Annotated in this window: 73 protein-coding genes (2 of these 73 cut by a window edge); 60 read left to right on the forward strand and 13 right to left on the reverse strand. The window is 72.4% G+C overall.

Annotation, left to right across the window (positions count from 1 at the left end):
* From ABD158_RS04015 to ABD158_RS04095, 17 genes are all read left to right on the forward strand, one after another.
* On the forward strand, positions 1-114 hold the 3' portion of the coding sequence (locus ABD158_RS04015) for a hypothetical protein (RefSeq protein WP_344004053.1). Its footprint begins 105 nt before the window's first position; only the last 114 of its 219 coding nucleotides appear in the window; its start codon lies beyond the left edge, outside the window; the stop codon is at positions 112-114.
* A complete protein-coding gene (locus tag ABD158_RS04020; protein WP_344004056.1) occupies positions 111-467 on the forward strand; it encodes a hypothetical protein in 357 nt (118 codons plus the stop codon). The genes ABD158_RS04015 and ABD158_RS04020 overlap by 4 nt, the downstream gene beginning before the upstream one ends.
* A complete protein-coding gene (locus tag ABD158_RS04025; protein ID WP_344004059.1) occupies positions 464-811 on the forward strand; it encodes a hypothetical protein in 348 nt (115 codons plus the stop codon). Before ABD158_RS04020 ends, ABD158_RS04025 begins: the two co-directional genes overlap by 4 nt.
* The gene (locus ABD158_RS04030) at positions 811-1,683 is read left to right on the forward strand and encodes a hypothetical protein (RefSeq protein ID WP_344004062.1); all 873 of its coding nucleotides are present in this window, start codon (positions 811-813) and stop codon (positions 1,681-1,683) included. The genes ABD158_RS04025 and ABD158_RS04030 overlap by 1 nt, the downstream gene beginning before the upstream one ends.
* An 8-nt stretch (positions 1,684-1,691) precedes the next feature.
* Positions 1,692-2,081 (forward strand): hypothetical protein, encoded by a 390-nt coding sequence (locus ABD158_RS04035; protein ID WP_344004065.1) that lies wholly within the window; start codon positions 1,692-1,694, stop codon positions 2,079-2,081.
* Complete coding sequence (locus ABD158_RS04040; RefSeq protein WP_344004068.1) at positions 2,078-2,983, forward strand: DUF2303 family protein; 906 nt, start codon at positions 2,078-2,080, stop codon at positions 2,981-2,983. Before ABD158_RS04035 ends, ABD158_RS04040 begins: the two co-directional genes overlap by 4 nt.
* 101 nt (positions 2,984-3,084) lie before the next feature.
* Positions 3,085-3,342 (forward strand): hypothetical protein, encoded by a 258-nt coding sequence (locus ABD158_RS04045; RefSeq protein WP_344004071.1) that lies wholly within the window; start codon positions 3,085-3,087, stop codon positions 3,340-3,342.
* The gene (locus ABD158_RS04050; RefSeq protein WP_344004074.1) at positions 3,339-3,554 is read left to right on the forward strand and encodes a hypothetical protein; all 216 of its coding nucleotides are present in this window, start codon (positions 3,339-3,341) and stop codon (positions 3,552-3,554) included. The genes ABD158_RS04045 and ABD158_RS04050 overlap by 4 nt, the downstream gene beginning before the upstream one ends.
* 53 nt (positions 3,555-3,607) lie before the next feature.
* Positions 3,608-4,705: a DNA-methyltransferase gene (locus ABD158_RS04055; RefSeq protein WP_344004077.1), complete on the forward strand. Its 1,098-nt coding sequence runs from the start codon at positions 3,608-3,610 to the stop codon at positions 4,703-4,705.
* A gap of 355 nt (positions 4,706-5,060) precedes the next feature.
* Positions 5,061-5,978 carry a ParB/RepB/Spo0J family partition protein gene (locus ABD158_RS04060; RefSeq protein ID WP_344004080.1) on the forward strand — a complete coding sequence of 306 codons (918 nt, stop codon included), beginning with the start codon at positions 5,061-5,063 and terminating at the stop codon, positions 5,976-5,978.
* 119 nt (positions 5,979-6,097) lie between these two features.
* Complete coding sequence (locus ABD158_RS04065) at positions 6,098-7,003, forward strand: hypothetical protein (RefSeq protein WP_344004083.1); 906 nt, start codon at positions 6,098-6,100, stop codon at positions 7,001-7,003.
* Positions 7,000-7,167: a hypothetical protein gene (locus ABD158_RS04070; protein ID WP_344004086.1), complete on the forward strand. Its 168-nt coding sequence runs from the start codon at positions 7,000-7,002 to the stop codon at positions 7,165-7,167. The genes ABD158_RS04065 and ABD158_RS04070 overlap by 4 nt, the downstream gene beginning before the upstream one ends.
* 2 nt (positions 7,168-7,169) lie before the next feature.
* A complete protein-coding gene (locus ABD158_RS04075; protein WP_344004089.1) occupies positions 7,170-7,943 on the forward strand; it encodes a hypothetical protein in 774 nt (257 codons plus the stop codon).
* Positions 7,940-8,680, forward strand: a complete 741-nt coding sequence (locus ABD158_RS04080) for a 3'-5' exonuclease (protein WP_344004092.1) — start codon at positions 7,940-7,942, stop codon at positions 8,678-8,680. The genes ABD158_RS04075 and ABD158_RS04080 overlap by 4 nt, the downstream gene beginning before the upstream one ends.
* Positions 8,677-9,396: a hypothetical protein gene (locus ABD158_RS04085; protein ID WP_344004095.1), complete on the forward strand. Its 720-nt coding sequence runs from the start codon at positions 8,677-8,679 to the stop codon at positions 9,394-9,396. The genes ABD158_RS04080 and ABD158_RS04085 overlap by 4 nt, the downstream gene beginning before the upstream one ends.
* Positions 9,397-9,492: 96 nt before the next feature.
* Positions 9,493-9,957 (forward strand): hypothetical protein, encoded by a 465-nt coding sequence (locus ABD158_RS04090; protein WP_344004098.1) that lies wholly within the window; start codon positions 9,493-9,495, stop codon positions 9,955-9,957.
* Positions 9,958-9,961: 4 nt separating this feature from the next.
* The gene (locus tag ABD158_RS04095; protein ID WP_344004100.1) at positions 9,962-10,102 is read left to right on the forward strand and encodes a hypothetical protein; all 141 of its coding nucleotides are present in this window, start codon (positions 9,962-9,964) and stop codon (positions 10,100-10,102) included.
* An 11-nt stretch (positions 10,103-10,113) separates the two neighbouring features.
* On the opposite strand, the gene ABD158_RS04100 is transcribed toward ABD158_RS04095, so the two are convergent.
* Positions 10,114-10,932, reverse strand: coding sequence for a hypothetical protein (locus tag ABD158_RS04100; protein WP_344004103.1), 819 nt, complete (start codon positions 10,930-10,932; stop codon positions 10,114-10,116).
* A 119-nt stretch (positions 10,933-11,051) separates the two neighbouring features.
* Between ABD158_RS04100 and ABD158_RS04105 the strand changes: the two genes are divergently transcribed.
* The 38 genes from ABD158_RS04105 (at position 11,052) to ABD158_RS04290 (ending at position 40,162) form a co-directional block, all read left to right on the forward strand.
* The gene (locus ABD158_RS04105) at positions 11,052-11,564 is read left to right on the forward strand and encodes an HNH endonuclease (RefSeq protein ID WP_344004104.1); all 513 of its coding nucleotides are present in this window, start codon (positions 11,052-11,054) and stop codon (positions 11,562-11,564) included.
* 48 nt (positions 11,565-11,612) lie between these two features.
* Positions 11,613-12,794, forward strand: a complete 1,182-nt coding sequence (locus tag ABD158_RS04110) for an RtcB family protein (RefSeq protein WP_344004107.1) — start codon at positions 11,613-11,615, stop codon at positions 12,792-12,794.
* The gene (locus tag ABD158_RS04115) at positions 12,794-13,153 is read left to right on the forward strand and encodes a DUF6221 family protein (protein WP_344004110.1); all 360 of its coding nucleotides are present in this window, start codon (positions 12,794-12,796) and stop codon (positions 13,151-13,153) included. The genes ABD158_RS04110 and ABD158_RS04115 overlap by 1 nt, the downstream gene beginning before the upstream one ends.
* Positions 13,150-13,389, forward strand: a complete 240-nt coding sequence (locus tag ABD158_RS04120; RefSeq protein WP_344004113.1) for a hypothetical protein — start codon at positions 13,150-13,152, stop codon at positions 13,387-13,389. The genes ABD158_RS04115 and ABD158_RS04120 overlap by 4 nt, the downstream gene beginning before the upstream one ends.
* Positions 13,390-13,534: 145 nt before the next feature.
* Entirely contained in the window at positions 13,535-13,843 is a 309-nt protein-coding gene (locus ABD158_RS04125; RefSeq protein WP_344004116.1) for a hypothetical protein, read from the forward strand.
* A gap of 2 nt (positions 13,844-13,845) precedes the next feature.
* Positions 13,846-14,493: a hypothetical protein gene (locus ABD158_RS04130; RefSeq protein WP_344004119.1), complete on the forward strand. Its 648-nt coding sequence runs from the start codon at positions 13,846-13,848 to the stop codon at positions 14,491-14,493.
* Between the two features lie 13 nt (positions 14,494-14,506).
* A complete protein-coding gene (locus tag ABD158_RS04135) occupies positions 14,507-14,800 on the forward strand; it encodes a hypothetical protein (protein WP_344004122.1) in 294 nt (97 codons plus the stop codon).
* 1 nt (position 14,801) lies between these two features.
* Positions 14,802-15,134 (forward strand): hypothetical protein, encoded by a 333-nt coding sequence (locus tag ABD158_RS04140; protein WP_344004125.1) that lies wholly within the window; start codon positions 14,802-14,804, stop codon positions 15,132-15,134.
* Positions 15,135-15,325: 191 nt separating this feature from the next.
* Positions 15,326-15,991: a phage terminase small subunit gene (locus tag ABD158_RS04145; protein ID WP_344004128.1), complete on the forward strand. Its 666-nt coding sequence runs from the start codon at positions 15,326-15,328 to the stop codon at positions 15,989-15,991.
* A 10-nt stretch (positions 15,992-16,001) separates the two neighbouring features.
* On the forward strand, positions 16,002-17,702 hold the full coding sequence (locus tag ABD158_RS04150) for a hypothetical protein (RefSeq protein ID WP_344004131.1): 1,701 nt from the start codon (positions 16,002-16,004) through the stop codon (positions 17,700-17,702).
* 59 nt (positions 17,703-17,761) lie between these two features.
* A complete protein-coding gene (locus ABD158_RS04155; protein ID WP_344004133.1) occupies positions 17,762-19,249 on the forward strand; it encodes a phage portal protein in 1,488 nt (495 codons plus the stop codon).
* A complete protein-coding gene (locus ABD158_RS04160; RefSeq protein ID WP_344004136.1) occupies positions 19,236-20,042 on the forward strand; it encodes a hypothetical protein in 807 nt (268 codons plus the stop codon). The genes ABD158_RS04155 and ABD158_RS04160 overlap by 14 nt, the downstream gene beginning before the upstream one ends.
* Positions 20,043-20,114: 72 nt before the next feature.
* Positions 20,115-20,834 carry a hypothetical protein gene (locus ABD158_RS04165; protein ID WP_344004139.1) on the forward strand — a complete coding sequence of 240 codons (720 nt, stop codon included), beginning with the start codon at positions 20,115-20,117 and terminating at the stop codon, positions 20,832-20,834.
* A gap of 32 nt (positions 20,835-20,866) precedes the next feature.
* On the forward strand, positions 20,867-21,235 hold the full coding sequence (locus tag ABD158_RS04170; RefSeq protein WP_344004142.1) for a hypothetical protein: 369 nt from the start codon (positions 20,867-20,869) through the stop codon (positions 21,233-21,235).
* 5 nt (positions 21,236-21,240) lie between these two features.
* Positions 21,241-22,290 carry a major capsid protein gene (locus ABD158_RS04175; RefSeq protein ID WP_344004145.1) on the forward strand — a complete coding sequence of 350 codons (1,050 nt, stop codon included), beginning with the start codon at positions 21,241-21,243 and terminating at the stop codon, positions 22,288-22,290.
* 5 nt (positions 22,291-22,295) lie between these two features.
* Positions 22,296-22,472, forward strand: coding sequence for a hypothetical protein (locus ABD158_RS04180; protein ID WP_344004149.1), 177 nt, complete (start codon positions 22,296-22,298; stop codon positions 22,470-22,472).
* A gap of 149 nt (positions 22,473-22,621) precedes the next feature.
* Entirely contained in the window at positions 22,622-22,984 is a 363-nt protein-coding gene (locus ABD158_RS04185) for a hypothetical protein (protein ID WP_344004151.1), read from the forward strand.
* Positions 22,984-23,412 (forward strand): DUF6093 family protein, encoded by a 429-nt coding sequence (locus tag ABD158_RS04190; RefSeq protein WP_344004154.1) that lies wholly within the window; start codon positions 22,984-22,986, stop codon positions 23,410-23,412. The genes ABD158_RS04185 and ABD158_RS04190 overlap by 1 nt, the downstream gene beginning before the upstream one ends.
* On the forward strand, positions 23,412-23,792 hold the full coding sequence (locus ABD158_RS04195; protein ID WP_344004157.1) for a hypothetical protein: 381 nt from the start codon (positions 23,412-23,414) through the stop codon (positions 23,790-23,792). Before ABD158_RS04190 ends, ABD158_RS04195 begins: the two co-directional genes overlap by 1 nt.
* Position 23,793: 1 nt before the next feature.
* Positions 23,794-24,279: a hypothetical protein gene (locus tag ABD158_RS04200; RefSeq protein WP_344004160.1), complete on the forward strand. Its 486-nt coding sequence runs from the start codon at positions 23,794-23,796 to the stop codon at positions 24,277-24,279.
* A gap of 77 nt (positions 24,280-24,356) precedes the next feature.
* A complete protein-coding gene (locus tag ABD158_RS04205; RefSeq protein WP_344004162.1) occupies positions 24,357-24,716 on the forward strand; it encodes a hypothetical protein in 360 nt (119 codons plus the stop codon).
* 82 nt (positions 24,717-24,798) lie between these two features.
* Positions 24,799-25,329, forward strand: coding sequence for a phage tail tube protein (locus ABD158_RS04210; RefSeq protein WP_344004165.1), 531 nt, complete (start codon positions 24,799-24,801; stop codon positions 25,327-25,329).
* 94 nt (positions 25,330-25,423) lie between these two features.
* Positions 25,424-25,999 (forward strand): hypothetical protein, encoded by a 576-nt coding sequence (locus tag ABD158_RS04215; RefSeq protein WP_344004168.1) that lies wholly within the window; start codon positions 25,424-25,426, stop codon positions 25,997-25,999.
* Positions 26,000-26,097: 98 nt separating this feature from the next.
* Complete coding sequence (locus ABD158_RS04220) at positions 26,098-26,454, forward strand: hypothetical protein (protein WP_344004171.1); 357 nt, start codon at positions 26,098-26,100, stop codon at positions 26,452-26,454.
* A gap of 101 nt (positions 26,455-26,555) precedes the next feature.
* Positions 26,556-30,614 (forward strand): hypothetical protein, encoded by a 4,059-nt coding sequence (locus tag ABD158_RS04225; protein ID WP_344004174.1) that lies wholly within the window; start codon positions 26,556-26,558, stop codon positions 30,612-30,614.
* On the forward strand, positions 30,611-32,188 hold the full coding sequence (locus ABD158_RS04230; protein WP_344004177.1) for a hypothetical protein: 1,578 nt from the start codon (positions 30,611-30,613) through the stop codon (positions 32,186-32,188). The genes ABD158_RS04225 and ABD158_RS04230 overlap by 4 nt, the downstream gene beginning before the upstream one ends.
* Positions 32,185-33,759, forward strand: coding sequence for a hypothetical protein (locus ABD158_RS04235; protein ID WP_344004179.1), 1,575 nt, complete (start codon positions 32,185-32,187; stop codon positions 33,757-33,759). Before ABD158_RS04230 ends, ABD158_RS04235 begins: the two co-directional genes overlap by 4 nt.
* 1 nt (position 33,760) lies before the next feature.
* Positions 33,761-34,714, forward strand: a complete 954-nt coding sequence (locus ABD158_RS04240; RefSeq protein ID WP_344004182.1) for a hypothetical protein — start codon at positions 33,761-33,763, stop codon at positions 34,712-34,714.
* A gap of 43 nt (positions 34,715-34,757) precedes the next feature.
* Complete coding sequence (locus tag ABD158_RS04245) at positions 34,758-34,973, forward strand: hypothetical protein (RefSeq protein ID WP_344004185.1); 216 nt, start codon at positions 34,758-34,760, stop codon at positions 34,971-34,973.
* Positions 34,970-35,488, forward strand: a complete 519-nt coding sequence (locus ABD158_RS04250; protein ID WP_344004188.1) for a hypothetical protein — start codon at positions 34,970-34,972, stop codon at positions 35,486-35,488. The genes ABD158_RS04245 and ABD158_RS04250 overlap by 4 nt, the downstream gene beginning before the upstream one ends.
* A complete protein-coding gene (locus ABD158_RS04255; protein WP_344004191.1) occupies positions 35,485-35,811 on the forward strand; it encodes a hypothetical protein in 327 nt (108 codons plus the stop codon). Before ABD158_RS04250 ends, ABD158_RS04255 begins: the two co-directional genes overlap by 4 nt.
* Before the next feature lie 85 nt (positions 35,812-35,896).
* Positions 35,897-36,025, forward strand: coding sequence for a hypothetical protein (locus ABD158_RS04260; RefSeq protein ID WP_344004194.1), 129 nt, complete (start codon positions 35,897-35,899; stop codon positions 36,023-36,025).
* On the forward strand, positions 36,025-36,618 hold the full coding sequence (locus ABD158_RS04265; RefSeq protein ID WP_344004197.1) for a hypothetical protein: 594 nt from the start codon (positions 36,025-36,027) through the stop codon (positions 36,616-36,618). Before ABD158_RS04260 ends, ABD158_RS04265 begins: the two co-directional genes overlap by 1 nt.
* Positions 36,618-37,451, forward strand: coding sequence for a hypothetical protein (locus tag ABD158_RS04270; protein WP_344004200.1), 834 nt, complete (start codon positions 36,618-36,620; stop codon positions 37,449-37,451). Before ABD158_RS04265 ends, ABD158_RS04270 begins: the two co-directional genes overlap by 1 nt.
* Complete coding sequence (locus ABD158_RS04275) at positions 37,448-37,669, forward strand: hypothetical protein (RefSeq protein ID WP_344004203.1); 222 nt, start codon at positions 37,448-37,450, stop codon at positions 37,667-37,669. The genes ABD158_RS04270 and ABD158_RS04275 overlap by 4 nt, the downstream gene beginning before the upstream one ends.
* Before the next feature lie 3 nt (positions 37,670-37,672).
* Positions 37,673-37,798 (forward strand): hypothetical protein, encoded by a 126-nt coding sequence (locus ABD158_RS04280; RefSeq protein ID WP_344004206.1) that lies wholly within the window; start codon positions 37,673-37,675, stop codon positions 37,796-37,798.
* On the forward strand, positions 37,791-39,662 hold the full coding sequence (locus ABD158_RS04285; protein ID WP_344004208.1) for a hypothetical protein: 1,872 nt from the start codon (positions 37,791-37,793) through the stop codon (positions 39,660-39,662). The genes ABD158_RS04280 and ABD158_RS04285 overlap by 8 nt, the downstream gene beginning before the upstream one ends.
* A complete protein-coding gene (locus tag ABD158_RS04290) occupies positions 39,662-40,162 on the forward strand; it encodes a hypothetical protein (RefSeq protein ID WP_344004211.1) in 501 nt (166 codons plus the stop codon). Before ABD158_RS04285 ends, ABD158_RS04290 begins: the two co-directional genes overlap by 1 nt.
* Before the next feature lie 15 nt (positions 40,163-40,177).
* Here the strand turns inward: ABD158_RS04290 and ABD158_RS04295 are convergent, their stop codons facing one another.
* The 4 genes from ABD158_RS04295 to ABD158_RS04310 form a co-directional block, all read right to left on the reverse strand.
* Positions 40,178-40,486: a hypothetical protein gene (locus ABD158_RS04295; protein WP_344004213.1), complete on the reverse strand. Its 309-nt coding sequence runs from the start codon at positions 40,484-40,486 to the stop codon at positions 40,178-40,180.
* Between the two features lie 9 nt (positions 40,487-40,495).
* A complete protein-coding gene (locus ABD158_RS04300) occupies positions 40,496-40,888 on the reverse strand; it encodes a hypothetical protein (protein WP_344004216.1) in 393 nt (130 codons plus the stop codon).
* A complete protein-coding gene (locus ABD158_RS04305) occupies positions 40,885-41,229 on the reverse strand; it encodes a hypothetical protein (protein ID WP_344004219.1) in 345 nt (114 codons plus the stop codon). Before ABD158_RS04305 ends, ABD158_RS04300 begins: the two co-directional genes overlap by 4 nt.
* Positions 41,230-41,507: 278 nt before the next feature.
* Positions 41,508-41,942 carry a helix-turn-helix domain-containing protein gene (locus tag ABD158_RS04310; RefSeq protein ID WP_344004221.1) on the reverse strand — a complete coding sequence of 145 codons (435 nt, stop codon included), beginning with the start codon at positions 41,940-41,942 and terminating at the stop codon, positions 41,508-41,510.
* 398 nt (positions 41,943-42,340) lie between these two features.
* On the opposite strand from ABD158_RS04310, the gene ABD158_RS04315 reads away from it, so the two are divergent.
* Positions 42,341-42,562 (forward strand): hypothetical protein, encoded by a 222-nt coding sequence (locus ABD158_RS04315; RefSeq protein ID WP_344004224.1) that lies wholly within the window; start codon positions 42,341-42,343, stop codon positions 42,560-42,562.
* Between the two features lie 249 nt (positions 42,563-42,811).
* Here the strand turns inward: ABD158_RS04315 and ABD158_RS04320 are convergent, their stop codons facing one another.
* From ABD158_RS04320 to ABD158_RS04340, 5 genes are all read right to left on the reverse strand, one after another.
* Positions 42,812-43,108, reverse strand: coding sequence for an excalibur calcium-binding domain-containing protein (locus ABD158_RS04320; RefSeq protein ID WP_344004226.1), 297 nt, complete (start codon positions 43,106-43,108; stop codon positions 42,812-42,814).
* Between the two features lie 296 nt (positions 43,109-43,404).
* Positions 43,405-43,656 (reverse strand): hypothetical protein, encoded by a 252-nt coding sequence (locus ABD158_RS04325; protein WP_344004229.1) that lies wholly within the window; start codon positions 43,654-43,656, stop codon positions 43,405-43,407.
* Between the two features lie 20 nt (positions 43,657-43,676).
* Positions 43,677-43,985: a DUF3263 domain-containing protein gene (locus ABD158_RS04330; RefSeq protein WP_344004232.1), complete on the reverse strand. Its 309-nt coding sequence runs from the start codon at positions 43,983-43,985 to the stop codon at positions 43,677-43,679.
* Between the two features lie 36 nt (positions 43,986-44,021).
* Positions 44,022-44,240 (reverse strand): hypothetical protein, encoded by a 219-nt coding sequence (locus ABD158_RS04335; RefSeq protein ID WP_344004235.1) that lies wholly within the window; start codon positions 44,238-44,240, stop codon positions 44,022-44,024.
* On the reverse strand, positions 44,240-44,530 hold the full coding sequence (locus tag ABD158_RS04340; RefSeq protein ID WP_344004237.1) for a hypothetical protein: 291 nt from the start codon (positions 44,528-44,530) through the stop codon (positions 44,240-44,242). Before ABD158_RS04340 ends, ABD158_RS04335 begins: the two co-directional genes overlap by 1 nt.
* Positions 44,531-44,859: 329 nt before the next feature.
* Between ABD158_RS04340 and ABD158_RS04345 the strand changes: the two genes are divergently transcribed.
* The 4 genes from ABD158_RS04345 to ABD158_RS04360 all read left to right on the forward strand — a co-directional run bounded on the left by ABD158_RS04345 (position 44,860) and on the right by ABD158_RS04360 (position 50,583).
* Entirely contained in the window at positions 44,860-45,348 is a 489-nt protein-coding gene (locus ABD158_RS04345) for a DUF5994 family protein (protein WP_344004239.1), read from the forward strand.
* Positions 45,349-45,485: 137 nt separating this feature from the next.
* On the forward strand, positions 45,486-47,681 hold the full coding sequence (katG, locus tag ABD158_RS04350) for a catalase/peroxidase HPI (RefSeq protein WP_344005297.1): 2,196 nt from the start codon (positions 45,486-45,488) through the stop codon (positions 47,679-47,681).
* A gap of 56 nt (positions 47,682-47,737) precedes the next feature.
* A complete protein-coding gene (locus ABD158_RS04355; protein WP_344004241.1) occupies positions 47,738-48,502 on the forward strand; it encodes an isocitrate lyase/PEP mutase family protein in 765 nt (254 codons plus the stop codon).
* Positions 48,503-48,687: 185 nt separating this feature from the next.
* Entirely contained in the window at positions 48,688-50,583 is a 1,896-nt protein-coding gene (locus ABD158_RS04360; protein ID WP_344004243.1) for a BCCT family transporter, read from the forward strand.
* A gap of 70 nt (positions 50,584-50,653) precedes the next feature.
* On the opposite strand, the gene ABD158_RS04365 is transcribed toward ABD158_RS04360, so the two are convergent.
* From ABD158_RS04365 to ABD158_RS04375, 3 genes are all read right to left on the reverse strand, one after another.
* Positions 50,654-52,102, reverse strand: a complete 1,449-nt coding sequence (locus tag ABD158_RS04365; RefSeq protein WP_344004245.1) for a GuaB1 family IMP dehydrogenase-related protein — start codon at positions 52,100-52,102, stop codon at positions 50,654-50,656.
* 11 nt (positions 52,103-52,113) lie between these two features.
* Positions 52,114-52,509, reverse strand: coding sequence for an ankyrin repeat domain-containing protein (locus ABD158_RS04370; protein ID WP_344004248.1), 396 nt, complete (start codon positions 52,507-52,509; stop codon positions 52,114-52,116).
* A gap of 132 nt (positions 52,510-52,641) precedes the next feature.
* Positions 52,642-53,745: the 3' portion of a S8 family serine peptidase gene (locus tag ABD158_RS04375; protein WP_344004250.1), read on the reverse strand. The gene runs 396 nt beyond the window's last position; the window shows 1,104 of its 1,500 coding nt (coding positions 397-1,500); its start codon lies off the right edge, out of view — the gene reads right to left on this strand; it ends in the stop codon at positions 52,642-52,644.

Below are 53,745 nucleotides of genomic sequence, written 5' to 3' on the forward strand. Positions count from 1 at the left end.
GACGCTCACCAGCGGAGCCTGCGGGCCCTCGACGCCGTCGAGGACGAGCTAGCGGCCCGCCCTCCGGCGCCGCTGTTCGTTGCCCGCCGTGACGTCGGGCAGGTGGGAGCGTGACCGGGCCGCACCGGATGCACGCCGTGATCGTCGCGGCCGCCGTGAACCGCGACCTCGTCGACTACATCGGGACCCTCAGCCACCACGAGGCCCTCCACGCAGCGACGCACCTGATGCGCGGCACGGCGCTCGTGTCGAACGACGGGCGCGTCAGCGACGAGCGGTTCCGCAGCGAGGCCCGCCTGACAAGCGTCGCCACCAGGCTCCTCCTCGAGCGGGCCGTCGCCACCGACCGCACCGCCGGCGCCGACCTCGCCTCCGACTGCCGCGCTGCGTGCGACCTCGCCGTCGCGCTGCAGGGCATGTGGAAGCGGATCAACGACGCCGTCGCAGGGGCCGGTGACGGCCAGTGACCCGCCGCAAGCCCTACACGCCGCCGCGCTGCGACCGCGACGGCTGCGGCGCCCTCGTCGCGTGGATCGCGCGCGCCGACGGGTCTGGTCTGCGGCCCTACGCGGTGAAGCCCACCACCCCTACCGAGGACCTCGTCGGGGTCATCGCACACCCCGTCTTCGGCGGGCAGGCGTGGGAGCCCGCGGCGCTGGTCGAGCACTTCATGCGGATCCGGGGCTGCTCGCGCAGCGACGCCGAGGCCGAGGTCGCGGACGTCGACTGGCACCGCCCCCACGTCTGCTCGCCCACCACCGACGACACCACGAACGACCCGACCCGCGACACCACCACCGAGGGGGCCTGATGACGACGCTGCTGGACCGGATCCGCGAAGACCCCGCGCCCCTGGACGTGCAGGTCGACGTGCAGCTCGCGGCGCTGCCGCCGCTGCTCGGTTCGATGCTCGCCGAGCTGGTGACCCTCGCGGGTGAGTGCGACACCGTCGCGACCGCCCGCCACCACACGGGCCCCGGGTTCCTGTCCCCCGAGGCGAAGAACGCGATGAACGAGCAGCACCGCAAGGAGCGCCACGCCCGCTACTTCAACCAGCTCATGGGCGTCGAGGCGCCCGGGTGGGCCCCGACCCCGATGAACATCGCCGCCGTCTCCATCGCCGCGGAGATCGACCGGTTCCTCATCGACATCGTCGACGACCTCCACCGCCGCCTCGCCCGCGCCCGCCTGTGCCTGATCAGCGAGCCGTGGCGCGGGTTCCGCGACCAGCGGCTCACCCGCGACCAGGCCGGCCGCTACGCCGCCGACCTCCTCAGCGTCTACACCCGCCCCGCCGAGCTCCGCCGGATCCACGCCGAAGGCGAGAACCTCGCCGCACGCGCCCGCCGGTTCCTCGACGGCGCCCAGACCGTCGCCCACGACCAGCCATGCCCCTGGTGCGGCCACATGACCCTCGTCGCGCACCTCACCGCCGGCGTCATCCGCTGCGAGTCCGACCGCCACACCGGCCGCCGGCTCCCCTGCGTCTGCCCCGACCAGTACTGCGCCTGCAAGACCTCACCCGTCGGTCACCGCCACGAGTGGCACCGCGACGTCCTCAAGGCCGACCCCGCCCCCGGCGAGACCAAGCACCGCCTCCACTCGCAGACCTGGCACGGCCTCAAGGGCCTGTTCCGGGACCGCGCCCGCACGTCCACCAGCACCACCAACACCGAGGAGTGATCAGCACGATGCCCACCACACCCAGCGTCGACGAGGACGAGGTCGTCCGCCGTCCGTTCGCCGACTTCCTCCGCGAGCAGTCGCGGGGCTCCACGCACAACGAGCTCACCGAGGGCCTCCACGACCTCATCGCCGCGGTCGTCGAGACGGGCCGCAAGGGGACGCTCACCCTCACCATCAGCGTCGCGCCGATGAAGAAGGACACCGAGCGGCTCCTCGTGAGCGACCTCGTCAAGGTCTCCAAGCCGCAGCCCGACCGCAAGGAGTCCCTGTACTTCGCCGACGACAACGGCAACCTCACCCGCAACGACCCCAACCAGCCGACGTTCGAGTCGCTGCGCGAGGTCCCCGGCAACACCGACAGCGCCGCCGCGCACATCAAGGAGGCGGCGCGATGAGCGACGTCCGGAACACCGAGCACACCACCGACCTCGAGCCCCAGGAGTTCCTCGCCGCCGCCTCGCCGCGGTCCGAGGCCGACGCGGTCGCCGACGTCGCCCGCCAGGCCGTCGAGCCTCAGGCCCTCGACATCGCGCAGCGTCTCCACGTCCTGCAGGTCCCCGCCGGTGGGTCTGCGGTCGTCGTCGACGTCGAGGACTACCTCGACATCTACCGCGACCGGCCCCGCCGGAAGAAGGGGAAGTACGACGTCCACGACGCCGCGTCGCTGCTCGCCTACCTCGACAAGCACGGCGAGGAGGAGACCGAGGTGTGGGCCGACCTCGACAGCCGCACCATCACCGCCGTCCTCAACGCCCACACCGACCGCCCGCTCACCGAGGCCGACGCCGCCGGCCACGGCGACCACCGCGTCAAGCTCACCGTGAAGCTCACCGACGCGTGGAAGCGGTGGGCCGAGCACGACGGCAAGCTGCTCGAGCAGTCGAAGTTCGCCGAGCTGATCGAGGACGGCGCCGCCGACATCGTCCGGCCCAGCGGCGCCGACATGCTCGAGGTCGCCCAGACGTTCCAGGCCACCATCGGCGTCGACTTCAAGTCGTCGCGGCTCCTCGACTCCGGCGAGCGCCAGCTCGTCTACGCCGAGTCCGTCGAGGCGCGCGCCGGCCGCACCGGGACCGTCGAGATCCCGAAGGACTTCGACCTCGCGATCAAGCCCTTCGAGGGCGGCGACACGTTCCGCGTGCTCGCCCGGTTCCGGTACCGCATCAGCGAGGGCACCCTCCGCATCGGATACCGCCTCGACCGGCCCGCCGACGTCCTCCGCGACGCGTTCGGCTCCGTCGTCGAGCAGGTCCGCGAGGGCTGCCCCCACCCGGTGCTCCTCGGCGCCTCCGCCTGAGACCACCACCCCACAGAAGCCGTGGCCCGGGCGCAACCCGTCAGCCGCCCGGGCCACGGAACCCCTTCGTCGTCCCCACAGCACCGTCAGGAGCAGCCCCCATGCAGGTCACCGCGCGCCTCGTGCGCCTCGCCGCTGGCGCGGTCGTGAACAACCAGGCCGGCTCCGTCCACACCATCGCCCGAGTCGTCGACGTCGACCACGTCACCGCCGCCGCGCTCATGCACGAGCTCGAGGCCGCCGGGATCGTCGGCCCTGCGAAGGTCCCCGCCGGACGGCTCCGGGACGTGCGCCTCACCCCCGACGAGCTCACCCGCGAGCGCCTCGACGCCCTCGCCGTCACGGGGCTCGACGCATGAGCGCCATCGTCCCGCCCGTCCGCGTGAAGGTCGCCTGCATCAACTGGGGCAAGACCAACGTCCCGCAGGCGCTGACCTACGTCCTCGACGCCACCGGCGAGGCCCACGCCGAGAGGTACGCCGACACCTGGGCCGACGCCGTCGCCTGGTCCCGCTACCTCGTCGAGCTCCTCAACAGGCCCCGCGTGCACCTCCTGGGGGTGCCCCGGTGACCCCCTACTACGCCGACGACCAGGTCACCCTGCACCACGGCGACGCCCTCGCCGTGCTCGCGCAGATGCCGACCGGCTCGGTCGACTGCGTCATCACCAGCCCCCCGTACTTCGGGCTCCGCGACTACGGCAGCGAGGGGCAGTACGGGCTCGAGGCGACGCCCGCCGAGTACGTCGAGACGATGCGCGCGGTCTTCGCCGAGGCCCGCCGGGTGCTGGCCGACGACGGCACCCTGTGGCTCAACCTCGGCGACTCCTACGCCGGCAAGGCCAACGCGGGCCCCGCCTTCGCGAAGAACCGGGGACAGAACCTTCAGCCGGTCGGCTACCCGGTGCAGCGGAACACGCTCGCCCACGCCCCGTACAAGAGCCTGCTGGGGATGCCGTGGCGGGTGGCGTTCGCGCTGATCGACGACGGGTGGATCCTCCGTAGCGACATCATCTGGGCGAAGCCGAACCCGATGCCCGAGGCGGTGTCGGACCGCCCGACCTCGTCTCACGAGCACGTCTTCATGCTCACCAAGTCGCCGCGCTACTACTACGACCCCGCCGCGATCGCCGTGACCGCCACCGGCCGCGGGAGCGGGAACGGATTCGTCCGAGACGAGCAGATCAACCGTGGCGGGCCCGGGCAGGACGAGGCCTGGGAGGGGCGGCCCCAGCTGCGCCGCGCTCTCGAGCTCGCGAGGCAGAAGGGCCTGACTGAGCATCACTTCGCCGCGATCCGAGCTGTCGGGATGAACGACGCCGGCAAGGCGAAGGTGAACCAGTCCGGCACCGGCAAGAACGCCGCCCAGACACAGGAGCTCGCTGATGAGGCCAAGGCCGCTCTGGGCGGCTACTACCGGGAGTTCCTGACCGGGGGCACCAAGAACGCTCGCGACGTGTGGACCATCCCGGTCGTCGGCTTCAGCGAAGCGCACTTCGCCTGCATGCCGCCGGCGCTGGCCGAACGTGCGGTCCTGGCCGGCTGCAGACCCGGCGGCACCGTGCTCGATCCCTTCAGCGGCTCCGGGACCACCGGCCTCGCCGCGACCAAGCACGGTCGCCGCTACGTCGGCGTCGACCTCTCGTCCGACTATCTCGACCTGAGCTTGCGGACGCGCTTCGCGCAGCCCGGTCTCGACCTCACGCCCGGAGGCGCAGCATGAGGGTCTACCCCCACTGCAGGCACTGCTGCTGGAACAACGAGCACCATGTCGAGACTCACACGACCCCCTGTGAGTCCGGCTGTCCCGGCTCGGTGCCGGTGGCTCAGCCGTCCCTTCTCGACGAGGGCGGCGCACCATGATGCGCTCGGAGGGCAATAACCCGGGCGGGGGTAGCCACGACCGTTCTCGACCGCTGCCGTCCGCGATCGACGACGGCCGTGCGGTCCGACCCGCGCACGTGGTACGTGCGAAGTCGACGGGCCTGGACTTCGCCGCTCTGGCGCCGGCGTGCGCACGCTGCGGGGAGAAGCGCGGCGACGTCGATGCCGACACCCGACTGTGCGGACGCTGCTCGGTGCCTTCGGCGGCACTCCCATCCGATCCCGAGCCGCCGAGGCAGTCGCCTCCCGCGGTCGAGCCGGACCCTGAGCCCCACCTCGACGCGGAGGACCTCGGCACGAAGGGCCTGCCGGGCTTCGACGAGGTCACCCGGCTCATCGACGTGCTGGTCGACGAGCTCCACCCCGACCCGGACAACCCCCGTGAGGACGTCGGCGACGTTGCCGAGCTCGCTGCGTCGATGGAGGTCGCCGGCCTGCTGCAGCCGATCGTCGCCCGCCGGGTCGTCGCGGCCGGCCAGCCCCCGCGACTGGTCGTGGTCGCCGGCCACCGCCGGCTCGCCGCCGCGAAGCACCTTGGCTGGACCCGGGTCGCGTGCATCGTGCGCCGCGACATGCCCGCCGACGAGGTCCTCGCGGCCATGCTCATCGAGAACGGTCAGCGCGCCGGTCTCGACCCGATCGAGGAGGCCCGGGCGCTGCGGAGGCTCGCGCACGACCAGCGAGCCGGCAGCCACCAGCAGATCGCCCGGCTGGTGGGCCGCACCCAGGTCCACGTCTCCGGCCGCCTGGCGCTCCTCGAGCTGTCCGCCGAGGACCAGGCCGCGGTACGCGCCGGTGAGCTGTCCGTCGTCGCAGCGGTCCGCCGCGGCCGCGTCAACGCCGGCCGGGTCCGCCCGGCCGGGTCGACGGGCACCCCCCACCTCGGCGCCGAGCACGACCTCGCCCGCCGCGTGAAGGCCCGCTGCGTCCAGCTGAAGCACAAGCGCGGCGGCCGGAACTCCGTCGGCGGCGTCGGCTGCGGCGAGTGCTGGGAGTCCGTCATCCGCGCCGACGAGCGCACCCACCTGCACGACGTCTCCAACGACCGCGGCCGCTGCGTCCTCTGCGACACCGACCAGCCGGCAGCCAGCCCGGAAGGAGCCCCCTCGTGACCCTCCCGTCCTGCCCCGCCTGCGGGCACGCCGAGCATTTCCTCCCCTGCGCTGCGCAGGTTGAGACCCGACGACTCGGCGGTGTCCGCCACGACCCGTGCGGCTGCTCCGGGGTCGACATGTCCGTCATCCGCACCGACCCGCGCCGGATCCGCGAGGTCATCGCGACCGCGCAGACGACCAACCCGTCGACCGCGGCCCGCGAACACGGAGTGCACCACCGCACTGTTTGGCGCTGGTGTCAGCGCGCCGCCGCCCACCCGGGCTGGCCCACCGACGGGGACGTGTCCGCCTGGGACGCCGTCCAGGCGGAGCGAGCCACGCGCGCCGACAAGATCGAACGCGGTCGGGTGCGGCAGGCCGACTACCTGAAGCGCCGCTACCTCGCCGGCGGCGGCCGGATGCAGATCGACCCGACCGGCACGAGCCGGCGCTTGCAGGCGCTGTGCGCGATCGGGTGGACCGGCCCCGAGCTCGCAGCCCGGCTCGGTGTGTCACCCGCCCGGGTGAACCACCTGACCGTCGGCCATTGGAACCTCGTCCACCGAGCGGTCGCCGCGAAGGTGGCAGCGCTCTACGACGAGCTGTCCATGACGGTCCCCACCGACCCCGACGTGCTCGCCCCACGCCAGATCCGCACCCACGCACGGGCCCGGAAGCTCGCTGCGAAGAAGGGGTGGGCGCCGCCCCTCGCGTGGGACGACCACGACCTCGACGACCCGGCCGCGACCCCCGACGGTGTCGGCGATGACACGAAGCTCGCCGCCCAGGACGGCCCCCGCAGTGGCGGCCACCTCGTCGGTCTCGACAGCGACGCGTCGACCGTCGCCCAGATCCTCGGCGGCGCCTGGTCGTTGCCGTGCAGCCGAGCCGACAAGGTCGCCGTCACCGCCACCTGGCTCAGCTGGGGCCGGTCCCTGCGCGCGCTGGAGAAGCTGACCGGCTGGAACAGCACCCGCTACTCCGCGGCCGCCCGGACGCTGCTCGCCGAACGCGACGACACCGACGACGGGGAGGCGGCGTGACGTGCCCGGACACCGCCGTCGAGGCCGCGCTCCTCGACCAGGGCCACGACCCGCTGCGGGTGTCGCTCCTGGTCTACGGCGCCGACGACCTGACCGACCGACTCGCGCTCGCCGACCCGGCGCTCGCGCAGGCGTACACGACCATCACGAACGGAGCCACCTGACCGTGGACTGGGTCAAGCTGGACTGCACCTACTACCTCGACGGCGCCATCGTGCTCGCCGGCGAGGCCGCCGAGGTGCTGTTCACCCGCGCGATGGCGTGGTGCGGCGACCAGGAGAACGGCGGCTTCGTGCCCCGCGAGGTCCTGCCCCGCCTCACCCCGACCCGCGGCGCCGCCCGCGCCCGCGCGCTGGTGACCCACGGCCTGTGGGTCGAGGTCGGCGGCGGGTGGCGGTTCGTCGCCTGGGACCGCCACCAGACGACCCGTGAGCAGCTCGACGCGAAGCGTCAGGCGGGCCGGGAGCGGCAGCAGTCGTGGCGGGACCGCAAGAAGAGCACCCGTGACGGCGTTCGTAACGGCGTTACGAACGCGGATGTAACGCAGAGAGAGGTAGAGGTAGAGGTAGAGGTAGATGCTGCTGCGGCAGCAACGCGCGAGCCGCCGCCGCTGCCTGTGGATATCGAGATCCTCCGAGCCGGCCTCGAGGCGTCGAAGATGTCCGCCCGCTGGGACCGCCTCACCCCCGAGCAGACCGCCGAGATCCAGGACCTCATCGACGTCCACGGCGACGGCCCCCTGATCCGCTCCGCGATCAGCCAGCACCGCCCCGACCGGCCCGCCGCGTTCGCGCAGGCCTGGCTCACCGGCTGGCGCCACCTCCGCCGCCCCGGCGACCTCGCGCTCGTCCCCACCAGCGACCCCTGCACCAAGCCCGGCCACACCGGGACCGTCCGGCACTGCAACCAGTGCGCCTCCGAGCAGAAAGCAGCCCGATGACCACGACCACCTCCCTGACCGGCGAGCGGGCCAGCGTGACGCCCGAGCACCTGCTCGTCTTCACGCACGGCATGCCCGCAGCCAAGCCGGTCCCCACGACCCCGCTGGTCTTCATCGACACGGAGACCACCTCCCTGCACCACAACTGCCGGATCTGGGAGGTCGCGATGATCGCCCGCCACTACGACCAGGACCAGCCGAACCCCGGCAGCTACACCGAGCAGACGATGCAGCTGTTCATCGACATCGACGTCAGCCACGCCGACCCCTACGCGCTGCAGCTCGGCGGCTACTGGGACCGGCACCCCGCCGGCCGCCGCCAGTCCCGCCACGTGACCGCCCCCGGCGGCGTGCCGTCGCCGTCGGACCTCGAGCAGCCCGTCTCGGAGGGCCGCGCGGCCCGCCTGGTCGCCGGGTGGACCCACGGCGCCCACCTCGTCGCGGTCAACCCGTCGTTCGACGCCGAACGGCTGGGCCAGATGCTCCGCCGACACGGCCTGTTCCCCGGGTGGTCGCACCACCTCCTCGACGTCCTCGCGGTCGCATCGGGCCACCTGCGGCTCCCGCCGCCGTGGCGGTCCGACGACCTCGCCGCCGCCCTCGGGGTGACCCCTGCCGGCGCCGACCGTCACACCGCTCTCGGTGACGCCCGCTGGGCGGCCCGGATCTACGACGCCGTCTACGGCGCCCCCACCCAGCACGACGACACCACCGGAGCCCTGGAGGCCCGCCCATGACCCGACCCACCCGACCCCGCCGCCGACCCCGGACGCGCCGCATCCGGGTCTCCATCGGCAACGTGTACGCCAAGAACCGCGCGCTGCGCGCCTACCGCCGGGTCCTCGCCCTGTGGTTCGCGCCGCTGCTGGTGTTCCTGTCCGAGGCGCAGTGGATCGGCGTCGTCCCCGGCTACACCCGCCACGCCGGCGACGGCCGCCGGAAGGGCGAGACCGCCGTCTACTGGCGTCTCGGTCTCGGCCGGATCGCCCGGGCCGCGACCCGCCGCGTGTCGAAGGACGTCACCCACGCCGCGAAGTACGGCCACGCCCGCTACGTCACCACCGTCACCGGCCTGCTCCGCTCGGTCTCGGTCGCCGCGTCGGCGGTCCACCTCAACCCCGGCCGCCGCGGCGCCCCCCGCCGCCAGAACATCGGGATCATCAACCGCCTGGCCCGCGAGACCCAGGCGCACCTCGCCGCCGGCCGGGTCGTGCTGATCGGCGGGGACTGGAACACCGGAGAGAACGCCACCGGCCCCGACTCCCCCCGCCACCTCGCGAAGAAGATCGGCCCCGGCGCGCAGCTGCACATGACCGGCATCGACGGCCTCATCGTCGCCGCCCCCCGCGGTGTCGCCGTGCACGTCGACACGAAGGCCCGCCGCGCCCCCGGGTCCAACCACCCGCTGCTCTCCGCGACCGTCGCCGTCACCGACCGCGGTGACCGCCGATGAGCCGCCTCGCCTGGCTGGGACTCAGCCTCCGCCGCTTCTTCTGCCCACCCCAGCACCAGTGCGGTGAGGGGCCCCCGCCTGTGAGGACACCCACCCGTGACTGACCACCCCAAGATCGACCAGACCATCTTCGTCGGCGACGGCCGCCGCCTCGGCAACTGCGTCGCCGCCTGCATCGCCACCATCACCGGCGACCCCCTCGACCGCGTCCCCCACTTCATCGAGTTCGGCATCGCCTACGGCGACACCGACACCACCGACGCGGACGTCAGCTCCGGCAACAACTGGTGGGCCATGATGCTCGGCTACCTCGCCGCGAAGGGCCTGTGGCCGGTCGAGCTCGAGCAGCTCACCGACGCCGACGCCCACGAGCTCGTCCTCGTCGCCGGCATCAGCCCCCGCGGCGTCGTCCACCAGGTCATCTACCGCGGCGGCCGCCTCTGGCACGACCCCCACCCATCCCGCGCCGGCGTCCTAGACCTCCGCGAGGTCCTCGCCGTGCGGCCGCTGCCGGGCTTTGACCACGCGCCCACCGCTCCTGCGGAGGCCGCCCGTGGGTAGGCCCGTGAACGTCCACACGCTCCCCACCGGGCAGCTGCTCCAGCAGTACCGCGAGCTGTGCCTCCGACTCGATCCCGCGGACGCCGCCCAAGTCCGCGCCGTCGACGTCCGCGAGGAGGAGATTCTCGGGCGGATGGCGTGGTGACCTCCGTGGTCTCAGCCGCCAAGCGCCCTGAGACCGCCCTCGCCGAGCTCCCAAGCGGCCTTGCCCGCCTCACCCGACGCGCTGCCGAAGAAGTACCAGCCGAGCTTCGACAGCCAGCCAGCCCTCTCCGTGTGGCCAGCCCGGTACTGCTTGGTCGCCTCAGCAGCGAAGACGCCGCCAAACCGGTACATAAGGTCCCTCGCGGCTTCGTCCCCTATGTGCTGGACGGTGTCGACCACGCGCTCGGCCTCGTCGACGAGGCGCCACAGGTACGAGCGGATGTCCTCGCTGAAGAGGTCAGGCTCGGTCCTCAGAAGGTCGCGCACCTCCGAGAGCTTCTGACGCAGCTCCTCTCGGTCTCCGGCCGACTTGATAGCGAGGGTGCGCTGTCGCATTCCGAGCAGAAGCCCGAGCTGCTCCAGCGACGAGATAGCCCAAGACGGGCAGATGCCCCGTGGGGCGCCTTGAGCGCTGTCCCAAGGCGCGCTAGCCATGTACGCAGCCTCGTACCACTGTCCGAGCGCATCGTCCCAGGGCCGCACGCTTTGTCCAGCGGCTGCCAAACCGCGCAGCTCGTCATGAACGCGGCGCACGAGATTCACGGCGTCGGCGTAATTGCGCCAAGTGTCGGGGGGCGCGCCGAGGTAGATGCCGCGTGGTTCCTGTGCAGGCCGGCCCTCGGGGACTGCCCACTGAGTCAGATACGAAGCGAGGAGATACGCGGCGTTAGGCGGGGGGTCGTAGACCTGCCCGTTGTCGCGGACGCTGCCGTCCGCGTTGAAGTCACCGAACATGTCGTTCGACTGGTCGGGCGTTTCCTGGTCGTTCACCTGTTCCCCCGTCGTGTTGCTGTCTGCGCCTGTCGATTCGGGAACATACGTCACCGAGTTGACGCCAACATTCGGCGCCTCCGCCCCCACCCCGCCGCCCGGTTCCTCGGACTGATCCCGTGAAGCGCGGCGGCCCCCTGCAGCGCCGCACCCCGCTGCATGCGGTCACGGGCCTGCAACGGTCGGCGCCGGCGCCGCGGCTGGGACGGGCCCGGGTCCGTCCCCGCGACACCGGCCCGGGCGCGTCGACGCAGGCGCTGGTGCTGGACCGGGCGGCCGGCTGCTGCGAGCTGTGCGGCCGCCGCCTCCACGACGGCGACGCCTGGACGGGACCGCACTCGTTCCACCACCGCCGGCCCCGCCGGATGGGCGGCAGCCGCGCGGCGGCCACGAACAGTCCCGCGAACCTGCTGCTGCTGTGCGGGTCCGCGACCAGCCCCGACGGCTGCCACCTCCACGTCGAGCAGCAGCGGGCCATGGCCCTGAACCAGGGCTGGCTCCTCCACGACGGCCACGACCCCACCGAGGTGGACGTGCTGCTCGCCTACACCCCGCCGGGTCACCGGACCTGGCTCACCGACGACGGCGCCGTCACGGTCGCCGACGGCCACAACACCTGGCGCCTCCGCTGAGGCCACAAACCACATGACCATCCGCCCGAGCACAGGAAGAGTGACCCCGTGAACATCCAGCCGAACAGCACCAAGCAGCTCAAGATCTGGGCGTCCATCCTCGAGGACAACACCCACGCGCAGGCCCAGGTTGCCTCGACCATGCCGTTCATCTACCCGCATCTCGCGCTGATGCCCGACGCCCACCTCGGCAAGGGCGCCACCGTCGGGTCCGTCATCCCCACCCTCGGCGCGATCATGCCCGCCGCGGTCGGCGTCGATATCGGCTGCGGGATGATGGCGCTCCGCACCGACGTGCACGTCGACGACATCACCAGCCTCGACCGACGCCCCCTCCGCGAGGCTATCGAGCGCGCGATCCCCCTGTCCGCCGGGAAGTACAACGGCCACGAGTGGGGACCCGGCACCCACGAGCGCATCACCCAGCTCGAGGACCTCGCCGCCTCCCGCGACTTCGACCCCTCCGACTACGCCGCCAACTGGCGCATGCAGCTCGGGTCCCTCGGGTCAGGTAACCACTTCATCGAGGTCTCCACCGACGAGGCCGGCTACCTCTGGCTGTTCCTGCACTCAGGGTCCCGCGGCGTCGGCAACAAGATCGCGACCCACCACATCAAGGTCGCCCAGGACCAGTGCAAGAAGCGATGGATCAGCCTGCCCGACCCGGACCTCGCGTACCTCGTCGAAGGCGAGGACGAGTTCTGGTCCTACATCCGCCAGCTCGGGTGGGCGCAGGAGTTCGCGCGCCTCAACCGCGAGGAGATGATGTCGCGGGTCCAGGCCTGCTTCAACGACTGGGTCGGCCGGCACGCGCACATCAGCCGCGAGGTCCAGTGCCACCACAACTACACCGAGCAGGAGAAGCACTTCGGCAAGAAGGTCTGGCTGTCCCGGAAGGGCGCGATCAGCGCGAAGACTGGCCAGTGGGGTCTGATCCCCGGATCCATGGGGACCCGCTCCTACGTGGTCACCGGCCTCGGCAACCCTGTCTCGCTGCACTCCGCACCCCACGGCGCTGGCCGCGAGTACAGCCGCAGCCGAGCGCGGAAGACGTTCACCGTCGACGACCTCCGCACCGCCATGGGCGACATCGAGTACCGCGACACCGACGCGTTCGTCGACGAGATCCCCGCCGCGTACAAGGACATCGACCAGGTGATGGAGGACGCGTCAGACCTCGTGAAGGTCGAGCACACCCTGTCGCAGATCGTCAACGTGAAGGGCGACTAATGACCCTGGTCGACTTCCTGCTGGCACGCATCGCAGAGGACGAGGCGGACGCCCGAGCAGCCAGCCCCGGCCCGTGGTCGCTGGCCTCCGACGACCCCGAGCAGGTCGTGGCCGTCGACGGCATCGAGGTCACGGACGCGTTCGCTCTCTCCGGCCCACAGACCCGCGCCACAGCAGCCCACATCGCCCGCCACGACCCCGCCCGCGTGCTGGCCCAATGTCGGGCGCACCGCGACGTGATCACGGTCGTGAGCGACGTGGGCTGGACCGGCTCCTACGCGGTGCGCGACGTGGTCCTCGGTCACCTGGCTCGGGCCTACCGTGACCACCCTGACTTCGACCCGGCCTGGCTGGCGTGACTCACGACCGGCACCTGACCTACGCCGAGGCGGCCGCCGAGCTGGACGTGTCCGAGTCGCTGATCCGGTCGTGGAAGCACCGCGGTCTGGTCGTGCCTGTCGGGATCCAGCACCTCCATCAGCGCGGCAGCCGCGAGGTGCCTGTGTTCAGGATCGAGGAGCTGAGGCCGCTGGCCGACGCGTACCACCAACGACGCGCCGAGCGTGAGGCCAACGCTGACCAGCCGATGTTGTAACGTAATCGCCAGCGGAAGAGGTACGTCCGCAGCACGGCCCGACTGGCGTTGAGCACCTCGCTCCCCCGGTCGGTCCCCACGATCTGAGGCCCGGCGTCGACCCCATGCGACGTCGGGCCTCGGCACGCCCGGCGGAAGGTGCGGCATGGCTGACCACGAGACGCCTGATGAGCAGCCGGCCGAGGTCGAGCAGTCCCCGCTGGATCGCCTGCTCGCCGCGGTCCAGGACTTCGCGAACAGCCTGGCCGGCCAGCCGGTGCTGGTCGACGTGGCGCTGCTGGTGTGGGAGCAGGTTCGCTACGACGAGGACGGCGACATCGCTAGGAAGATCAGCTACGCGATCCCGACCGACAACTTCAGCCTGTCGTCGGGTCTCGGTCTGCTGGAGGCCGCGGGTCACTACGTCCGCCGCGACGTCCTCGGCGCGCGGCACACCGACGAGGACGACGACTGACCATGGTCGTCCGCACCATCGTCCCTGCACCGTCCGCTCCGGGTGTGCCGTCCGGCCTGGCCGCAGCGATGCAGGCCCTGACCGCCGATGTCGCCGCTGCCCGCGACGCTGCGACAGCGGCGAACCAGCGCGCCGCCGAGGCCGAGCAGCGTGCGACCGCGGCCGACGACCGGGCGGGCAACGCGCAGCAGATGGTCCGCAACCGGGACGGCAAGCTCGACCAGGCCAGCAGCGACGCGGCCAACGCGCTGCTCGACGTCGAGTCCCTGACCGAGCTGGCCGAGCAGGTCCTCGCCGCGAAGACCGCCAGCGAGGAAGACCGCGCCGCCCTGCACCGCACCAGCGACCAGCACACCGAGGACCTCGCAGGTCTGCACCGTGCGCTCGACGCGATCACCGGCCGAGTCAACCGCACCGCCATCGGCCTGCGCGGGTCCGTCGCCCTGGCCGTCAACACCCCGGTCCCCATCACCGTCTCGCTGTCCCGGCCGATGCCGACCACGGACTACGAGGTGACGTTCGCGCACAGCGTCGCCACCGCCGGGCAGCTCACGTACACCGACATCGTGAGGACGAAGACCACCGTCACCGTGAAGGTCACCGCCTCGGCGCTCATCACCGCCGGCACCTTCTCGGTCCTGGCCTGGTGAACGGGAGGTAGCCGTGGCCGAGCACACCATGACCGCCGACGACGTCTCCACCGGGAAGTTGCAGCTCATCGCGGGCGAGGTGCTGACCGTCCACGTGCAGGGCTTCAACCTCCTCGAGCTGATCAGCGACGGGACCGCCGAGCTCTGGTACACGACCGGCGACCGGGCGCCCGAGGTCGGCGGCCGCCACTGCTTCTACCTCCCGGGCGGCGCTGTGGTCGCCGACGATCGCCGTGCCGTGATCGGCACGCGCACCCTGCAGCTGATCAGCACGGGCACGCCGACCATCGTGTTGCAACGCGGCTGACGTGCCGCAAGCCAGCCGCCGGTGCGGCCGGCCCGGATGCGACGAGGTCGCGCCGTGCCCGACCCACACGCCGAAGCCGTGGGCCAGCAGCCGACGGCGCGCCTCGCTGCCCACGAACTGGGGCAGCATCACCCGCTCCGTGCTGGCCGACCAGCCGCACTGTCAGCTCGCCTACGAAGGCGAGTGGCTCACCGCCCGCGGCCCGGCCCGGTGCACCGGGACCAGCACCGAGGTCGACCACATCGGTGACGCGCGTGACCACTCGCGCACGAACCTGCGCGGCGTCTGCGGCCCCTGCCACACGCGCCGGACCCAGGCCCAGGCCAACCGCTGATCGTCGCTCCACGGCCCTGCGCCGCGCCCCCCAGGGGCCCGAGGGGTCCCCCGGGGGCGCCCATGGCGACCGTGGCTGGCTGCCGAATCCGACGTGTACGGTTCCCCAGCTTCGCGGGGCCCCGTCGCCAGACCCGCTCCACGAGGCCCGCCAAGGGCCGCCCGCCTGACACCCGCCAAGGGAGGCCCGCCGTGCCGGCACGCAAGAAGGACCCCAGCGCCCGAGCTCGGCGCAACCAGACCGCCACCCGCGCGACCCTGCGTCGCGCCGAGGACGGCGAGACCTCCGCGGACGTGTTCGCGGCGATGACGGTCGTGCAGCTGCGCGCCGCGGTCGAGGCCGTCAACGAGACCCGCCCCGCCGACCAGCGGCTCACGAAGCGCGGGACGAAGGCCGCGCTCGTCGAGGCCCTTGTCGCGGCGCACTCCCCTGTCCCCGCGCTGCCCGACCACCCGCCCCGCTACGACGACGACGGCAACGAGCTCGAGGCCGTCTGGCACGCGCAGACCCGGGCCTGGTGGAACGACGTGTGGACCTCGCCGATGGCGGCCGAGTGGGACGAGGCGTCGGACCGGCACAACATGTTCGTCATCGCGCTGCTCTACGACGACATCTGGCGTGCGCCGTCAGCTCGCGCGCGGCAGTCCGCGCTCGCCGAGTTCCGGCTGCAGCGCGCCGAGCTCGGCCTGTCGCCGTACTCGCGTCGGCGCCTCGAGTGGACGATCGAGACCGCAGCCGAGGCCACCGACCGCGGCGCCCGACGCCGCCAGGGCGGCGCAGCGGGCCAGCCGTCCCCGGAACGCCGTGAGCAGCCCAAGGGGCCCGACCCGCGCGCGGTGCTGTCCGCTGTGACCTGAGCGGCGCCCCATGGCGACGCTGATCGTCCCGAAGCTCGACGAGAAGCCGTGGCCGACCCTCGGTGGCCAGGTCTGCGACTTCATCGAGGAGCGGGCGATCTTCGGGCCCGGCGACCTGAAGGGTCAGCCGGCCCGCCTGTCGCCCGAGAAGCGGGCGATCGTCTACCGCGCCTACGAGGTCTACCCGCCCGGACACCCCCTGGCCGGGCGCCGCCGGTTCAAGCGGGTCGGCTGGTCGGTCCGGAAAGGGCTCGCGAAGACCGAGGTCCTCGCGTGGATCGCCTACGTCGAGCTGCACCCCGAAGCGCCCGTCAGGGGCGACGGGTTCGACGCCTGGGGCGAGCCGGTGGGCCGGCCGGTGGACTCGCCGTACATCCCGCTGCTGGCGTACACCAAGGACCAGACCGAGGAGCTGGCCTACGGCGCGCTCTACACGGTGGTCACCGAGGGCCCCGACGCCGACCTGTTCGACCCGGGCCTGGACCGGATCATCCGCCTCGACGACCGAGGACGTGCTGACGGGAAGGCCGTCCCGCTCGCGGGGTCACCGAACGCCGCCGACGGCGCCCGGACGACGTTCCAGGGCTTCGACGAGCCGCACCGCCTCTACCTGCCCCGGCTGCGCGAGGCGCACGACACGATGGACGCGAACCTCCCGAAGCGGCCCGCGGCCGACGGGTGGTCGCTGTACGTCGGGACCGCTGGCCAGCCCGGGCAGAACAGCATCGCCGAGGACCTCCACCACGAGGCCCAGTCCATCGCCCGCGGCGAGGTCGCCGACCCACGGATCTTCTACATCCACCGCGACGCCGGCCAGTGCCACCGCGGCGACAAGGAGAACGGCCACAACCTCACCACGATGGCCGGCCGGATCGCGGCCATCACCGAGGCCACCGGCCCCGAGGGCGAGTACGGACAGGGCCAGTTCGCCGACATCGCCGAGAAGTGGGACCGGCCCCGGGCCGACCACTCCTACCTCGAGCGGGTCTGGCTGAACCTGTGGACCCAGTCCGCCCGTCAGGCGTTCGACGCGCTGCGGATCCCCACCCTCACCGTCGCCGGCACCATCGCCCCCGGCTCGCTGGTGACCGCCGGCTTCGACGGCGCCCGGTACAAGGACTCCACCGCGATCGTCGTCACCGAGGTCACCACCGGCCTGCAGATGCTGTGGGCGCTGTGGGAGCGGCCCCCGGACCTCGGCGACGACGACGAGTGGGAAGTCCCCGAGAACGAGGTCACCGCGTCCGTCAACGCGCTGATGTCGACCTTCGAGGTGTGGCGCTTCAACGGCGACCCGCCCCACTGGACCGAACCGCTCGGCTCCTGGGCCGGCCGATACGCCTGCGTCGAGGAGTGGCCCACCTACCGCCGCCAGGCCATGGCCTACGCCGTGCGGGACTACTACGAAGCCATGACGTCCGGCGCCGTCACCTACGCCACCGACCCCCGGCCCGCCCTCGACTCCCCCATCGAGCGCGAGACCCTCCAAGAAGCCCTCGCCCGGCACATCGCCGCCGCCGGCCGCGTCGACACCAACCTCTACGACGACGACGGCAACCGGCTCTGGATCCTCAACAAGCTCCACGAGACCCGGAAGTTCGACGCCTGCATGGCCGCGATCCTCTCCTGGCAGGCCCGGCTCGAGGCGCTGAAGAAGGGCGCGAAGAAGACCCCCCGCCGCTCACGCCGAGTCCGTCGCGTGGGCAGCTGACCACCCCCGTCGCACCGGCGCCCCGGCCGCGACCCCGACGCGCTGCGAGGAGGCCGGCCGTGATCGACACCAGCAACGAGTACGGCCGCATGTTCGAGCGCCTCGCCCGCGCCCTGCACAACCGACGCACGGGACGCGTCGGCAACCGAACCTGGGCCAGCGCACGTGCCCAGATCAACCCCGAGCGGGTCCGGCCCGGCCTCGACGCCCTCGAGGACTACCGCCACGGGGACCCGCCGCTGCGGGCCGACATCCACACCGGGTGGAAGCCCTACGTGCGGAAGTTCGTCCGGATGGGCCGGCTCAACATGGCCGACCTCCTCATCACCTCCACCGCGAACCGGCTGCAGCTGCGCGACTTCCGCACCTCAGCGGCCGACGACGAGCTCGGCGACGTCGAGGCCCGCAAGATCATGCGGGCCAACGGGATGAAGGTCGTCGCGCGCGACGTCACCGAGATGGCCCTCGCGATGGGCGACTCCTACACCCTCGTGACCCCACCCGGCGCCCGGCGCCCTCAGTCGCTCATCACCGCCGAGGACCCCCGACAGGTCATCACCTCGCACAACGCCGCGACCGGCGCCGGCGAGTGGGGCCTGAAGCTGTTCCGCAGCGAGTGGGACGACGAGGACCTGGCGTACCTGTACGCCCCCGACGGCCTGATCCTCCCGGCTCGACTGGGGGGCGGCACCTCCATCCGCCGCGGCCCCTTCCGGTTCGACCCGAAGGCTTGGACCTGGGACGACGAGAAGAAGGAGCAGACCCCCACGGGCGACTTCCCGCTGACCCGGTTCCGCAACCGCGACGGGGTCGGTGAGTTCGAGAAGCACCTCGACACCCTCGACCGGATCAACGACAAGATCTTCGACGAGTGGTGGATCGCGAAGATCCAGGCGTTCCGCCAGCGCGCCGTGAAGAACCTCCCCGAGACCAAGGAGGTCGAGCGCGACGGCCAGCTCGTCGAGGAGCCCGTCGCGGCGGACGAGTACGACGACATGTTCACCTCCTCGCCCGACGAGATGTGGCAGGTCCCCGGAGACGTCGACTTCTGGGAGTCCACCCCCGTCGACCTGACCCCGATCACCAACGCGATCGAGAAGGACCGGCAGCGGCTCGCCGCGAACACCTCGACCCCGCTGCACACCATCACCCCCGACGCCGCGGCCGGTTCCGCCGAGGGCGCCTCGCTGCTCCGCGAGGAGCACACCTTCAAGTGTGAGGACCGCCGCGACCGATTCGACCCCTCCTGGGCCCGCACGATGAGTCTCGCGTTCCTGTTCCAGGGCGAAGCCGACCGTGGGGACGTCACCCAGATCGAGCCGCAGTACGCGCCCATCGTGCGCCACTCGCTCACGGAGAAGGGGTCCGCGGCCTCCCAGGCAGTCAGCACGCTGCCCCGCGAGATCATCCAGCGCGACATCTGGCAGTACGAGCCCAGCGAGATCCTCGAGCTGCGGAAGCTCCAGGGGCGCGACGTGCTGTTCCAGACACCCAGCCAGGGCGCCGGCGCCCTGCCGCGGACCGGGACCGCCGGTGGCTCTCAGTAGCCAGCAGCAGTCCGAGCTGGAGGGCTGGCTCGCCCTGTACGTCGCGAACGTCACCGACCTCGACGCCCGCGTCGTCGACGCCGTGCAGGCCGCCTACGCCGACGTCGACGACTGGTTCAACCCGACCCTGACCCTGGCGGCCGCGACCACCGCGGCCGCCAACGCCCGCGCGGGACTGGACCTGCAGTCCGGGTTCATGACGCAGTTCCTCGCCGGGATCCTCGACGTCCTGGCCGGCGTCACCGTCACCCGTCGGGCCCCGACCGTCGACTACCCCCGCCGCGCCGAGCCCTTCGACGTGTACTCCCGGCCCGTGTTCACCGCCCGCGAGACCCTCCGCGCCGTCCCCGACACCCCCGCCGACCTCCTCGGTGCCGCCGACTACGCCGCCGTGCTCGCCGAGACCGACGCGCTCCTCGCCCGCCGCGACGCCGCACTCGCGATCTTCGACGAGACCGGGGTCGTCAACGGCTACCGCCGCGTCATCCGTCCCGAGCTGTCCGAGACCGGCACCTGCGGCCTGTGCATCGCCGCCGCGGCCCGGCTCTACAAGACCGACGAGCTCATGCCGATCCACACCCGCTGCAAGTGCACCGTGCTGCCGATCGTCGACGGCAACGACCCCGCCGCGGGGTTCAACATCGCCGACCTCGAGGCCCTGTACGCCGCCACGCCGGGCACCAGCCGGCGCGACCTCGCGAAGACCCGCTACCGGATCCGCCGCGACGGCGAGCTCGGCCCTCTCCTCATCCCCTCCGACCGTCGAGGCGTACCCCGCCTCGGCGCGGCCTGACGCAGCACCCGCAGCACCCGGCCCCCGCCAAGGGACGGCCGGCCACCCCGACCCGCCAAGGGAGCGACACCCATGTGCAAGTCCGAGATCCTCGACCCCCGCGCAGCCACCTGGCTGGCCGAGACCATCGCCCGCCGCCAGGCCCAGTTCGGCGGCTGGCAGATGATGGCCGAGCCCGAGCCGGGGAACGACCCGACGGGAGACCCCGCGCCCGACCCCACCCCGAGCACCGACCCCAAGCCCGACAAGGGCTACCCCGAGAACACCCGGGTCGAGGACATGAAGCCCGAGCAGCAGGCCGCCTACTACCGGGCCCAGGCTCGCCGGCACGAGCACCGCAACAAGGAGCTCCTCGACATCACCGGCGGCAAGTACGGCGACGACCTCAAGGCACTGCTCGACGAGCGCCAGGCGCTCATCGACGCCGGACGGACCGACGCCGAGAAGGCCGTCGAGGACGCCCGCCGCGAGGGCCACGCCAAGGCCCGCGGCGAGTACGGCACCAAGCTCGTCGCCGCAAAGTTCGAGGCTGCGCTCGCGCACCTCGACGAGCAGCGGCGCGACCAGATCATCGAGGGCATCTCCCTCGAGAAGTACCTCACCGACAGCGGCGACGTCGCGACCGACAAGGTCCGCGCCTACGCCGCCACCATCGCCCCCACCGGCAAGGGATCGGGCGAGCGCGACCCCGACTACGGAGGTGGCCGCCGCAACGGCGGCAGCACCGACAAGGGCGGGTCCATCGCGCAGATCAGGGCGGACCGCGCAGCCGCGCGCGCCGCCCGCAGCTGACCCACCCACCCGAGTCCCGAAAGGACACCGCCATGCCCGGTCTGAAGACCACGCAGTACGGCACCGGTGACTACTCCTGGATGCTGAACACCGACGGCCTCGACGAGGCCGTCTCCGGTGTCCTGGACGTGAGCACCTTCACCGCCAACACCCACTTCCCGAACGGCTACTTCCCGTCCGGTCTCCCGGTCCGCGTCGACGACCGCGACGTGATCCGGCCCTGGAACGACACCGCCGGCGCGCGCCTCGGCTTCCTCAAGGGCGACGTCAAGACCGACGGCGTCGAGGACGCCAACTGCGCCGTGGTCGTCCGCGGCAACATCAAGACCGCGAAGGTCCCGCTCGCGGGCTTCGCGGTGCCGACCACCGCGGCCCAGCCGCAGTTCGCCTTCTGGAGCTGATCGCCATGCCCCTGTGGACCGACATCATCGACCCCGTCGAGGCGACCGCGATCGCGCGCGACGAGCAGTACCTGATCGAGCAGCAGCGCGGCGGCACCCTCGCCCGCTGGCTGCCCAACGTCGAGGTCGCCTCCGACCACGTCAAGTTCTTCCCCGGCGACAGCGGCCTCGTCGACGCCGCCCGCTACCGGTCCTTCAACGCGCGCCCCGAGATCGGCAAGGGCCAGCAGGTGAAGTCGAAGACCATCGACCTCCCCGCGCTGTCCCGCTCCGAGCCGATCGACGAGCTCACCCAGAAGGAGCTGGCGAAGCTCTCCGACGACCGCGTCGCGAAGAGCATCGAGTCCGCCGTGAAGCGCAACGTCCAGGCGATCTCCATGCGCCAGGAGCTCACCCGGGGGATCTCGATCGACACCGGCAAGGTCGTCGTCGACCAGGACAACTTCTGGATCAACGACGACTTCCAGCGCGACGCCGCGCTGTCCGTGGTCGCCGGCGCCAACAACTGGTGGAACGACCCGGCCATCGACCGGCTCACCCAGCTGCAGGCCTGGCTGGAGGTCTACGCCTCCTTCAACAACGGCCAGTACCCGGGCGCCATGGTCTTCGGTGGCCGCGCGGGCTACAACGCGTTCGCGGCCGGCAACCAGTTCAAGACCCTCCTCGCCGGCGGCGCCTCCCGCCCGCCGGTGCGCGCCGAGGTCGACGCGTTCTCGGCCGGCGCGGGCCTCCCGCCCGCGGAGGTCTACGAGCGGACCGTCTCCCTCGAGGGCACCCCGACCAAGGTGCTCAACCCGAAGAAGGTCTACTTCCTGCCCGAGCCCGTCGCGGTCAACGCCGAGGAGGGCTCCCTGCTCGGCGCGACGTACTGGGGCCTCACGGTCTCCGCGGGCTTCGAGTCCTGGGGCATCGAGCCCGACGAGCAGCCCGGGATCGTGTGCGGGGTGTTCAAGGAGGAGCGGGTCGGCGCCTCCGTCGAGGTCGAGGGCGACGCGATCGGCGAGCCGGTGCTCGCCAACCCCAACGCGTCGATGGCCATCCAGGTCCTGTCCTGATGGGCGTGCTCGCGCACACCCTGATCGTCCGGCACCCCGACACGCTGGTCGCGACCCCCCTGGTCGCGGGCAGCGAGGTGCCGGACTGGGCCACCTCGCTGGTCGACGACGCCGACCTCGACGGCGCCAACGCCGAGCCGAAGCGCACTCGGGGCCGCAAGGCGGGCGACAGCAGCACCTGACACAGCCGCGTGGCCGGCGACCCCAGTGGGGTCGCCGGCCACGTGAGAGCCGCGCGCCGGCTGCGCAGGCCGGTCTCCAACACCGGCCTTGCCAGGTTCGACACCTGGGCGGTTCGCCACACCACCAGCACGGAGAGGGGACTGCCCGGATGCCCGACCTGATCACCGAGCCCGACCTCGCCGCCGTCCCGGGCGTCCCCGGCACCGTCGAGGGCCGCACCTACGCCGCCCGTCGGGCCTCCACCGCCGTCGGCCGTCACTGGGCCGGCGCCGTCCCGGCGCCGCAGTGGGTGAAGGACATCGCGATCGACCTCGCCGTCGACTACCTGCACAACCCCACCGGCACCACGTCGGTCACCCGCTCCGTCGACGACGCCTCCCGCACCGACCGCTACGACGGCGCCCGCCGCCGAGGCGCCCCGTTCGAGCTGACCGCCACCGAGATCGCACGCCTCGCGCCCCCGAAGGCACGCCGGCGCGTCGGCTCCATCCGGCTCGGCGTGCGCCTCTGATGTTCACCGCCGCCGGGATGGCCCAGCACCAGGCCGACGCCGAGTCCCTGATGACCCTGGCCCTGCTCGCCGAGGAACCCGGGCCCCGCGGGGCCCCGGACCTGGCCACGATGACCCAGGCCACGCCGTGGACCTCCAAGGGCACGTCGATCGGGAAGGTGCAGAGCATCGGCCGCCAGCCGCAGGGCCGGGAGGTCAACGTCGGAGGCGTCACCCGCACCGTCATGGAGGGCGGCCTGCATCTGCCCGTCGGCGCCTACGTCGACGAGGTGGAGGGGCTGCTGATCCGCCCCGGCTGGCGCTTCACCGTCACCGCAGTCGGCCCCGCCGACGATGTGGCGCTCCTGCGGCAGCGGTACCTCGTCGTCGAGGTGCTCAGGAAGTCGCGGATGACCGCGCGCCGCCTCGACGTCGTCGAGGTCGCCTGATGGGCCGCACCTTCGACGCCACCGAGCTGGGCGGTCTCGCGAAGGAGCTCGCGCAGACCATCCCGGTCCGGGCACGCCGGAACATCGGCCGCGGCGTGAAGCAGACCGCGGACGAGTGCGCCACCATCACCCGCCGGTTCGCGAGGGCCTCCGCCGGCCGCTGGGGCAAGGACTACCCGCCCGCGATCCGCTCGACCCGCATCGGTCCGACCGCGTTCCGGGTCAGCCCCGAGGGCAAGGCCGCGAACTGGTCGTTCGAGGACGGGTCGAAGAACCAGCCGGCACACCTCGACCACGAGCAGGGAGCAGACCAGGTCGAGGGCCGGCTCCCCCTCCGCGCGCAGGCAGCCGCCGAGGACGCGTTCGTGGGATGGGACTGAGGTGACGGCCACGATGGGCGAGCTGATCCACTTCGCGCGCTGGGTCGAGGCGCTCGAGCTGACCCTCGCCGTGGGCGCCGACGGTGGTGGACGCGACCCGTTGCTCTCGGTACCCGTGCTCGGCTGGAACGACGTCCCCGGCTGGGACGGCAACCCATCCGACCCGGCCCGCTTCCCCGCCAGCGACGGCGTACCTCCGCGGAAGCGGTGGCTGCAGCTGTCGCTGACTCGAGGGTCGATCGACGCCGACCTGATGGGCGGTCAGCAGCGGCGGATCAAGTGGTACCTGCAGACCCTCGCGGTCGCGTCGACCGCCGACGAGGTCCGCATGATCCGCGACCGCGTGCACCAGCACCGCAACCGCCGGGTCCCGATCCCGCACGGCTCCCCACTCCGTCTCGCCGAGGAGGACGCCGTCCGCCAGCTCCCGAACCGCGGCGGCCTCTACGAGGGCGAGTCGACCTGGTGGTACGCCACCCGCCCCTGACCCGGGCCCGCCTGCGCCACCCCCCAGCCGTCGAGCAGCCGCTCGCCCGGCCAACGACACCACCCCGGAGGAACCAGATGGCCAACCCCGACGACTGGAAGCGTGTGCGGCAGCACGACGAGGCCGGCAACGCCGTGTCCGAGGTGACGCTGCACGTCGACACCCTCGCGAGCTACGACGAGGCCACCCGAGCCCGGTTCGAGGAGCTCGACGAGAACCCCTTCACCCGCAACGGCTACCCGCGGGAGGCGTCGGTGCCGGTCGCGGCCGCCGGCTCCGCCGAGCCGTCGGTCTACGAGCCCTTCTCGAAGGACGACCTGCTCGCCGAGCTCTCCCGCCGCAACGACGGCCGCACCGGCGACGCCGTGCTCGTCGTCGACAGCAAGGCCACGAAGGCCGACATCGCCGCGGTCCTCGCCGCGGACGACAAGGCCTGACCCCACCCCCCTGATCGGGAGCCACCCCAACCCATCACCCACCCCCGCGGACCCACCGCGGTACGCCTGAGGAGGGCACCAGATGAGCCTCACCATGCACGAGCCCGAGGGCTTCCCGGTCCTCGCGACCGCGAAGGTCGCCGCCGTCCTGACCTTCGCCGCCCCCGAGGCCCCGAAGCTGGCGGAGATCAACGTCGCCAGCTCGGTGGACCTGTCGCTGTTCCTGCGGGGCCTGCCCGCGGAGATCTCCACCAACACGGGCATGCGGCCCTCCGGGATGGGGTCCTCGGTCGACCTCGGCCGCGGCGGGCGGACGCAGATCCCGGCGTTCACCGTCCGCTACCCGTTCAACCCGCAGGACCCCGACGACTCCACGCCGGACAACAAGGCCAAGGGGCTGCTGAAGCGCGGCACCCGGCTGTGGCTGGCGGTCCGCAAGGGCATCGACGCCGACCAGCCGTTCGCGGCCGACGACGTGCTCGAGATGTGGAAGGTGAAGTGCGAGGAGCAGACCCGCCCGAACGACGGCGACGAGTTCGCCGACAACGAGATCCAGCAGGTCCTCACCCCGCTGCGTCGCCCGATCTACGACGTGGTGCTCGTCTCCGCCTGACCCCCGATCGACGGGCGGGCAGCGTTGGGGTGGCTCCCGCTGCCCGCCCGTCACGCCACCCCGGGAGCCGCCCACCCGCATGAGGAGCCACCACATGCCCGCCCAGAAGAAGCCGAACCCGCTAGTACGTCGCCGGCGCCGCGAGACCGTCTACCTCATCCCCGGGGTCGACGGGGACCGCATCGAGCAGCTCGAGAACCGGCTCGACGCCCTCCTCGCCCAGCCGAAGCGCACCGCCGCAGAGCAGCGGGAGGTGAAGAAGCTCGTCGACGAACGCAACACCATCCTCGAGGGCGCGCAGGACGACCGCATCAAGGTCGTCCTCGAGGAGCCGCTGTACCGCGGCTACGAGGCCGCCGACGGCACCACAGTGCTCGGCTACGCCGACCTGCAGGAGCAGCACCCGCCCCGCAAGGGCAACAAGCTCGACGCGCAGCTCGGGTTCGACTCCGATGCCTACCCGCCGGCGCTGGTCCGGCTGTGCCTCGTCGAGCCGGAGGTCACCGACGAGCAGTGGGCCGAGTTCGTGCCCGGCGCCGGACCCGACGCGGCGTCGGCGTTCGACTGGCGCCGCCTCACCGAGGCCGCGGCCAAGCTGACGAACCGGGAGCCCGTCCTCCCAAAACCACTGCCCGTCTCGGCGCTGCTCCCGACCAACGACGACGAGTAGAAGCAGCCGCCCGGCACGGCGCGTCCCCTCCGGAGTTCGAGGGCCGCGTCGCCGCCGAGTGGCACACCTACGAGGACCAGCACGGGCAGCCGTGCAGCTTGTCCGAGGCGTGGCGGACCGTGGTGCACCGCGAGTCGCTGTGGGACGAGAACGCCCGAGCCGAGGCCCTCGGCGCGCTGATCGTCGAGCAGCAGCAGATCTGCCCGCGGTGCGGGAACCTCGACTCCGTTCAAGAGGTCCCGAACCCCGGCAACGCCGAGGCCGTGTTCACCTGGCCGGGTCGCGACGGCAGCGAACCGAAGAAGTACCAGCTCGTGCGGATGCGGTGCGTGGCCTGCGCTGCTCTCGCGACAGCTGAGCGTGACGCCGCCCGCCACCCCCCGCCGGACCCTGCTGAGGGCCACTACGGGCGCGACGACGGCGCCTGGACCGTCGCGATCCCGTACCGCTCCTGACCGACCCCGCAGCGTGACACCGCGCGGGCCCGTGGACGTCTTCCCCCGCCCACGGTCCCGCCCGTTCGTGCTGCCCCGACCACGCCGAGAGGTGGTGAGCGATGCGCCGCGTGTCCGTGATCGTCGACGCCGACGAGAAGCCGTTCACAGCCGCTCTCGGCCGCGCCGCCGGTCAGGCGCTCGCGCTGCAGAAGATCCTGCACGGCATCCGCGACGAGAACGTCACGATCGACGTGCGGGTCGCCGGCGACCGCGACCTCAAGCGGGTCCAGGGCGAGGTCAACGAGCTCACCGGCCGCAAGCGCATCGTCGACGTCGACGCCGGCCGGGCACGCGCCGAGATCGACGACCTGTCCGGCCGGCTCCGCGTCGGGCTCGACCTGTTCGCGATGTTCGGGCCCGCCGTCTCCCCGATCGGCGCGCTGGCCGTGCCGGCACTGGCCGGGCTCGCGACGCAGGCGACCATCGCGGGCGCCGCCGGACTGACCGCGGTCCTGGCGTTCCAGGACATGGGCGACGCCCTGACCGCGATCGAGAAGGCCCGCCTCGAGCCGACAGTCGCGAACCTGCAGGCCGCGGAGCAGGCCCTCGACCAGCTCTCGCCGGCCGCGGCCGCGTTCGCCACCCACCTTTCCGAGGTCCGCGGGGAGATCCGCGGCGCCACCGTCGACGCCGCCGCCGAGGGCCTGTTCCCCGGGCTCGACCGGGGCCTCGACGACCTCGAGACCGCGCTCCCCCGCGCCGAGGAGTTCTTCCGGACCATCGGCGACATCACCGGCGACCTGGCCGCCGACAACGCCGAGTCCCTGGTCTCCGGCCGGTGGACCGAGTTCGTCGACTACATCCAGGCCGAGGGCCGGCCCGTCCTCACCGACCTGAACGCGGCCATCGGGGACGTCGCCCACGGGCTCGGCGAGCTCCTCATCGCAGGCGAGCCGTTCTCCCGGGGCTTCACCACCGGACTGCGCGACAGCGCCGACGACTTCGACCAGTGGGCCGCGGCGGTCAAGCAGACCGAGGGCTACCGCGACTTCGTCGACTACGTCGCCGACACCGGCCCCGAGGTCGCCGAGACCGCCTCCGCGATCAGCGGCGCCCTGCTGGACATCGCGGTCGCCGCCGCGCCCCTGGGCGGGCCAGCCCTGAACGGGCTCGAGGCGATCGCCGACATCTTCTCCGCGATCGCGGACTCCCCCCTCGGGACACCGCTCCTTGCCGCCGCCGCCGGCGCGGCCACCCTCAACCGGGCCATGGCCGTGTCGAGCCGCCTCGACAAGGGCGGCCTGTTCGCGACCACCCGCGGGAACGTCGACCGGCTCCGCACCGGCGTCGCTGGCCTCGCCGGCACCTTCGGTGACCTCCGGCTCGCGCAGGCCGGCGCCCACCGTGAGGGGGTCGGGCAGCGCCGTGACATGGAAGCCGCGGCCGTCCGGGCCGAGGAGGCCCGACGCCGGATCGGCGGGTACGCCTCGGCGGCCGGGAAGGCAGCCGCCGGCGTCGCGGCGCTGACCATCGCCTCGAGCGGCGCCGGGGACTCCCTGGGGCTGCAGAACACCGCCGTCCTCGGGCTCGCCGGTTCCATGCTCGGCCCCTGGGGCGCAGCGATGGGCGCCGGCGCCGGGCTGCTGATGGACTCCACGGCCGCCGGGGACGACCTGGAGGACTCGATCCGCCGGGTCGACGACGCCTTCACCGCGAACACCGCCAGCGTCACCGCCTGGCGCTCGACGTTCTCGGACAACACGAAGGCCCTGCGCGACGACTTCGCCCAGGTGTCCGGTGACATCTCCGGTGACAACGGCCTCCTCGGCGTGCTGAAGCCGTCGAGCTGGCTGGAGTCCTTCGACGTCGTCATGAACGGCGTCGACTCCCGGGTCGGGCGCGCCGGCCAGACTTGGGCCGCCGCCGAGAGTGACCTCGCTTCCTTCGATGACGCGCTCGTGCGGCTGGGTACCAGCTTCGGTGTTGTTGACGACGGCAACGCCTCGCTGTCCGAGATGGAGCGGATCGCCACCATCCTCGGCCCCGCGATGGAGAAGCTGGACCTCGACTGGGGTGACCTCGAGGGCATGTCACGCGGCGAGCTTGATGACCTCGCCGCCGAGGCCTCCCGGCTGCAGTCCGCGGCCGACTCCACCGGCGGCCGACTGGACGCCTTCGCGGGAAGCATCGCCGACCTCGGGTACGAGGCCCTGTCGACGGCCGACTCGGCGGCCGCCATGGGCGGAGCCCTCGACGCGCTGCTCTCCCCGACCCTGGACGCCGAGGAGGCGACCCACGCGTGGCGCGAGTCCCTCGCCGGTCTGCGCAACGAGCTGACCGCCGGCGACGGGTTCTCCGGCGCCACCGAGGCCAGCCGCGCGAACGCCGCCGCGACCCGCGACGTGGTCCGCGCCACCCAGGACATGCTCGTGAAGCGCGCCGAGGCGGGCGCCTCGGAGCGTGAGATCGCCGGTCTCGTCCAGGAGTCCCGCCGCGAGTTCATCCGTCACGGCATCGCCGCCGGCATCGACGCCGACGTGATCCGCCGCCGCGCGAACGCGCTCGGGCTCACCCCGAAGATGGTCCGCACCGTCTTCCAGGCCGCCGGGATCGGTCCTATCGAGCGCCAGGCCTCCCAGCTGCGCGCGACCTACCGCGGGATGCCGAAGGACATCCGCACGATGATCCGCGCGAACAACATCCCGCAGACCGAGCGCGGCATCGACCGGCTGGTGAGGAAGTACGAGCTGACCGGCCGGGAGCGTCGTGCGCTGGTGAGGCTGCGGGACCTCGCGACCAAGGACATCAACAAGGTCCTCCGCGGCCTCGGGGTCGTCGACAGCCAGCGACCGCGGCCGACCGTCACCCTCGACTCGCTGCCCGCCGGGAAGACCATCCGCGGCCTCGAGGCGGACCTCGGAGGCCTGCAGCGGCGCAAGACGAAGCCGAAGGTCGAGGCCGACACCGCTCCCGGGACGAACGCCGTCGACCAGATGTTCCAGCGCCTGTCCGCGCTGAACGGGACCAAGGCGGCCCCCGACGTCGGCGCCGACGTCGGACAGGCACTCGGCGGGATCGGTGCCGTGCAGAACGCCCTGGGTGGCCTGAACTCGAAGACGATCTACGTCACCACGGTCACCCGCACCCGCCGTGAGAACGCGCTCGGTGGGTTCTGGCCCGCAGAGACGATGGCCTTCGCCGACGGCGGGACGCGGGCGCCCGGTGACATCCCCAACGGCCACCTCGCCGAGCTCGCCGGGCCCGGGCCGACCCGGATCTGGCGGGAGCCCGAGACGCAGGGCGAGGCGTACCTCCCGCTCGCCAACGACCACCGCCGCCCCCGCGCGAAGACGATCGCCGAGCAGGTCGTCGACTACTTCGGCGGCCAGGTCGAGTGGTTCGCCCGCGGCGGGCGCCGCGGCGGCGACGGGAAGGGCCTCTCGGACCGGCAGAAGGCGCTCAACAGCGCGGTCCGGGACCTGAACCTGAAGCCCGACGACGGGTGGCGGTCGGTGCGCCGCGAGCTCCGGGACTTTGCGAAGGACCTCAAGGAGGCCCACCGTCCCTGGACGAAGGCACTCCGGGAGCAGCAGGCCGCGATCGTGAAGACCTCGAAGCGATACACCGAGGTCGACCGGAAGCTGGAGCGGACGTCACGGCAGCTCGACGACAGGCTCCGCGAGGCCGCCGACTACCGCCGCACCGTCGCCTCCTCGATCAACGGCGACATCTTCGGCAACGGCCTCGAGGGGCTCCGGATCCAGCTCGAGGCCGACCGCAACGACAACCAGACGATGCTCGAGATGCTGAAGACCGCCGAGGGCAACGGCCTCGACGGGGCGCTCGCGAAGGCCCTGTACGCCTCCGGTGACCTGACGACCGCCACCGAGTTCGCCGGGCTCAGCGCCGCCGAGATCACCGAGTACGAGCAGCTGTTCAACCAGCGCACCCGGGCGCAGAACCAGCTCGGGCAGTTCGCCGAGCGAGACGTGTACGCCGCCGGCACCCGCCAGCTGCAGCAGCTCGTCAACCGGCAGGAGAAGACCCTGAGCAGCCTCGACAAGAAGATCGACCGCATGGAGGGCGCCATCGAGCGCGGCGCCGCCCGCGGCACCCGCGCCGGCCAAGGCGACCGGAACCGCCGCGCCGCGCAGGACCGGAAGAAGACCCGCCGGTGACGCTCCTGCAGCTCGGCGATAGCGGCCGGGACCTGGCCTGGCCGCGGGTGCGGTTCGTCGACGCGCCACGCCCTGACGCGCGGGTCCGGTTCGACTTCTACGACACCGACCCCGACGGGGACGTCGACGGCGGCGGCGAGCGCGTCGTCACGTCCGTCGCCGACGAGGGATGGTCGCTGGGCGTGCCGTCCCTGGTCGGTGACCCCGACGGGATCGGCGCGGTCTACGGCACCCGCGAGCTGGCGTTCACCCTGGCGGTGGAGGGGCCGCGGACCCTGGCGGTCGCGAAGCAGTCGGAGCTCGCGCGGGAGATCCTGCGTCGCCGCAACTGGCTGCTGTTCCAGCTCGACGCCGACACCGCGCCGGTGTGGTTTCACACGTACCGGTCCCAGCCCGGCGAGCTGTCGTTCAGCGAGGTGTACGTCGACGACCCGACCGGCACCGATCTGTGGCAGATCACGGTGAGCGTCGACGCGGAGCCGTTCGCGTTCGGGGAGCGCCGCACTGAGCAGCCGATCATCGTCGGCAACGACCCCGCCACTGGCGGCTGCCGGGTGCTCCTGCCGCCCGTGCACGGCGACGCGCCCGCTCCGGCGAGGGTCTCGGTCCGCGCGTTCGGCGTCGATGGCGCCGGCGTCAGCGGGATGGGCGGGTCCCGGTGGCTGCTCGGGACGGTCGCGCACACCGACGAGACCGCCTGGACACCCCGTGGCCCGATCATGCTGCTCCCCGGTGGCGACAGGTTCGCCGCCACCAGCGACGGCGCCCGCGTCACCGGCAGCCGCTACGCCGGCGGGTCCGGCATCACCTGGCCCGCTCCCGGCGCCGAGCCGGCCGGTGACGCCGACCTGTGGCGGGCCCTCACCTCCCCGGCCGTGACGCTGCCGGTCGGGCAGTGGCGGGTACTCGCCCGCGTCGTCCGCGAGGCCGCCGGGACCACCGGCACCGTGCGGGCACGCCTGGCCGTGCCCGGGTCGACCCGCTACTCCGACACCGACACCGTCGCGATCACGCCCGTGGCGACCCGCGGCGCGGACTTCGCGACCTGGACCGACCTCGGTGTCGTGTCCCTGCCGGCGGGGCTCGACCCGCTCGACGGCGGCGACGCCGTCGCGGACCTCCCCGACACCATCCCGGTCACCGTGGTCGTCGGCGGGTCCCGCACCGGCGGCAGCAGCCGTCTCACCGTGGACGCGCTGATGCTGTGTCCCGTCGACGGGCCCGGGGTTGCCGACTCCGTCGGCTCTGTCACCGGGGTCTCGACCCTGGTCACCGTCTTCGCCGACGCCGGACCCGGAGACGAGGGCGCCACGGTGTGGGACTCCGACGACGAGACCGCGTGGCGCACCGGTCCGGCTGGGTTCCTCGACGGGGTGCCCGGTCCCCACCTCGGCGGGTTCCCCCACCTCCACCCCGGCGTCGACAACACCCTGGTCGTCCTGCAGCAGGTCGTTGACGGGCCGCCCGGTCACAACTGGGTGCTCGCCACCGACCGGCTGACCGCGTCCACCGAGGTCACCGTCAGCTACCACCCGCGGTGGCTGTGGATCGGCGACGGGCAGGTCGACCCGTGAGGGGCCCGCTGACCGTCCGGGTCCGCGACGGCCGCACCGACCGGGTCGTCACCCGCCACGCGACCGGCCTGCAGTTCTCCAAGACCGCACCAGGCGGGCACTCCACCGCCCAGGTCACCCTGAACCTGCCGCTGCGGACGTTCCCCGACCTCGGGCCCGCTGACCGGCTCTGGGTCTACGACGCCCGCACCAGCCGCTGCCTGTGGGACGGCTACACCGACAACCCCGGCCGCGGCCGCGGCGCCGACGGTGAGTCGTTCCAGCTCACCGCCTCCGGTGGCCTCACCCTCGCCGCCGACCAGTCCGAGAAGCTGGTCTACGTCGACCGGTCCCTCAGCTCGTGGGTGCCGGCCGACGGGAACCTCGGATCAGCGCAGGTCGACCAGTCCACCAGCGACGCCGCTGGCGACTCGACGGTGCTGCAGTTCCAGTCCGGGTCCCCCGTGGGCCGCGGGTCACGGGCCGGGATGCGCTACACCGGTTTCGTCGACACCACCCAGACCGCCGGCCGGATCCGGTTCTTCTTCCAGGGCCACAAGGCCGACGCCGGCTACCGAGTCCAGATCCACCGCACCACCCCGGACGCGCCCGGAGTCCTCATCCCCGTCTTCGAGTACTGGTACGGGCTCCGGACCGAGACCGCCGACCACACCGCCGCCGAGTGGCCCGCCCTCGAGCAGGCCGCGAAGCAGCTGCAGATCGCCCTCGTCCGCAGCGGCGGCGCCACCAACGTCGCCGACGACCTGTCGAAGGTCACCATCACCAGCCTCGTCGTGACCGCGCTCCTCGCCGACCAGCACGGCAACGCGCCCAGGACCCCACCCCGGCAGGTGACCGCGTCCACCGTCGTCGCGGACCTCTGCTCCCGGCTCCTCGGGACCGCCGTCGACCCCGACGCTGTCCACGTCACCGACACCACGTTCGAGCCCGAGCAGTTCGCCTACCCCGACGGCGCCACCGCCCGCCGGGTCCTCGACGACCTGGCCCTCTACGAGCCCGACATGCTGTGGGAGGTCCTCGCCGCCACCGGCGACGGCCTCCGCGGCCACGCGTTCGCCTACCGACCCTGGCCCACGACCCCGCGGTACGAGATCTCCACCGCCGACGACTACGACGCCCCGGGCGGCGAGGCCGACCTCTGCAACCGGGTCGCCGTCTACTGGACCGCCGCCGACGGCACGGAGGCGTCGACCGTCGTCACCGCCTACGTCGAGCAGCTCGGCGCCCGCATCCGCGACGCCGAGCCCGTCACCCTCCCCGCCGGCCGGGGCACCCTGGCCGACGCCCAGCGCATCGGCGGCCTCGTGCTCGCCGCGAAGGCCGCGCCGCCGAAGGCCGGCACCGCGACCCTGCGCCGCCGGATCGTCGACCGCCTCACCGGCCGCGTCGCCTACCCCTGGGAGATCGAACCCGGCCACGTCGCACGGATCCGGGAGACCGGCGACGAGCTGCGGATCACCGAGACCACCTACGTCGACGCCGACTGCGCCGTCGAGCTGACCCTGGGGGAGCCGCTGATGACGATCGAGCAGCACCTCGCGCAGCTCGGCCGTGACCGACGGGCCGCCTGAGGTGACCACCACGCCCATCGAGGCACCCTCCCCCGGGTTCGAGGACCTCAACGACGGTCCCCCGTCCCTCGACGGCGTCGAGCCGCCCCCCGAGGTCGTCGAGTCCCTCGTCGACACCGGCATCGAGGTCAACGTCGACGCCTTCGCCGACATCACCGACATCCCCGTCGTCTCGGTCGACTGGGTCGCCAACGGCCGCGTGTGGGTGCGGTTCGCCGAGGCGCCGCCGACCGAGGTCGCCACCGCCGTCCGGGAGCGGCTGCAGCCCACCGCCGCGACCGCCGCCGACGCCTTCGCCCGCGCCGCCACCGCCCAGACAGCCGCCGCCGCGGCGAAGACCACCGCCGACTCCGCGGAGGCCGGCCGCCTGGGCCAGAAGATGTCGACACCGCAGACCGGCACCTCCGGGCCCCGTGCGGGCCTCGACCAGCGCGGCGGGCGCGGCTGGGTCGACCTGCACGGCGAGGACGGCACCCGCGGCGGCATGGCCATGCTCGCCGAGGCGCTGCGCCAGGTGCTGACCATCACGTCGAACACCGACGACGTGGCTGAAGCCAGCCGTCTCGTGCTCCGCTCCGGCGACGGCGCCGAGCGGTCCGCGACCATCTTCACCGACCTGTTCGAGGTGTTCGCGCCGATCATGGCCCGCCAGGGCCTCGTACTGCCCCGCGGGCCGCTGCGGCTCAACGGCCTCGACTTCGGACGCGTCGACCGCACCACCGCCGACGGGCAGGTTGCGATCGCCCACACCGTCGGGCAGAACCCCATCGGGTACGCCTGGCTGATCGGCGGCCACTTCAACTACCAGGCCGGCGTCGACTCCATGGGCGTCAACCAGCTCACCGTCGGCATCCGCAACCGCACCGACCGGCAGCTCGCCGCAGGCGCGACCGTCTCCCTCGGCTACGTCGTGCTCGCCGGCGAGCGTGACGGCGGCGAGGACTCCTCCCTGTGAGCCCCAGCGCGCCGCAGTCCCACACCAGCATCGGAGGCCGCGCGTGAGCGACGAGCAGAGCTTCATCCCCCGCCGCCTCTACCTCGCCGGGTTCCTCGTCGTCCTCGGCCTGCTGGTGCTGGCCGTCGCCGTCGGCCTCATCCGCAACCAGATCAACGTCGACGGGCTGATCATCGCGCTGATGCCCGTCGTCACCGGGGTCCTCCTCGGTGGCGCGATCCGCGGCCGCTCCAGCGGCGGCAAGGACGGCGACCAGTGACCGCCGTCTGGCTGACCCTCGGCTTCGTCGCCGGCATCCCCGCCGGGTGGCTGTGGCGCGAGGCCTACGAGCTCATCCGAGGAAGGGACGACCCCATGGCGCTCTGGAAGCGCATCCGAGCCAACGACCGCTCGGCCGCCATCGTGGCCGTGATCCTGTCGATGGTGTTCTGCGGCGGCGTCGGGATCTACCTCGCCGTCTCCAACAACGACCGCGCCGACCTGGTCCGCTGCATCAGCGACTACAACGAGGCCGTCGGCGCCGCCCGCGACTCCCGCTCCGACGTCGCCGACGACCTCGGCCGCGCCGAGCTCGACTACCTCGACGCCGAGCTCCGCTACCAGCGCGGCCTGCTCGAGTCCCTCGAAGACGTCGAGCCCGTAGCGGAGCTCCGCGACACGATCACCGACCGCATCGCCGCCACCGAGGAGTACCGGCAGCAGGCCCGGGCCCAGCAGGACGTCCGCGACTCCGAGCCGTACCCCTCGCCGACCTACTGCGAGGACGAGCAGTGATCGATGAGACCACCGCCGACATCGTGCGCTGCGTCTACGCGGCGCTGGCCATCATCGCCGGCTGCGGGTTCGTCGCGACCCTGATCATCCGGTGGGACGTCCTCCAGCTCGGGGAGAAGATCCTGCGCACCGGCCTCGTCGTCGAGCACGTCGTCATCACCTACGGCGCCTACACGGCGCTGCAGCTCGACTACCCACCCACCGCGGTCGGCCTCGCGATGACCGCCGCGCTCGCCGTGGTCATCAGCGGGTTCGCCGTCTGGGTCGCCGACATCGTCCTGCACGGCGACGACGGCCCGATCCGGCTCACCGACCACCGCTGAGACACCCACTCCTACGCCTGCGCCGCCTGCTGGCCGCGCGGGTGATCGGCATGCCCTGCGCCACCCCGAGCACCTGGAGGTCCCCATGCGCGACCGCGACACCGACCCGGAGTGGGAGGGCCACCACGCCGGCCCACCGCCGGCCGAGCAGCCCACCCCCGTCGACTGGCAGGACGCCGACGTCGACCGCGACGAGCAGGCGGGAGACGACTGATGGTCAACACCGTCGAGCAGGCCCTCGCGTTCGCCCGCGGACAGGCAACCAGACCGTCGCGGGACTGGACCGGCTACTGCCAGATGTTCGTGCGCACGTCCTACGGCATCGGGGGCGGCTTCGGGTCCGCATGGCTGCAGTGGCTCGGGCTCGGCGACGACGAGCGCGTCGCCGGAGGCAACCCCTCCGCGGCGCCGCTCGGCGCGCCGCTGTTCTACAAGGGCTCCGGCCCCTACGGCCACGTCACCCTCGCCGCGCGGCCGCTGGCCGACGGCACCCCGGGCTGCTGGTCCAACGACCTCGTCACGCCCGGCCGGATCCACCACGTCGCCCGCACCCGCGCGACCAGCCAGTGGGGCCAGCAGTACCTCGGCTACGGGCTGTCCTTGAACGGCGTCGACCTGCCCCTGGTCGTCCCTGGCGCGACGCCTCGGCCGCAGCGCCGCCGCTACGAGGCCATCGCCGCGGCCGCTGACCGGCTCGAGGTCGCGCTCGCCACCGCCCGACGCCAGGAAGACCGCCGCGACGTCGACCGCCTCGAGAGGCAGGTCCGCCACCTGCGTCGCATGCACCAGCAGATGAGGAGAGCGTGATGGGCACCTACCTGCAGGACCACCCCCCGAGGCAGACCCAGTTCCGGGCCCGCCGCGCACGCGTGCGCGGCGTCATCGTCGTGCACTCCGCCGAGTCCGCGCCCGACCTGGCCGGTGGCGACGGCGGCGCCGAGGCCGTCGCCGAGTTCATCCGCGGCCGCTCCGACTACGGGTCGTACCACGACCTGTGCGACTCCGACTCCGCCGTCGACCTCGTCCCCTACGAGCTCGCCGCGTTCGGTGACGGCACCGGCTCCAACGAGTGGGCCCTCCACCTGTCCGCCGCCACCCAGGCCCACCGGTGGCCCGACCTGCCCGAGCAGTGGGTCGACGGGTGCCTGCGACAGATGGCGAAGCGCGCCGCCCGGATGGCCCGCTGGATCGAGGCCACCGCCGGCATCACCGTGCCGGCCCGCCGGATCACCCGAGCCCAGTCCGAGGCCGGCGTGCCCGGCTTCATCAGCCACGGCGACCGCGACCCCGGCCGCCGCAGCGACCCCGGCCCCGCGTTCCCGTGGGACCGGTTCCTGGCGTACTACGCCGCCGAGATGGAGGAGGACGACATGGCCACACCCGAGGTGCTCGCTCAGCTGAAGACCATCGAGGGCTACGCCGAGGCGGCCGCGACCGCGGCGCAGCGGACGTTCGCCGAGCAGCGCGCGATCCGGAAGGGCACCACCCGCTACCGCAACGAGGAGCGAGCGAAGGTCCGTCAGGCCCTCGCCTCGCTGCGGAAGCGCGCCACCCAGGACCAGGCCGACGAGATCCTCGCCGACCTCGCGGTCCTGGAGTCGGCCGTCGCCGCCGACGAGGCCGAGCCGGGGGACGCGTGAGCACCCCCGTCTCGCCGAAGGTGACCGCGAGCTCGCTGACCGCTGCGGCTACCGCGGTGGTGCTGTGGCTGCTGACGGAGATCCCGTTCGTCGACCAGGCCCCGCCGCTGGTGCAGGCCTCGATCGCGCTGCTCGTCGTCGGCGGCCCCACGTTCCTGGTCGGCTACCGCCGTCGCGACCCGCTGCGCCTCGTCGTCGGCCAGCACCGCAAGCCCTGACCCATGCGGCCCCTGCCGTTCCTCGCCGTCTCCCTCACCCTCGCGGCCGCCCTGGTCGCGTGGGGCGAGCGGGCCGGTGTCTTCCTGCACGACCTCACCATCGCCCTGAAGGAGCGGCCCCGTGGCTGACCTGCCCACCTGCCAGCTGAAGTGGCGTCTGCTGCTGCCCGTCCGGCAGGCCAACGGCTCCACGACTTACGTCCCCCCGGACTCCGGCACCGGCGTGGTCTGGATCAGGCCCCCGAAGGCCCTCAACCGGATGCCCGTCACGGGCGCGACGAACCCGTTCACGCTCGCGCCCCTCTCGCAGCGGTGCGAGTTTGACGGCGACGGCTGGCTCATCGACACCGTCCGCGACGCCGCGGGCTCTGTCATCGGAGCCGGCGACCGGATCATCGAGGTCCCCGACCTCGGGTCGGACCTCCTTGCATTCCCCGTCCCCCGCGACCACGAGGCGTGGCGCGTGGAGGTGCAGGGCGTGAAGGTCGGCGGTCGCGACTTCCGGGTCGACTCGTTCCCGATCCACCCGCTGCCCGACGTCGTCACCGACCTCACCAAGCAGGTCACCGTCCAGGTCGGCGGCGGTGTCGTCATCAAGCCCGGCCCACCGGGTCCTCCCGGCCCCCCATCGACTGTCCCCGGCCCTCCCGGAGCGCCCGGTGGCTCGGATGCAGCGACCGCGCAGTGGATCAAGGAAGGCCCGGAGACGAGCAAGGTCGTCGTGGCCCGCAAGCCGACCGCGACGCCCAAGGCCTACGGCATCAACACCTCCGAGGCCAACAAGATCGGGCCCCTCGCGGACAACTACAACGTCCGCGGGGGCGAGGAGGGCAGCCCCCACGAGATCGGCAACTCTCGGCTCGCGGACGTCTCGGGCTACGACAACAAGATCTGGCACGCGATCGTCGCGGCCGTCGTCCACGGCTACCACGTCATCGCCGGTGGTGTGGGCGGTCACGTCGCCGCCCTGGGTGGGTCGCTCCACGCCCTGTTCGGCGGCTACACCACCGTCGGTGGCGGCACCGCGAACCGGGTCCTCGCCGCGAAGGGCACCGTCGCCGGCGGCGACGAGAACAGCGCCGGCACGAACGCCATCACCACCCTCACCGCAGCCGTCGCAGCCGGGGCCACCACCGTCACCGTCGCCGACGTCACCGACATCGCGGTCAGGCAGACCATGTACCTCGGCCTCGGCACCCCCGCCCTCGACAACGGCCAGGGCCCCCTCGAGATCGCGCGCGTCGCGAGCATCGACGGCAACGTCCTGACCCTCGACACCTTCCAGTCCGTCGCGACCACCGACGAGACCGGCGCCCGCACCGGCACCGCGCTGGTCGCCGCTCACCCCAACGGTGCCCGGGTGTTCTTCTCGGACGGCACACGCACCGGCGGTTTCGTTGGCGGCGGGTTCCTCAACGACGTGCTCGGGCAGTTCGCCGGCGTGCTCTACGGCCGGGAGAATCGCGCCGCCGGGCAGTACTCGGGTGCGTCCGGCTTCCAGTCCTGGGCCGAGGGTGTCGGGACGGTGGCGCACGGCCTGTGGGCCCGCGCCCGGACCTACGGCGCCCGCTCCCATGCCGCGACCCGGGTGGCCCAGCGCGGCGACCGCCAGTCCAGCACCCTTCAGGTCTCCGCCGCCACCACCGACGGCGCCACCGCCGTCAACATGAACCCCGTCCGTTCCGGCGGCACCATGCACCAGCTCCTCCGCGGCCAGCTCGTCGCCGTCACCGCCCACGTCATCGGGACCAACGCCGACGGGACCGTCCGAGCCCACTACGTCGTCGACCACACCGCCCGCTACGGCGCGACCGGGAACTCCGCGTGGCTGGGCACGCCGATGCTGCGCACCGTCTACGCCGACACCGGCATCGGGGGCCTGTCGTACACCGCCGGATCCTCGGCCGGGTTCATCAACATCAGGGTCACCGGGAAGGACGGAACGCCGATGGAGTGGCACGCACGCGTCGAGCTCACGGAGGTGCAGGTCTGATGGGCGACCTCGACCTCGGCGGCGGAACCCTCCGCGCCGGCGGCATCGACGCCCCCGGCGTCTCCGCGCCGCTCATGGCGGTCACGGCCGCCAACCCAGCCCCACCCGCCACCACCGTCTCGACCACCGCGGTCATGGCCGGGCTCGCGGTCCCGTTCACCCCGAAGGTCGGTGGCACGGGGAAGGTGCTGGTCATGGTCACCGGCACCGCTGGCACCCAGACCGGCGCGTCGATCGCGTCGGTCTCCGCGAGGTACGGCACCGGTACCGCCCCCGCGAACGGCGCCGCCGCAGCCGGTGCGTCGACCCCGTCCGGTGAGAAGCAGTGCCGGGCCCCCGCCGCCGCGACCACCCCGGCGACACCGTTCGCGATCATCGACACCGTCACCGGCCTCACCGCTGGGACGGCCTACTGGCTGGACCTGTCGTACAAGACCGCCAACGCCGCCAACGCCGCTGTGCTTGGGACCCTGTCGGTGCAGATCGTCGACGTGCAGTAAGCGAAGAGATGCGCCTCAGCTAGCCGCCATCAGGTGAGAGTCGATGACCATTGGCGTGATCGGCTCAAGGCCGAGGGTGTGTGCCTCAGCAGGACGGATGTGGTTGAGCTCCACGGCCCACTCCTCATCCCAATCGACCTCAAGCAGGATCCGATGCGTCTTGCCGTCAACTGACCGGACCACAGCATTGCGGTACTCGTCCTCGAGCTCGTCGTGAACGCGAACGCGAGAGCCCACGTAGACACGCTGCTCGATGAGCCGAGCATCGGTGACCAGCGAGCCGTCGCGAGTCACATCGTTGAAGTCAACTTCGAGAGTCAACATGGACTTAGGTCACGCCTCCTTCGCGGGGTTTGGAACGGGATCTGAGAAGCACGCGAACCACGCCTCAACGTCAGATTCTTGCACGGGTTCGGGGAACGCGATGTGGTAGTGGCACTCCGCCTCGTCGCCGCTTCGTTCGTCGAGAAGGTCGTACCCGGCCTCTTGTAGGGCGTCGAGACTGGCAACCTGAACTTGCTTATGCACCATCGGGTAGTCCTCGCAGATGGCGTGGAGAACCTCTGACTCATCTGCTGGTGGAACCACATCGGCGGCGCCGACAGACATCTTCCCAGGAGCGCCGAGGCCCTCTATCCGTCGCAAGCGCGTCACTACTGCAGCAACATCTTTGTGTGCGCCGCCTCGCACGACGATTGCCGTGCAGGGGTCGAGCTCGCCGCTCACAGGTCGGTGAAGGTCGCGCGGAGCAGCGGGGCAGCGTCCTCGTGTGCTGCCAGTCCGATCCTCCTGAACATGCACTCCGTGAAGCTCACCCGGTAGAGGCCAACCGTCCCCGTTACGCGCGTCCGACGTCGAGGGACCGGCCAGATCAACGCGTCGACGTCTGGCGCGTCGAAGTTGCACCGACTGATCTGCACGTCTTCGAGGGTGAGCAGCACCGCCGGCCCAACGACTTCGCAGTTGTCGAAGACGGTGTCCACGATGTCGACCGTCGTGACGGTGAGGTCCGCGATTCTCACGGCCTGGTTGCGATACTCGCGGCGCTGCACAGGTCTCTGAGTCACTCCGGCAGACTAGTCATGGAGGCTCCGGCGGTCACTTGCAACCAGGCCCGATCGCCCCGCCAAGACCCCATGTCATGGGGCGACTTCGTCTCGTTAGTGGATCTGGTGGGCCCCGCCACCGCCGATACTGCCGCCCATCTCGCTGATCGCGCGGCGCAGCGCGTCCTCCGCACGCGCCTCGTGCTCAGCGCGAGCTTCGGGAGTCCGCCCATCCGCGAACTGAGCTAGCTGTGCCAGTGCTCCTGCGAGTTCCGTGATTGCCTTCATGCGCGTGGACCCTACGCCCGTGAGTGCCGCAATGCTGCCGCCCTCACGGCTGCGATCTGCTCAGCGTGCTCGCGGCGCACCCACCACTTCCCGCCGTACTTCGTCGCGGGGATCCGGCCCTGTCGGGCCCGGGCCTTCACCCAGGGCCGTGACAGGCCGAGGACGGCGGCGGTCTCGTCGGTGTCGAGCCACACGTGCTCGTCATCGGGTGGGGAGCCGTGGACGGCGCGGCGAGCGGCGGCCGCGGCCCTGGCGGCGCGCTGCTCCTCGAGCACGCCGGCGAGTTCGTCGACGGACGCGGCCCCGACCGACGGCGTGCCCCGGTCCCGTGGCCCGGGCCGGCGCACCAGCTGGCCGCGCCGCAGGAGCGTCTGCACGTGGCTGGGCGAGCACCCGAGCCGGCGGGCGGCCTCCACCTGCGTCACCCAGGCGTCCCGGTCGTCCACGAGGTCACCGTAGATCCAGGAACGCCTGCGCGACCCCCTCCGCCGACGTAGCGTCGGTGTCACGTCGCCGCGCTCCCGCACTCGGGGCGCGACGCGGCTGGCCGCCGGGCCGTCCTGCGCCTATCCCCCCGGGCTGCGGGAGCGGCCCGCTGGTCCATGTTCTGGGGTCGTCGCCGACTACTGGGGGGTACGCCGGCGGCGGCCCCTGACGTGTCCGTTGAGCCGCGCGCTCGGGCCACATTGCGTCGCCCAAGCCCCTCGTCTGGACGATGCAACTATGCGTAGGCTCTGCTAGCCGCCTCACCGGGACTCCATGCCGGGTGGGGCGGCTTCGTTGCGTCTGAGAGGTGCGCGCACGGGACGGCGGTTGCTCGCCGGACGCTGCTACGGTCCCGCTCATGGTCCAGGCGCCGCCGCAGCCATCTACTCGACACTCGCTGATCACTGCGGTCTTTGCTGCGATCGCTGCGATCGGTGGGTCGATCAACTTCGTCTCGGCCCGGCTCGACGGCGAAGCGGGTTGGGGACCGCTCTTGTTGCTTGTCAGCTTCGGTGGGCTCGCGTTGATCAACGCCAGGATGTACTTCCTGGCCCGAGCCCGTGAGAACCGCGTTGAGTGACGCGCAGGCAGGGCGCCCTTCGAGGGGGGCACTGCTGGGCATCGGGATAGTCGTGCTCCCGACGTGCGTGGCGGTCCTGTGGTTCGCCCGCGACCTTGGCGGGTGGACGGGATTCGTGGTCCGGTTCACGGCGATGACTGCCCCAATCTTCGCCCTGGCGGGCGCCTCTCTGCGGGCCCATCACCGGCAGAAGCCCCGCTGACCACCCACCTGCCCCCACGCCAGGTGGGGCGGCCTTCTGCTACCCGCTCACTGCTCGCAGGCGGTGCCGTCTCGGTCGCGGTCGAGGCTGCGGTAGTTCCGGTTGTAGACCCGTCGAGCTCGCGGCCCGGACGCCGGCCGGGCGCCGCCCTCGTTGACCTGCCGCTGCGCCGCGCGAGCGTTCTTCGCGACCCCGTTGCGCCAGTCGCGGTTCAGCGCGTCGCAGTTTCGGTAAGAGCGGGCCTCCTGCTGGGCCCCGTCCTGCGCGCCGGCGGTGGCGGGCGCCTGCGTCATCGCCACCGTCCCGCCCGCGAGCAGCGCTGTGGTGGCCAGTGCCGTGATCATTCGTCGCATCGTTGGTGTCCCCGTTCGTCCGTGCGGCCCGCTATCCGGACCACGAGCCGACAGCATGCGTGTGCACTGGGGGGTCTGCCAAGGGGGCTTCTCCTGGCGAGACACCCCCCGCTCGGCGGGTGTCTCAACCTGAGACATCGTGAACCCTGTTCAGCGAAATCGGCTGCCCAACGTCGACGACACGCAGCGGCGACCTCGTCGTGCGCGGGCGTCGGGTCGGTCACCGCCTGTCAATCCCCCCCGGCAGACGACCGGCCCGACGCCCCCGCTCGATCAGGATCCCGAGATCAACCTCGGCCGTCTACGGGCTCAGGCCGCGAGTAGGCCGGCTTCAGCATCCCGGCGCGGATCCATGTTGTCTCGACCGTGATCGGGTGCCCGTCGCCGCCGCGGGCGAACGTCACCAAGCCCTCCCACCGCGGTCCCTTCCGGCCGTCGACCTGCCGCCACTCGGTGAGCAGCCCCGGCAGCGGCGGCCGCGGGTCGGTGATCGACTGGTCCCGGTAGTACCAGACGTGCGCGGGCAGGATGACGGCCACGACCGTGACCGTAGCGACGCTCAGGACCGGCGGGAACCTCGACGGGCGTCGCGGATCCGCCGCAGCCGCCGCACCAGCTGCGCGTCGTACACCTCAGCCGCGGGAAGCTCGAGGAGCTCGGCGAGGATCTGCCCGTACCTGATCTCGGAGAACCCGAACAGCTGCCGGATCGCGGCCGGCTTCCCTGACCCGTAGAGCGCCCGTTCGCGGCTGTTCAGCACCGCCGGCGCCTGACCGAGCGACCGGGGCGCCCCGAACGGCTGCCGCTCGAACTCGAGGACCGCGATCTGCTGGTCCGTCAACGTCCCCACGTCCGTCTTCGTGCTCATGGCCGCGACGCTACGACCGCGCGCCGACAGCGATAGTCAGAGCTCGTCGCAGTCCCGGACCCGCTCCGGCACCCCGCGCTCACGCCACCGGTCGTTCTCCTGCTCGCAGGCGATCCGGTCGCGGCGGTCCGCGTCCTGGCGCGACGAGATCCCGCCGACGATCGCGCCGCCGACGAACACCACGGCCACGATCACCACGACAGCGAGGATGATGCCTCGGGCGATGGTCCACGCGGTCACGGGCTGGTCGGCCATCAGTCGGGACACTCAAGGGTGGGACGACCCTCTTGCGCGCGCTCAACGTTCTCGATGGAGCACTCCAGCCCATCGTTCGCCGTGGTGAAGTCGTACACGACCCAGAGGCCCGCGATGACAACGACGATCGCGAGCGCAACCGCCCCGAAGACTCCGTAGGCGGTGAGCCCTTCGCGCTCGGGCGCGCCCGTGGGGCGCAGCTCGCCGGTGCACTGCGGGCACCGGTAGAGCCCGGTCGCGATCTGCGTGCCGCACAGCGGGCAGGGCACCTTGGTCGGCGCGTCAGCCATCGTTCCCCCATGTGGTCGTGAGACCAGGATCGTAGGCGCGCTCCACGGGGAGTGGCCAGGAACGCCCCTGACACGTGGGTACGGTGTACCCACTTCGCGGCGCAACACGGCGAAGCAACCACCCCCAACAGCAGAGAACGCGCAGGTCAGGACGGATCTGGCCGCAGCACACCTGGGGCCGGAATGGGGTTCAAGTCCCCCCTCGGACACCAGCAGGACCTCTCCGGCGGCGAAGGCGGCCCCGGGCCCCCACCGCGCTACGGTGGGGGCCAACCAGCTGTCAGGCCGTGCTCGTCGAGCACGCGGGGCCAGCACGGAAGGTCGGCGTCATGACGACGTCACCATCGACCACGTCCTCCTCGTCCACCGGGGCGGACACCGCCCCCGGGTCCTCCGCGCGCGGACCGCTGCGTCTCGCGCTCCGCGCCCCCGCGCGCGGCACGCCGCTGGACGGGGCCTGGCACCCGCGCTCCCGCGACCTCGCCGTCGAGGTCGCGGACCTCGTCGACCACTTCCCCGTCTCCGCCGGCCGGGTCGGGCGTCTGCTGTTCTCGCGCCCCGACTGGGACAGCGAGCCCGGGGAGCGCAGCCTGCGGCGCATCACGGCGGCCCGCGGCGCGGTCAAGGTCGGCTCGTTCCCGCGCGACGACACCCACCTGATGATCGTGAAGCTCTCCCCCGACCACGCGCTGCGGCTCCTGGTCGTGCCGAGCGAGCTCGACGAGGACACGGCCCGCCGGATCATGGACCGGGCGGTGGCCGACGACAACACCCTCGGTGCGGACGAGCTGCTCGCCGCGGAGCGCCCCGGCTCCTGAGGACCGGGGCGGCGTCACCGGACCGGAGTCTGGAATGATTCCAGAAAGTGGTGCAGACTCGGGGCAGGCCCGAGTCCCGTCCCTACCGCAGGAGGCATCAGGTGTCACAGCACGACCACGAGACCGTCGAAGCGGACATGAACACCGAGGAGGCCGGGGGCTGCCCCGTGCACTCCGGTCGCATGGGCCACCCGACGGAGAGCGCCGACAACACCGACTGGTGGCCCAACCAGCTGAACCTGCGCATCCTGCGCAAGCACCAGCAGGTGGCCGACCCGATGGACGCCGACTTCGACTACGCGGCGGAGTTCGCGACGGTCGACCTCGACGAGCTGGCCCGCGACGTCGACGAGGTGCTCACCACCTCCCAGGACTGGTGGCCGGCCGACTTCGGGCACTACGGCGGCTTCATGATCCGCATGGCCTGGCACTCCGCCGGGACCTACCGGGTGGGTGACGGTCGCGGTGGCGCGGGCGCCGGCATGCAGCGCTTCGCGCCCCTCAACAGCTGGCCCGACAACGGCAACCTCGACAAGGCCCGCCGACTGCTCTGGCCCGTCAAGCAGAAGTGGGGCCGCCGGGTCTCCTGGGCGGACCTGATCATCTTCACGGGCAACCGCTCGCTGGAGACGATGGGCTTCTCGACGTTCGGCTTCGCCGGCGGCCGCGCCGACGTCTGGGAGCCCGACGAGGACGTCTACTGGGGCCCCGAGCGCACCTGGCTCGGCGACGAGCGCTACACCGGTGACCGCGAGCTCGAGAAGCCGCTGGGCGCCGTCCAGATGGGGCTGATCTACGTCAACCCCGAGGGCCCCAACGCCAACCCCGACCCGCTGGCCTCCGCCCGCGACATCCGCGAGACCTTCGGCCGGATGGCGATGAACGACGAGGAGACCGTCGCGCTGATCGCCGGGGGTCACACCTTCGGCAAGACCCACGGTGCGGCCGACCCCGACGAGCACGTCGGCGCCGAGCCCGAGGGCGCCTCCATCACCGAGCAGGGCCTGGGCTGGAAGCAGGGCTTCGGCACGGGCAAGGGTCGCGACACCATCACCAGCGGTCTCGAGGTCACCTGGACCTCGACCCCCGTGCAGTGGTCGATGGGCTACTTCGACAACCTGTTCCGCTACGAGTGGGAGCTCACCAAGAGCCCCGCGGGCGCCTGGCAGTTCGAGGCCAAGGGCGACGAGGCCGCCAACACCATCCCCGACCCAGAGACGGGCGAGATGAACCGCCGGCCCACGATGCTGGTCTCCGACATCGCGCTGATCGCGGACCCGGTGTACCGCGAGATCTCCGAGCGCTTCCACCAGGACGAGGCGGCCTTCGCCGACGCGTTCGCGCGGGCCTGGTTCAAGCTGACCCACCGCGACATGGGCCCGATCGAGCGCTACGTCGGCCCGCTGGTGCCCTCCGAGGAGCTCATCTGGCAGGACCGCGTCCCGGCCGTCGACCACCCGCTGGTCGGCGACGCCGACGTCGCGGCGCTCAAGGAGCGGCTGCTGGCCTCCGGACTGACCGTGCCCCAGCTGGTGAAGACCGCCTGGGCGGCGGCGTCCTCCCACCGCGTCAGCGACAAGCGGGGCGGCGCCAACGGCGGTCGCATCCGCCTGGAGCCGCAGCGCGGCTGGGCGGTCAACGACCCCGACGAGCTCGACCGCGTGATCGGCGTGCTCGAGGGTGTGAAGGCCGACTTCGACGCCCAGGGCGACACGAAGATCTCCTTCGCCGACCTCGTGGTCCTCGGCGGCGTCGCCGCGGTCGAGAAGGCGGCGCGGGACGGCGGCGTCGACGTGACGGTCCCGTTCACCCCGGGCCGCACCGACGCCACGCAGGAGCAGACCGACGTCGCCTCCTTCGCCTGGCTCGAGCCCACCTCCGACGGGTTCCGCAACGTGCTCGGCAAGGAGGGCCGGCTGCCCGGTGAGTACCGCCTGGTCGACCGCGCCAACCTGCTCGGTCTCTCCGCGCCGGAGATGACCGTGCTGGTCGGTGGGCTCCGTGTCCTCGGCGCCAACACCGGCGACAACCCGAAGGGCGTGCTCACCGAGCGCGTCGGCACGCTGTCCAACGACTTCTTCACCCACCTCCTGGCCCCCGGCCTCGAGTGGCACGAGGTCGACGGCGACGACGACGGGTTCGTGGCCAACGACGCCGCGACCGGCGAGCAGCGCTGGACCGGCAGCCGCGTCGACCTGGTCTTCGGCTCCAACTCGGAGCTGCGGGCCGTCGCCGAGGTCTACGCCAGCTCCGACGCGGGCGAGAAGTTCGTGCGCGACTTCGTCTCCGCGTGGGACAAGGTGATGATGCTCGACCGGTACGACGTGGCCTGATCCCGGGCCCGTCGTACGACGGGAACACCGCGGGGCGGTGGTCGGTTCGGGGGTGCATGAGCACCTCCGAGAAGGCCACCGCCCTGCTGCGTCTGCACACCGACCCCGAGCTGTTGACCGTGGTCAACGTGTGGGACGCGATCACCGCCCGGGTCGTCACCGACGTCGACGGCACCCGGGCCCTCGCCACGGCGAGCCACTCCATCGCGGCGTCCCGCGGCTACGAGGACGGCGAGAACATCCCGGTCGCCGAGATGATCGCCGAGGTCGGCCTGATCGCCCGCACGACCCACCTGCCCGTCACCGCCGACCTCGAGGGCGGCTACGGCGACGCCGCCGACACCGTCCGCCGCGCCATCAGCGTCGGGATCGTCGGCGCCAACCTCGAGGACCAGCTGAAGCCCGTGGCCGAGGCCGCCGCCCAGGTGGAGGCCGTCATGGCCGCGGCCGCGGCCGAGGGTGTGCCGGACTTCGTGCTCAACGCCCGCACCGACGCGTTCGTGAAGGGCGCCGAGGACCCGCTGGCCGAGGCCGTCACCCGCGGACGCGCCTACCTCGACGCCGGCGCCCCGGTCGTGTTCGTGCCGGGCAAGCTCGACGAGGCGCAGATCACGACCCTGGTCGAGGCCTTCGGCCCGCAGCGTCTGACCACGATCGCCGTCCCCGGCTCGGTCGCCCCGTCGCGCCAGGCCGAGCTCGGTGTCGCCCGGGTCTCCTACGGCCCGTGGTCCCAGCGCCAGGCCCTGACGGCGCTCGCGGAGCTGGTGGAGTCCGTCCACGACGACGGTGGCCTGCGCGAGGGGACCCGTCCGCTGAACTGACGCGCGAGGGCCCCAGCAGCACCTCCCGGACCGTGGGCCGCACCGGCCACACGGTCCGCGGCGTTTGCAGGATCCGGACAATCGTTCGACACTGAACGGAACGCGCCGTCCGACGGACGGCGCACCGTGTGTCTCCACCTCGGAGAGGAGGCGGCGCCTGCCTCGCGGCGGGCGCCGGTATCGACGTGACGACCTATCAGGACCCCCAGCTCCAACCCGACCCGCAGCACCAGCCGGAGCCCGGCGAGTCCCCCCGCTCCTCGCGCACCGACCGCGCGAAGGGAGCGATCAGCCGTGCGGTGCGCACCCCCGCGGGTCGCGCCCACCCGGCCCTCGACGTCGACCACCCGGTGGACGAGTCCCGCTACCCCCTCGACAAGGTGGTGTTCGGCGTCACCGCCGCGCTCGCCGTCGCGTTCTGCGTGTGGGGCTTCGTGAGCACCGACACCCTGTCGAGCGGGGCGCAGGCGGCGCTCAACGGCACCATGGGCGGCGCCGGCTGGCTGTTCGTGCTCGCCTCCACCGGCTTCGTGATCTTCGTGCTGTGGGTGGCGGCCAGCCGCTTCGGCAACATCACCCTCGGTCGCGACGGCGAGACGCCGGAGTTCAAGACCGTGTCGTGGATCGCCATGATGTTCAGCGCCGGCATGGGCATCGGGCTCATGTTCTACGGCGTCTCGGAGCCGATCACCCACTTCGCCACCCCGCCGCCCGGCACCGGCGACCCGGGCAACGCCGCCGCCGCGGAGACCGCGCTGGCCACGACGCTCTTCCACTGGACCCTGCACCCGTGGGCGATCTACGCGGTCGTCGGCCTCGCCATCGCCTACGGCACGTTCCGCAAGGGCCGCAAGCAGCTCATCAGCGCGGCCTTCGAGCCCCTGCTCGGCAAGCGCGTGCACGGCCCCGGCGGCAAGGTCATCGACATGCTCGCGATCTTCGCGACGTTGTTCGGCTCCGCCGCCTCGCTCGGTCTGGGCGCGCTGCAGATCCGCAGCGGCCTCGAGATCGTCGCCGGGCTCGACGGGCTGGGCAACGCGCTCCTCGTCGGCATCATCGCCGTCCTCACCGCGGCGTTCGTGGTCTCGGCGGTGTCCGGCGTCGCCCGCGGCATCCAGTGGCTGTCCAACACCAACATGGTGCTCGCCCTGTTCCTGGCCGCGTTCCTGTTCCTCGTGGGCCCGACCGTGTTCATCCTCAACCTGCTGCCCACGGCCCTCGGCACCTACGTCGCGGACCTGCCGACGATGTCGGCCCGCTCGGGCGCCGAGGGCGCCGACGTCGAGGCCTGGCTGGCGAGCTGGACCGTCTTCTACTGGGCGTGGTGGATGTCCTGGACCCCGTTCGTGGGCATGTTCATCGCCCGGATCTCCCGCGGGCGCACGGTGCGCCAGTTCGTGACCGGCGTGCTCCTGGTGCCGAGCATGGTGAGCCTCGTGTGGTTCGCCATCTTCGGCGGCGCGGCCATCGACCTCCAGGAGAACGGCGTCGACATCGCGAACGCCGGCGGCCAGGAGTCGCAGCTGTTCGCCACGCTGGCGGAGTTCCCGTGGGCCACCTTCACCAGCATCCTGGTCATGGTCCTCGTCGGCATCTTCTTCGTCTCGGGCGCCGACGCCGCCTCGATCGTGATGGGCACGCTCTCCGAGCGCGGCACCACCGAGCCGAGCAAGCCGACGGTGATCTTCTGGGGCGTCGCGACCGGCGCCGTCGCCGCGGTGATGCTGCTCTCCGGCGGCGCGGACGCGCTGACGGGGTTGCAGAACATCACCATCGTGGTCGCGCTGCCGTTCGTCTTCGTGATGATCGCGCTGTGCTTCTCGCTGGTGAAGGACCTGCGCAACGACCCGATGGTCGTGCGCCAGGAGTTCGCCCGCAGCGCGGTGGAGCACGCGGTGGTCACCGGCGTCAGCCAGCACGGTGACGACTTCGCGGTCGCCGTGCGTCACGACGACTCCGGCGCCGTGGCCGAGGCGTGGAAGCGCACCCACCCGGGTCCGTGCCCGACCGGCGAGCCCGACGACCCGGAGCGCTCCGACGTCGTCGTCGAGCACGACCGCGAGGTCGGCGCGAAGGACTGACGACCGCACGTCGCACGCACGAGGGCCCGGGAGCGAGCAGCTCCCGGGCCCTCGTCGTCCACCTCGTCGACTACCAGCTCGTCGGCAGCGGGCGGCCCTCGGCGTAGCCGGCCGCGGACTGGACGCCCACGACGGCACGCTCGCGCAGCTCCTCCAACGTGCTCGCCCCGGCGTACGTCGCGGCGGAGCGAACGCCGGAGCAGATCTCGTCGATCAGGTCCTCGACACCGGGGCGGGCCGGGTCGAGGTACATGCGGGCGGAGGAGATCCCCTCCTCGTACAGCCCCTTGCGGGCCCGGTCGAACGACGACTCGCCGCCGGTGCGGTGGGCGACCGCGCGGGCCGAGGCCATCCCGAACGAGGTCTTGTAGGCGCGGCCCTCGGCGTCGGTCACGAGGTCGCCGGGCGACTCGTGGGTGCCGGCGAACCACGAGCCGATCATCACCGCCGAGGCTCCCGCCGCGAGCGCGAGGGCGACGTCGCGGGGGTGCCGCACTCCCCCGTCCGCCCAGACCCGGGCCCCCAGGTCGCGGGCCGCCGAGGCGCACTCCAGGACGGCCGAGAACTGGGGGCGCCCGACGCCGGTCATCATCCGGGTCGTGCACATCGCACCCGGCCCGACGCCCACCTTCAGCACGTCGGCGCCGGCGGCGACGAGGTCCTTGACCCCCTCCACGGTGACCACGTTGCCGGCGACGACCGGCACCGTCGGGTCGAGCGCACGGATCGCGTCCAGCGCCTCCAGCATCCGCTCCTGGTGGCCGTGGGCGGTGTCGACGACCAGGGCGTCCACGCCCGCGTCCAGCAGGGCGCGGGCCTTGCCGGCGACGTCGCCGTTGACGCCGACGGCCGCGGCCACCGCGAGCCGGCCGCGCGCGTCGGTGGCCGGGGTGTAGACCGTGGCGCGCAGCGCACCCGCCCGGGTGAGCACGCCCAGCAGGCCGCCGTCGGCGTCCACCGCGGGGGCGAGACGCACGTGGGCGCGGTCGAGCTCGTCGAACGCCGAGCGCGCGTCGACGCCCGCGTCCAGGGTCACGGTCTCGCGGGTCATCACCGAGCCGACCTGCGCGAACCGGTCGACGTCGGCGCAGTCCTCCTCGGTCAGCACGCCCACCGGGCGCCGCACGCCGTCGGAGTCGTCGACGACGACCGCCCCGCGGTGGGAGCGCTTCGGCAGCAGCGACAGCGCCTCGGCGACCGTCTGCGTCGGCGCGAGCGTCACCGGGGTGTCGAAGAGCAGGTGCCGCGCCTTGACCCACCCGACCACCTCGGTGACGACGTCGATCGGGATGTCCTGCGGGAGCACCGTCAGGCCGCCGCGACGCGCGGTCGTCTCGGCCATCCGGCGGCCGGCGATGGCCGTCATGTTGGCGACGACGAGCGGGATGGTCGCGCCGGTGCCGTCGTCGGTCGTCAGGTCGACGTCGTAGCGGCTGGCGACCGCCGACCGGGCGGGCGCCATGAAGACGTCCCCGTAGGTGAGGTCGTACGGCGGGCGGAGGTCGTCGAGGAAGCGCACGGATCGCGAACCTACAGGTCGTAGCCGAACATCGCGGCCGTCGCGCGGGCGGTCGGGTGCCCGGCGTCGAGGTCGGCCCCGAGCTCGCGGAGCACCGTGACGACCGCGTCCTCGCCCTTGAAGACGGCCCCCGCCAGGGGGGACTGGCCGCGGTCGTTGAGCCGGTCGACGTCGGCCCCGCGCTCCCCCAGGCCGCGGACCACCTCCGGGTGCCCGTGGTAGGCCCCCAGCATCAGCAGCGTGTTGCCGCGGGCGTCGGTCAGGTCGACGGGCACCCCGGCGTCGACGTACGCCAGGAGCCCGGCCGCGTCGCCCTCACGGGCCAGGTCGAGCATCCGCTGGGCGAGGGCGACGACCTCGGGGTCGGGTCCGGGGCTCGGGCCTGGTCCTTCCTCGGGCGCGACCATGGCCCCAGTCTGGCACCTGGGGGTGCCCGACCGGGGCCACCCGGTCGAGCCGGGCGTCGTGCCGGGTGCGGCTCCGCAGGGGCCCGGGATCCCCGGCGGCGCCGTCGCCCCGTGAGGCGTGGTCGGGTCGGCTCAGCGCAGGGCGCCGACCGCGGCGACCACGTCGACGAGCCCGGCGCCCTTGTCGAAGGACGTCGAGCCGCCGCCCTCGGCGGCCTCGTAGGGCGCGCCGGAGGAGTACTGGTGGGCGGTCGAGGTGAGGGCCTCCTCGACCTGGGCCGGCGTCGCGTCGGGCGCCGCCTGGAACAGCTGCGCCACGATCCCGGCGACGTGCGGCGCCGCCATCGAGGTGCCGCTGATGGTGTTGAAGGTGCCGACGTCGAGCGCACCCGGCCCGTTGCGCGGGTCCATCCCGGTGCTGCACACGACCAGGTAGGGGCGGCAGGACGAGGTGATGGTGTCGCCCGGGGCGGACAGGTCCGGGTAGGTGCCCTGGTCACCCGCGCGGCCCCGCGAGGAGAACGACGACAGCCCGCCGTCACGGGTCCCCGTGCCGAGGTCGTCGTACGACGCGACCGACAGGACGCCGCCGGTCGGGTCCTGGCCGGGCGGGTTGGTCAGCGAGGTGCTGCCGTCGCCGCCGTCGTTGCCGGCGGCCCACACGGTGACGACGCCCTCGGCGGCCAGCGCCCGCTGCAGCTTGACCGTCGCGGACTGCGGGTCGAGCTCCCCGCCGCCGGAGGGACCGTAGGAGTTGTTGGTGACCTTGATCGGCGGGCACTCGGCGGCGCTGACGCCCGCGCCGCAGGGGGCCTCGTGGTTCTCGAGCACCCAGTTGAGGGCGGCGTCGGCGCCGATGATGAACAGCGCGGCACCGGTCGACAGGGACACGACCTTGGACCCGGGCGCCGCGCCCCGCAGCTCGCCGCCGTCGGTGAGGGTGGTCGGGCGGCCCGACGCGATGCCGGCGACGTGGGTGCCGTGGCCGCCGACCGAGAGCGTGTCGGTGTCGACCGAGGTGCCCACGTCGAGGACCTGGCAGGCCGCCTCGAACGGGTCGCAGACCACCTTCTGGTTGGACACGACGGCCTTCTCGCCGTCGGCGTCCTTCAGGTAGGGGTGGTTCGGGTCGACCCCGGAGTCGATGACGCCGACGCTGACGCCCCGGCCGGTCAGCGCGGTGCCGTCGGCACCGGTGAGGGTCTCCGCCGCCTCCTGACCGCGAGTGGCGAGGTT

Origin of the sequence: Nocardioides lentus (assembly GCF_039529515.1) — a bacterium.
GTDB classification, from domain to species: domain Bacteria; phylum Actinomycetota; class Actinomycetes; order Propionibacteriales; family Nocardioidaceae; genus Nocardioides; species Nocardioides lentus.

What these genes read in the sequence shown, in the direction of transcription:
- ABD158_RS04030 (WP_344004062.1), top strand. Translation starts at nt 811, where the DNA reads ATGACGACGCTGCTGGACCGGATCCGCGAAGACCCCGCGCCCCTGGAC.
- ABD158_RS04035 (WP_344004065.1), top strand. Translation starts at nt 1,692, where the DNA reads ATGCCCACCACACCCAGCGTCGACGAGGACGAGGTCGTCCGCCGTCCG.
- ABD158_RS04040 (WP_344004068.1), top strand. Translation starts at nt 2,078, where the DNA reads ATGAGCGACGTCCGGAACACCGAGCACACCACCGACCTCGAGCCCCAG.
- ABD158_RS04045 (WP_344004071.1), top strand. Translation starts at nt 3,085, where the DNA reads ATGCAGGTCACCGCGCGCCTCGTGCGCCTCGCCGCTGGCGCGGTCGTG.
- ABD158_RS04050 (WP_344004074.1), top strand. Translation starts at nt 3,339, where the DNA reads ATGAGCGCCATCGTCCCGCCCGTCCGCGTGAAGGTCGCCTGCATCAAC.
- ABD158_RS04065 (WP_344004083.1), top strand. Translation starts at nt 6,098, where the DNA reads ATGTCCGTCATCCGCACCGACCCGCGCCGGATCCGCGAGGTCATCGCG.
- ABD158_RS04080 (WP_344004092.1), top strand. Translation starts at nt 7,940, where the DNA reads ATGACCACGACCACCTCCCTGACCGGCGAGCGGGCCAGCGTGACGCCC.
- ABD158_RS04085 (WP_344004095.1), top strand. Translation starts at nt 8,677, where the DNA reads ATGACCCGACCCACCCGACCCCGCCGCCGACCCCGGACGCGCCGCATC.
- ABD158_RS04115 (WP_344004110.1), top strand. Translation starts at nt 12,794, where the DNA reads ATGACCCTGGTCGACTTCCTGCTGGCACGCATCGCAGAGGACGAGGCG.
- ABD158_RS04125 (WP_344004116.1), top strand. Translation starts at nt 13,535, where the DNA reads ATGGCTGACCACGAGACGCCTGATGAGCAGCCGGCCGAGGTCGAGCAG.
- ABD158_RS04130 (WP_344004119.1), top strand. Translation starts at nt 13,846, where the DNA reads ATGGTCGTCCGCACCATCGTCCCTGCACCGTCCGCTCCGGGTGTGCCG.
- ABD158_RS04150 (WP_344004131.1), top strand. Translation starts at nt 16,002, where the DNA reads ATGGCGACGCTGATCGTCCCGAAGCTCGACGAGAAGCCGTGGCCGACC.
- ABD158_RS04165 (WP_344004139.1), top strand. Translation starts at nt 20,115, where the DNA reads ATGTGCAAGTCCGAGATCCTCGACCCCCGCGCAGCCACCTGGCTGGCC.
- ABD158_RS04170 (WP_344004142.1), top strand. Translation starts at nt 20,867, where the DNA reads ATGCCCGGTCTGAAGACCACGCAGTACGGCACCGGTGACTACTCCTGG.
- ABD158_RS04175 (WP_344004145.1), top strand. Translation starts at nt 21,241, where the DNA reads ATGCCCCTGTGGACCGACATCATCGACCCCGTCGAGGCGACCGCGATC.
- ABD158_RS04185 (WP_344004151.1), top strand. Translation starts at nt 22,622, where the DNA reads ATGCCCGACCTGATCACCGAGCCCGACCTCGCCGCCGTCCCGGGCGTC.
- ABD158_RS04190 (WP_344004154.1), top strand. Translation starts at nt 22,984, where the DNA reads ATGTTCACCGCCGCCGGGATGGCCCAGCACCAGGCCGACGCCGAGTCC.
- ABD158_RS04195 (WP_344004157.1), top strand. Translation starts at nt 23,412, where the DNA reads ATGGGCCGCACCTTCGACGCCACCGAGCTGGGCGGTCTCGCGAAGGAG.
- ABD158_RS04205 (WP_344004162.1), top strand. Translation starts at nt 24,357, where the DNA reads ATGGCCAACCCCGACGACTGGAAGCGTGTGCGGCAGCACGACGAGGCC.
- ABD158_RS04210 (WP_344004165.1), top strand. Translation starts at nt 24,799, where the DNA reads ATGAGCCTCACCATGCACGAGCCCGAGGGCTTCCCGGTCCTCGCGACC.
- ABD158_RS04215 (WP_344004168.1), top strand. Translation starts at nt 25,424, where the DNA reads ATGCCCGCCCAGAAGAAGCCGAACCCGCTAGTACGTCGCCGGCGCCGC.
- ABD158_RS04225 (WP_344004174.1), top strand. Translation starts at nt 26,556, where the DNA reads ATGCGCCGCGTGTCCGTGATCGTCGACGCCGACGAGAAGCCGTTCACA.
- ABD158_RS04260 (WP_344004194.1), top strand. Translation starts at nt 35,897, where the DNA reads ATGCGCGACCGCGACACCGACCCGGAGTGGGAGGGCCACCACGCCGGC.
- ABD158_RS04265 (WP_344004197.1), top strand. Translation starts at nt 36,025, where the DNA reads ATGGTCAACACCGTCGAGCAGGCCCTCGCGTTCGCCCGCGGACAGGCA.
- ABD158_RS04270 (WP_344004200.1), top strand. Translation starts at nt 36,618, where the DNA reads ATGGGCACCTACCTGCAGGACCACCCCCCGAGGCAGACCCAGTTCCGG.
- ABD158_RS04280 (WP_344004206.1), top strand. Translation starts at nt 37,673, where the DNA reads ATGCGGCCCCTGCCGTTCCTCGCCGTCTCCCTCACCCTCGCGGCCGCC.
- ABD158_RS04290 (WP_344004211.1), top strand. Translation starts at nt 39,662, where the DNA reads ATGGGCGACCTCGACCTCGGCGGCGGAACCCTCCGCGCCGGCGGCATC.
- ABD158_RS04295 (WP_344004213.1), bottom strand. Translation starts at nt 40,486, where the DNA reads ATGTTGACTCTCGAAGTTGACTTCAACGATGTGACTCGCGACGGCTCG.
- ABD158_RS04315 (WP_344004224.1), top strand. Translation starts at nt 42,341, where the DNA reads ATGGTCCAGGCGCCGCCGCAGCCATCTACTCGACACTCGCTGATCACT.
- ABD158_RS04320 (WP_344004226.1), bottom strand. Translation starts at nt 43,108, where the DNA reads ATGATCACGGCACTGGCCACCACAGCGCTGCTCGCGGGCGGGACGGTG.
- ABD158_RS04330 (WP_344004232.1), bottom strand. Translation starts at nt 43,985, where the DNA reads ATGAGCACGAAGACGGACGTGGGGACGTTGACGGACCAGCAGATCGCG.
- ABD158_RS04335 (WP_344004235.1), bottom strand. Translation starts at nt 44,240, where the DNA reads ATGGCCGACCAGCCCGTGACCGCGTGGACCATCGCCCGAGGCATCATC.
- ABD158_RS04340 (WP_344004237.1), bottom strand. Translation starts at nt 44,530, where the DNA reads ATGGCTGACGCGCCGACCAAGGTGCCCTGCCCGCTGTGCGGCACGCAG.
- ABD158_RS04345 (WP_344004239.1), top strand. Translation starts at nt 44,860, where the DNA reads ATGACGACGTCACCATCGACCACGTCCTCCTCGTCCACCGGGGCGGAC.
- katG (WP_344005297.1), top strand. Translation starts at nt 45,486, where the DNA reads ATGAACACCGAGGAGGCCGGGGGCTGCCCCGTGCACTCCGGTCGCATG.
- ABD158_RS04355 (WP_344004241.1), top strand. Translation starts at nt 47,738, where the DNA reads ATGAGCACCTCCGAGAAGGCCACCGCCCTGCTGCGTCTGCACACCGAC.
- ABD158_RS04370 (WP_344004248.1), bottom strand. Translation starts at nt 52,509, where the DNA reads ATGGTCGCGCCCGAGGAAGGACCAGGCCCGAGCCCCGGACCCGACCCC.